The 56606-nt window shown below is 64.3% G+C and carries 52 protein-coding genes (1 of these 52 running past the window's edge); 38 read left to right on the forward strand and 14 right to left on the reverse strand.

Translation table 11 applies throughout. The features are described 5' to 3' along the window. The 3 genes from dapC to map all read right to left on the reverse strand — a co-directional run. Positions 1–632: the 5' portion of a succinyldiaminopimelate transaminase gene (dapC, locus tag ACCC94_RS00270; RefSeq protein WP_413347517.1), read on the reverse strand. 565 nt of this gene lie to the left of the window's left edge; the window shows 632 of its 1197 coding nt (coding positions 1–632); the start codon lies at positions 630–632; the stop codon falls past the left edge of the window. 28 nt (positions 633–660) lie between these two features. Beyond that, positions 661–3360 (reverse strand): [protein-PII] uridylyltransferase, encoded by a 2700-nt coding sequence (locus ACCC94_RS00275; protein ID WP_413347518.1) that lies wholly within the window; start codon positions 3358–3360, stop codon positions 661–663. Positions 3361–3502: 142 nt separating this feature from the next. Beyond that, complete coding sequence (map, locus tag ACCC94_RS00280; RefSeq protein ID WP_413347562.1) at positions 3503–4303, reverse strand: type I methionyl aminopeptidase; 801 nt, start codon at positions 4301–4303, stop codon at positions 3503–3505. A gap of 290 nt (positions 4304–4593) precedes the next feature. Here map and rpsB point away from each other — a divergent pair, with 290 nt between their 5' ends. From rpsB to ispD, 23 genes are all read left to right on the forward strand, one after another. Then, on the forward strand, positions 4594–5334 hold the full coding sequence (gene rpsB, locus ACCC94_RS00285; protein ID WP_054908326.1) for a 30S ribosomal protein S2: 741 nt from the start codon (positions 4594–4596) through the stop codon (positions 5332–5334). Positions 5335–5459: 125 nt separating this feature from the next. Continuing rightward, the gene (tsf, locus tag ACCC94_RS00290) at positions 5460–6329 is read left to right on the forward strand and encodes a translation elongation factor Ts (RefSeq protein ID WP_413347519.1); all 870 of its coding nucleotides are present in this window, start codon (positions 5460–5462) and stop codon (positions 6327–6329) included. A 206-nt stretch (positions 6330–6535) separates the two neighbouring features. Beyond that, complete coding sequence (gene pyrH / locus ACCC94_RS00295; RefSeq protein ID WP_017521181.1) at positions 6536–7273, forward strand: UMP kinase; 738 nt, start codon at positions 6536–6538, stop codon at positions 7271–7273. 1 nt (position 7274) lies between these two features. Continuing rightward, the gene (frr, locus tag ACCC94_RS00300) at positions 7275–7832 is read left to right on the forward strand and encodes a ribosome recycling factor (protein WP_413347520.1); all 558 of its coding nucleotides are present in this window, start codon (positions 7275–7277) and stop codon (positions 7830–7832) included. A gap of 16 nt (positions 7833–7848) precedes the next feature. After that, positions 7849–8604 (forward strand): polyprenyl diphosphate synthase, encoded by a 756-nt coding sequence (uppS, locus tag ACCC94_RS00305; protein WP_413347521.1) that lies wholly within the window; start codon positions 7849–7851, stop codon positions 8602–8604. Next, positions 8598–9413 carry a phosphatidate cytidylyltransferase gene (locus ACCC94_RS00310; RefSeq protein ID WP_413347522.1) on the forward strand — a complete coding sequence of 272 codons (816 nt, stop codon included), beginning with the start codon at positions 8598–8600 and terminating at the stop codon, positions 9411–9413. The genes uppS and ACCC94_RS00310 overlap by 7 nt, the downstream gene beginning before the upstream one ends. Next, the gene (gene ispC, locus ACCC94_RS00315; protein WP_413347523.1) at positions 9410–10600 is read left to right on the forward strand and encodes a 1-deoxy-D-xylulose-5-phosphate reductoisomerase; all 1191 of its coding nucleotides are present in this window, start codon (positions 9410–9412) and stop codon (positions 10598–10600) included. The genes ACCC94_RS00310 and ispC overlap by 4 nt, the downstream gene beginning before the upstream one ends. 16 nt (positions 10601–10616) lie before the next feature. After that, positions 10617–11969 (forward strand): sigma E protease regulator RseP, encoded by a 1353-nt coding sequence (gene rseP, locus ACCC94_RS00320; protein WP_413347524.1) that lies wholly within the window; start codon positions 10617–10619, stop codon positions 11967–11969. 73 nt (positions 11970–12042) lie between these two features. Beyond that, the gene (bamA, locus tag ACCC94_RS00325; RefSeq protein WP_413347525.1) at positions 12043–14430 is read left to right on the forward strand and encodes an outer membrane protein assembly factor BamA; all 2388 of its coding nucleotides are present in this window, start codon (positions 12043–12045) and stop codon (positions 14428–14430) included. Positions 14431–14478: 48 nt separating this feature from the next. Then, the gene (locus tag ACCC94_RS00330) at positions 14479–14982 is read left to right on the forward strand and encodes an OmpH family outer membrane protein (protein ID WP_017521188.1); all 504 of its coding nucleotides are present in this window, start codon (positions 14479–14481) and stop codon (positions 14980–14982) included. Continuing rightward, the gene (gene lpxD, locus ACCC94_RS00335) at positions 14982–16043 is read left to right on the forward strand and encodes a UDP-3-O-(3-hydroxymyristoyl)glucosamine N-acyltransferase (protein ID WP_413347526.1); all 1062 of its coding nucleotides are present in this window, start codon (positions 14982–14984) and stop codon (positions 16041–16043) included. The genes ACCC94_RS00330 and lpxD overlap by 1 nt, the downstream gene beginning before the upstream one ends. 48 nt (positions 16044–16091) lie before the next feature. Then, on the forward strand, positions 16092–16532 hold the full coding sequence (fabZ, locus tag ACCC94_RS00340) for a 3-hydroxyacyl-ACP dehydratase FabZ (protein ID WP_413347527.1): 441 nt from the start codon (positions 16092–16094) through the stop codon (positions 16530–16532). Continuing rightward, positions 16529–17305, forward strand: coding sequence for an acyl-ACP--UDP-N-acetylglucosamine O-acyltransferase (gene lpxA, locus ACCC94_RS00345; protein WP_413347528.1), 777 nt, complete (start codon positions 16529–16531; stop codon positions 17303–17305). Before fabZ ends, lpxA begins: the two co-directional genes overlap by 4 nt. A 2-nt stretch (positions 17306–17307) precedes the next feature. Continuing rightward, positions 17308–18450 (forward strand): lipid-A-disaccharide synthase, encoded by a 1143-nt coding sequence (lpxB, locus tag ACCC94_RS00350; RefSeq protein ID WP_413347529.1) that lies wholly within the window; start codon positions 17308–17310, stop codon positions 18448–18450. Then, positions 18450–19061, forward strand: coding sequence for a ribonuclease HII (rnhB, locus tag ACCC94_RS00355; RefSeq protein ID WP_413347563.1), 612 nt, complete (start codon positions 18450–18452; stop codon positions 19059–19061). The genes lpxB and rnhB overlap by 1 nt, the downstream gene beginning before the upstream one ends. 152 nt (positions 19062–19213) lie before the next feature. Beyond that, the gene (gene dnaE, locus ACCC94_RS00360; protein ID WP_413347530.1) at positions 19214–22744 is read left to right on the forward strand and encodes a DNA polymerase III subunit alpha; all 3531 of its coding nucleotides are present in this window, start codon (positions 19214–19216) and stop codon (positions 22742–22744) included. 114 nt (positions 22745–22858) lie between these two features. Next, on the forward strand, positions 22859–23809 hold the full coding sequence (gene accA / locus ACCC94_RS00365) for an acetyl-CoA carboxylase carboxyl transferase subunit alpha (RefSeq protein WP_413347531.1): 951 nt from the start codon (positions 22859–22861) through the stop codon (positions 23807–23809). A 69-nt stretch (positions 23810–23878) separates the two neighbouring features. Then, positions 23879–25198, forward strand: a complete 1320-nt coding sequence (tilS, locus tag ACCC94_RS00370; protein WP_413347564.1) for a tRNA lysidine(34) synthetase TilS — start codon at positions 23879–23881, stop codon at positions 25196–25198. A gap of 171 nt (positions 25199–25369) precedes the next feature. Continuing rightward, positions 25370–26998, forward strand: a complete 1629-nt coding sequence (locus tag ACCC94_RS00375) for a CTP synthase (RefSeq protein WP_169940904.1) — start codon at positions 25370–25372, stop codon at positions 26996–26998. A gap of 2 nt (positions 26999–27000) precedes the next feature. Continuing rightward, positions 27001–27846, forward strand: coding sequence for a 3-deoxy-8-phosphooctulonate synthase (gene kdsA, locus ACCC94_RS00380; RefSeq protein WP_413347532.1), 846 nt, complete (start codon positions 27001–27003; stop codon positions 27844–27846). 94 nt (positions 27847–27940) lie between these two features. Then, positions 27941–29230 (forward strand): phosphopyruvate hydratase, encoded by a 1290-nt coding sequence (gene eno, locus ACCC94_RS00385; RefSeq protein WP_088417964.1) that lies wholly within the window; start codon positions 27941–27943, stop codon positions 29228–29230. Between the two features lie 61 nt (positions 29231–29291). Next, on the forward strand, positions 29292–29576 hold the full coding sequence (gene ftsB, locus ACCC94_RS00390) for a cell division protein FtsB (RefSeq protein ID WP_017521200.1): 285 nt from the start codon (positions 29292–29294) through the stop codon (positions 29574–29576). Beyond that, the gene (gene ispD / locus ACCC94_RS00395) at positions 29573–30271 is read left to right on the forward strand and encodes a 2-C-methyl-D-erythritol 4-phosphate cytidylyltransferase (RefSeq protein WP_413347533.1); all 699 of its coding nucleotides are present in this window, start codon (positions 29573–29575) and stop codon (positions 30269–30271) included. Before ftsB ends, ispD begins: the two co-directional genes overlap by 4 nt. A 236-nt stretch (positions 30272–30507) precedes the next feature. Here the strand turns inward: ispD and yedF are convergent, their stop codons facing one another. The 3 genes from yedF to ACCC94_RS00410 form a co-directional block, all read right to left on the reverse strand. After that, positions 30508–30756 (reverse strand): sulfurtransferase-like selenium metabolism protein YedF, encoded by a 249-nt coding sequence (gene yedF / locus ACCC94_RS00400; RefSeq protein WP_015476281.1) that lies wholly within the window; start codon positions 30754–30756, stop codon positions 30508–30510. Further along, entirely contained in the window at positions 30722–31948 is a 1227-nt protein-coding gene (gene yedE / locus ACCC94_RS00405; RefSeq protein ID WP_413347534.1) for a selenium metabolism membrane protein YedE/FdhT, read from the reverse strand. Before yedE ends, yedF begins: the two co-directional genes overlap by 35 nt. 68 nt (positions 31949–32016) lie before the next feature. Beyond that, positions 32017–32910, reverse strand: coding sequence for a LysR substrate-binding domain-containing protein (locus ACCC94_RS00410; RefSeq protein ID WP_413347535.1), 894 nt, complete (start codon positions 32908–32910; stop codon positions 32017–32019). 217 nt (positions 32911–33127) lie between these two features. On the opposite strand from ACCC94_RS00410, the gene ACCC94_RS00415 reads away from it, so the two are divergent. The 8 genes from ACCC94_RS00415 (at position 33128) to rpoS (ending at position 40160) form a co-directional block, all read left to right on the forward strand. Then, complete coding sequence (locus ACCC94_RS00415; RefSeq protein ID WP_413347536.1) at positions 33128–34240, forward strand: S-(hydroxymethyl)glutathione dehydrogenase/class III alcohol dehydrogenase; 1113 nt, start codon at positions 33128–33130, stop codon at positions 34238–34240. Positions 34241–34291: 51 nt separating this feature from the next. After that, positions 34292–35143, forward strand: a complete 852-nt coding sequence (gene fghA / locus ACCC94_RS00420) for an S-formylglutathione hydrolase (protein WP_413347537.1) — start codon at positions 34292–34294, stop codon at positions 35141–35143. A 59-nt stretch (positions 35144–35202) separates the two neighbouring features. Then, the gene (gene ispF / locus ACCC94_RS00425) at positions 35203–35676 is read left to right on the forward strand and encodes a 2-C-methyl-D-erythritol 2,4-cyclodiphosphate synthase (RefSeq protein ID WP_413347538.1); all 474 of its coding nucleotides are present in this window, start codon (positions 35203–35205) and stop codon (positions 35674–35676) included. Then, a complete protein-coding gene (gene truD / locus ACCC94_RS00430; RefSeq protein WP_413347539.1) occupies positions 35673–36731 on the forward strand; it encodes a tRNA pseudouridine(13) synthase TruD in 1059 nt (352 codons plus the stop codon). Before ispF ends, truD begins: the two co-directional genes overlap by 4 nt. Next, positions 36719–37477, forward strand: coding sequence for a 5'/3'-nucleotidase SurE (surE, locus tag ACCC94_RS00435; protein ID WP_413347540.1), 759 nt, complete (start codon positions 36719–36721; stop codon positions 37475–37477). Before truD ends, surE begins: the two co-directional genes overlap by 13 nt. A 25-nt stretch (positions 37478–37502) precedes the next feature. Continuing rightward, the gene (locus ACCC94_RS00440) at positions 37503–38138 is read left to right on the forward strand and encodes a protein-L-isoaspartate(D-aspartate) O-methyltransferase (protein ID WP_088418250.1); all 636 of its coding nucleotides are present in this window, start codon (positions 37503–37505) and stop codon (positions 38136–38138) included. Positions 38139–38211: 73 nt separating this feature from the next. After that, positions 38212–39060, forward strand: coding sequence for a peptidoglycan DD-metalloendopeptidase family protein (locus tag ACCC94_RS00445; RefSeq protein WP_413347541.1), 849 nt, complete (start codon positions 38212–38214; stop codon positions 39058–39060). Positions 39061–39155: 95 nt separating this feature from the next. Then, the gene (gene rpoS / locus ACCC94_RS00450) at positions 39156–40160 is read left to right on the forward strand and encodes an RNA polymerase sigma factor RpoS (protein ID WP_054908164.1); all 1005 of its coding nucleotides are present in this window, start codon (positions 39156–39158) and stop codon (positions 40158–40160) included. 434 nt (positions 40161–40594) lie between these two features. Here rpoS and fdxA read toward each other — a convergent pair whose 3' ends face one another. Further along, complete coding sequence (fdxA, locus tag ACCC94_RS00455) at positions 40595–40918, reverse strand: ferredoxin FdxA (RefSeq protein ID WP_015476292.1); 324 nt, start codon at positions 40916–40918, stop codon at positions 40595–40597. Positions 40919–40983: 65 nt separating this feature from the next. Beyond that, positions 40984–43557 carry a DNA mismatch repair protein MutS gene (mutS, locus tag ACCC94_RS00460; protein ID WP_413347542.1) on the reverse strand — a complete coding sequence of 858 codons (2574 nt, stop codon included), beginning with the start codon at positions 43555–43557 and terminating at the stop codon, positions 40984–40986. A gap of 82 nt (positions 43558–43639) precedes the next feature. On the opposite strand from mutS, the gene ACCC94_RS00465 reads away from it, so the two are divergent. The 3 genes from ACCC94_RS00465 (at position 43640) to recX (ending at position 45763) form a co-directional block, all read left to right on the forward strand. Beyond that, positions 43640–44152, forward strand: coding sequence for a CinA family protein (locus ACCC94_RS00465; protein ID WP_413347543.1), 513 nt, complete (start codon positions 43640–43642; stop codon positions 44150–44152). An 85-nt stretch (positions 44153–44237) separates the two neighbouring features. Then, complete coding sequence (gene recA / locus ACCC94_RS00470) at positions 44238–45293, forward strand: recombinase RecA (protein ID WP_038803401.1); 1056 nt, start codon at positions 44238–44240, stop codon at positions 45291–45293. Positions 45294–45298: 5 nt separating this feature from the next. Continuing rightward, complete coding sequence (gene recX / locus ACCC94_RS00475; RefSeq protein WP_413347544.1) at positions 45299–45763, forward strand: recombination regulator RecX; 465 nt, start codon at positions 45299–45301, stop codon at positions 45761–45763. A 50-nt stretch (positions 45764–45813) separates the two neighbouring features. Here the strand turns inward: recX and ACCC94_RS00480 are convergent, their stop codons facing one another. Both ACCC94_RS00480 and ACCC94_RS00485 read right to left on the reverse strand, forming a co-directional pair. Further along, positions 45814–46887: an LOG family protein gene (locus ACCC94_RS00480; protein WP_413347545.1), complete on the reverse strand. Its 1074-nt coding sequence runs from the start codon at positions 46885–46887 to the stop codon at positions 45814–45816. Between the two features lie 167 nt (positions 46888–47054). Continuing rightward, positions 47055–48476 carry an MBL fold metallo-hydrolase RNA specificity domain-containing protein gene (locus tag ACCC94_RS00485; protein WP_413347546.1) on the reverse strand — a complete coding sequence of 474 codons (1422 nt, stop codon included), beginning with the start codon at positions 48474–48476 and terminating at the stop codon, positions 47055–47057. Positions 48477–48601: 125 nt separating this feature from the next. Between ACCC94_RS00485 and ACCC94_RS00490 the strand changes: the two genes are divergently transcribed. Further along, the gene (locus ACCC94_RS00490; RefSeq protein WP_413347547.1) at positions 48602–51007 is read left to right on the forward strand and encodes a xylulose 5-phosphate 3-epimerase; all 2406 of its coding nucleotides are present in this window, start codon (positions 48602–48604) and stop codon (positions 51005–51007) included. Positions 51008–51150: 143 nt separating this feature from the next. On the opposite strand, the gene ACCC94_RS00495 is transcribed toward ACCC94_RS00490, so the two are convergent. Both ACCC94_RS00495 and ACCC94_RS00500 read right to left on the reverse strand, forming a co-directional pair. Then, complete coding sequence (locus tag ACCC94_RS00495; RefSeq protein ID WP_017518005.1) at positions 51151–51366, reverse strand: DUF3820 family protein; 216 nt, start codon at positions 51364–51366, stop codon at positions 51151–51153. 9 nt (positions 51367–51375) lie between these two features. Next, entirely contained in the window at positions 51376–51783 is a 408-nt protein-coding gene (locus tag ACCC94_RS00500) for a quorum-sensing-regulated virulence factor family protein (RefSeq protein WP_413347548.1), read from the reverse strand. A 361-nt stretch (positions 51784–52144) separates the two neighbouring features. On the opposite strand from ACCC94_RS00500, the gene ACCC94_RS00505 reads away from it, so the two are divergent. Then, the gene (locus tag ACCC94_RS00505; RefSeq protein WP_413347549.1) at positions 52145–52861 is read left to right on the forward strand and encodes a tRNA-uridine aminocarboxypropyltransferase; all 717 of its coding nucleotides are present in this window, start codon (positions 52145–52147) and stop codon (positions 52859–52861) included. Between the two features lie 266 nt (positions 52862–53127). Here the strand turns inward: ACCC94_RS00505 and ACCC94_RS00510 are convergent, their stop codons facing one another. Beyond that, positions 53128–54006, reverse strand: coding sequence for a DMT family transporter (locus ACCC94_RS00510; RefSeq protein ID WP_413347550.1), 879 nt, complete (start codon positions 54004–54006; stop codon positions 53128–53130). 265 nt (positions 54007–54271) lie between these two features. Here ACCC94_RS00510 and erdR point away from each other — a divergent pair, with 265 nt between their 5' ends. Both erdR and ACCC94_RS00520 read left to right on the forward strand, forming a co-directional pair. Beyond that, complete coding sequence (gene erdR, locus ACCC94_RS00515; RefSeq protein ID WP_413347551.1) at positions 54272–54922, forward strand: response regulator transcription factor ErdR; 651 nt, start codon at positions 54272–54274, stop codon at positions 54920–54922. 108 nt (positions 54923–55030) lie between these two features. Then, the gene (locus ACCC94_RS00520) at positions 55031–55402 is read left to right on the forward strand and encodes a diacylglycerol kinase (RefSeq protein ID WP_017518000.1); all 372 of its coding nucleotides are present in this window, start codon (positions 55031–55033) and stop codon (positions 55400–55402) included. A gap of 95 nt (positions 55403–55497) precedes the next feature. On the opposite strand, the gene ACCC94_RS00525 is transcribed toward ACCC94_RS00520, so the two are convergent. After that, on the reverse strand, positions 55498–56424 hold the full coding sequence (locus ACCC94_RS00525; RefSeq protein WP_017517999.1) for a LysR family transcriptional regulator: 927 nt from the start codon (positions 56422–56424) through the stop codon (positions 55498–55500). Positions 56425–56606 lie beyond the last annotated feature (182 nt).

Raw genomic sequence — 56606 nt, forward strand, 5'->3', positions numbered from 1 at the left:
TCGCTGTAGCACTCGTCGGCGGCGATCACGAAGTCGTGCTCGTCGGCCAGGGCAATCAGCTTCTTCAGGGTTTCCAGCGGAACCAGGGCGCCGGTGGGGTTGCCCGGGGAGCAGAGGAAGAGGATCTGGCAGCGCGCCCAGATCTGGGCCGGCACGGCATCGAAATCGGGGTTGAAGCCGTTGCTTTCCAGGCACGGCAGGTAGTGCGGCTCGGCGCCGGCCAGCAGGGCTGCGCCTTCGTAGATCTGGTAGAACGGGTTCGGGCTGATCACCAGGCCCTGGGCGTTGCGGTCCACCACGGTCTGGGTGAAGGCGAACAGCGCTTCACGGGTGCCGTTCACCGGCAGCACATGCCGCGCGGCATCCAGCCAGCCGGCCGGCACCTTGAAGCGGCGCTCGCACCAGGCAGCGATGGCTTCGCGCAGGGCGGGGATGCCCAGGGTAGTCGGGTATACGGCCAGTTGGTCGAGGTTGTCGGCCAGGGCCTTGGCGACGAAATCCGGCGAGCGGTGCTTGGGCTCGCCGATGGACAGCGCGATGGGCTTGAGGTCCGCCGGCGGCTGGGCGCCGGCCAGCAGGGCGCGGAGCTTCTCGAAGGGGTAAGGCTGGAGCGAGTCGAGGGCAGGGTTCATGGCAAGGCTCTTTCTTTCTGAATGCTGACTAGATACTGATGCGCACCGGCATGCTCGGTTGGCCGCCATCGGACAGGATGTCCACCAGGGCGGTCTGGATGCGTTTGCACAGCTCCGGGTCCGACAGCGGCTGGTTGTGCCCATCGGTGACGAAGAACACGTCCTCGACGCGCTCGCCCAGGGTGGCGATCTTGGCGTTCTGCACCGACAGGTCGAAGTCCAGGAACAGCCCGCCGATGCGTGCCAGCAGGCCTGGGCGGTCCGGTGCGATGACTTCCAGCACGCTGACCTGGCGGGCCGCGTCGGTGGAAATGGTCACCTGCGGGTTGAAGGCAAAGTGCTTGAGCTGGCGCGGGACGCGGCGCTGGATGATGGTCGGGTACTCGTCCGGGTCCTTCAGGGCGTTGACCAGACCTTGGCGAATTTCCTCGACCCGGCTGGGATTGTTGCCGATCGAGCCGCCATCGGCGTCGAGCACTATGTAGGTGTCGAGGGTGAACAGGCTGGTGGAAGTGATGATCCGCGCGTCCTGGATGTTCAGGTTGAGCTGGTCCATCGCCGCCACGGTCACGGCAAAGAAATCGTGCTGGTCGCCGGCATAGATGAAGATCTGCGTACCGCCCTCGAATTCGCGCTGGGCGGTTTCTTTGATCAGCACCAGCGGAGTGCCGTCGTCCGGGTGCTGGAGGATGGCTTCGGTATGCCAGGCCACGTCGGCGGCGCTGTGGCGCAGGAAATAGTCGTCGCCCAGCTGGCTCCAGAGCTGCTCGGCGTCGTCCTGGTCGATGCCGCCGCGGACCAGGATGTCGATGGCCGCGCTCTGTGTCTGGCGAATCTGCTCCTCGCGGTCGACCGGGTTCTCCAGGCCGCGGCGCAGTGCGCGCTTGGTCTCGGTGTAGAGCTGGCGCAGCAGGCTGGCGCGCCAGGAGTTCCACAGCGTCGGGTTGGTGGCGTTGATGTCGGCCACGGTGAGCACGTAGAGGTAATCCAGGTACGTCTGGTTGCCCATCAGCTGGGCGAAGTCATAGATCACCTGCGGGTCGGAGAGGTCCTTGCGCTGGGCCGTGGTCGACATGATCAGGTGGTTCTGCACCAGCCAGGACACCAGGTTGGTGTCCCACGGCGGTAGCTGGTGGCGCTGGCAGAAGTGTTCGGCGTCCACCGCGCCCAGTTCCGAGTGGTCGCCACCGCGGCCCTTGGCGATGTCGTGGTAGAGCCCGGCGATGTAGATCAGCTCGGGCTTGGGCAGGCGCTCCATGATCTTGCTGGCCAGCGGGTACTTCTCCGCCATGTCCGGGCGGCGCAGCTTGCGCAGGTGCTTGATCAGGTTGAGCGTGTGCGCGTCCACCGTATAGATGTGGAACAGGTCGTGCTGCATCTGCCCGACGATCAGGCCGAACTCCGGCAGGTAGCGGCCGAGGATGCCGTAGCGGTTCATCCGCCGCAGGTTGCGGTGGATGCCTTCGCGGCACTTGAACAGCTCGATGAACAGGCTGGTGTTGCGGATATCGTGGCGGAAGTCGTCGTCGATCAGGTGCCGGCTGTCGCGCAGCAGGCGGATGGTATCGGCCCGCACGCCCTTGATCTCCGGATGCTGGGCCAGCAGCACGAAGATCTCCAGCAGGGCGAAGGGGGTGCGCTTGAAGACGTTGGCGTGGGTGACTTCCAGGTAGCCGTCGCGCAGCTGGAAGCGGCTGTTGAGCGGCTGGAGCTGGCCGTTCTCGCCGGCGCGCAGTATCACTTCCTCGAAGTGCTGCATGATCAGGTCGTTCAGCTCGGAGACGGCCATGACCACGCGGTAGTACTTCTGCATGAAGCGCTCGACGGCCAGTTTGGCATCGTTGCCTTCGTAGCCGAGCATGCCGGCGATGCGTCTCTGGTGATCGAACAGCAGGCGGTCCTCGGCACGCCCGGCGAGCATGTGCAGGGCGTAGCGGACCTTCCAGAGGAACTCCTGGCTGGAGGCCAGCACCGAGCATTCGCTTTCCACCAGGAAGCCTTCGCGCACCAGGGCGTGCAGGTTGAGACTGCCGAAGTGACGGCGGGCGACCCAGAGCAGCGTCTGGATGTCGCGCAGGCCGCCGGGCGAGCCCTTCACGTTGGGCTCGAGGTTGTATTCGGTGTCGTTGTATTTGGTGTGGCGGTGGATCTGCTCCTTGCGCTTGGCCAGGTAGAACTGGCTGCTGGGCCACATCTGCTGGGTGCTGGTGGCTTCGAGCATGCGCCGGCGCAGGCTGTCCGGGCCGGAGATGGTCCGGCACTCCATCAGGTTGGTGACCACGGTGAGGTCGGCGCGCGCTTCCTCGGCGCATTCGGCCACCGAGCGCACGCTCTGGCCGACTTCCAGGCCGATGTCCCAGAGCAGGGTGAGGAAGCCCTCGATGGGGGCGCGGAAGCTTTCCTGGTCCTCGCTATCGAGCAGGATCAGCAGGTCGATGTCCGAGTGCGGGTGCAGTTCGCCGCGCCCGTAGCCGCCTACGGCGACCAGCGCGATATCGGCATCGTCGCCCCAGTCGAAGCGGTTCCAGGCCTGCTGCAGGATCTGGTCGACGAACCAGGCGCGGTCCTCGATCAGCCGACGGATGTCGCGTCCGCCGTTGAAGCGGGCGTCGAGCACGTCGTTGGCCTGACGAATGGCCTTCTTGAAGGCGGCGATGGGGCTGGATTTGAGGGCCAGTTCCGCCTGGAACTGCCCGCGGTCGAACAACTCGGGATCCACCTGCGGCATGGCGGCCTTCCTGATCAAGGGCTTAGGGGAGGGCAGGGGCAAGAGGGCAGCCGGGCCGTGCGCTTGGCGCAAGGCCCGGTGGCTGTGCCGGGCCGGGATTTGTATGTTCTACCCAGCCGTCGGCGAGATTGCAAACCGCGACTCAGGCAGCCGGAGTGCGCGGGAAGCTTTCGTCGTTGCGCAGGGTCAGGATCTCGTAGCCGTCGGCGGTGACCAGCACGGTGTGCTCCCACTGCGCGGACAGCTTGCGGTCCTTGGTGATGGCGGTCCAGCCGTCACCCAGCAGGCGGGTTTCCGGGCGGCCCTGGTTGATCATCGGCTCGATGGTGAAGATCATGCCTTCCTTGAGTTCCAGGCCGGTGCCGGCGCGACCGTAGTGCAGCACCTGCGGCTCCTCGTGGAACACCTTGCCGATGCCATGGCCGCAGTATTCGCGCACCACGGAGAAGCCATTCTTCTCGGCGTACTTCTGGATCACCTCGCCGATGTCGCCCAGGCGCGCGCCCGGCTTGACCACGGCAATGCCCTTGTACATGCATTCCTGGGTGATCTGGCACAGTCGGTCAGCCCATTCCGGGGTCTTGCCGACCGAGAACATCTTGCTGGTGTCGCCGTGGTAGCCGTCCTTGATCACGGTGATATCGATGTTGACGATATCGCCTTCCTTGAGCGGCTTCTCGTTGGGAATGCCGTGGCACACCACGTGGTTGATCGAGGTGCAGATGGACTTGGGGAAGCCCTTGTAGTTCAGCGGCGCGGGAATGGCCTTCTGCACGTTGACGATGTAGTCGTGGCAGATGCGGTCCAGTTCGTCGGTGGTGACGCCGGGCTTGACGTGTTCGCCGATCATTTCCAGCACTTCGGCGGCCAGACGGCCGGCGACGCGCATTTTCTCGATGTCTTCGGGCGTCTTGATGGTGACGGTCATGCGACTTCTCTTCAGGCGCTGCGTGCGCGCGGGTAAATGAGAGGAATACGCAAGTCTATCAGACTTGGCGCTCTTCTATTAAGGGCGCAGAGGCGCAGCGAGGCGCTGGACGGGGTGCCGGGCGTCCTTTCGGGTTTTGTTCTGGCCTGGGTTGTGGTATAAAGCGCCCCGCTCTGAAGGCTACCGCCATTCGGAGCATTAACCCACACATGCATCGACACGATGGCCTGGGTGCCTTTCGACACAGTCGGAGGGTTGGCCGTTGGGATGCATGGAGGCCTAACCCGACTTATCGAGGAACTATCATGTCCCAAGTCAACATGCGCGATATGCTGAAGGCCGGTGTGCACTTCGGCCACCAGACCCGTTACTGGAACCCGAAAATGGGCAAGTTCATTTTCGGCGCGCGCAACAAGATTCACATCATCAACCTCGAAAAAACCCTGCCGATGTTCAACGAGGCCCTGACCTTCGTTGAGCGCCTGGCCCAGGGCAAGAACAAGATCCTGTTCGTCGGCACCAAGCGTTCCGCCGGCAAGATCGTTCGCGAAGAAGCTGCCCGTTGCGGCATGCCCTACGTCGATCACCGTTGGCTGGGCGGCATGCTCACCAACTACAAGACCATCCGTCAGTCGATCAAGCGTCTGCGCGAGCTGGAAGTCCAGTCCCAGGACGGCACTTTCGCCAAGCTGACCAAGAAAGAAGCCCTGATGCGCTCCCGTGATCTGGAAAAACTGGATCGCAGCCTGGGCGGCATCAAGGACATGGGTGGCCTGCCGGACGCTCTGTTCGTGATCGACGTTGACCACGAGCGCATTGCTATCACCGAAGCCAACAAGCTGGGCATCCCGGTCATCGGCGTCGTCGATACCAACAGCAGCCCGGAAGGCGTTGACTATGTTATCCCGGGTAACGACGACGCCATCCGCGCCGTTCAGCTGTACCTGGGCTCGATGGCTGAAGCCGTCCTGCGCGGCAAGAACGCCGGCGGCGTGACTGCTGACGAGTTCGTCGAAGAAGCACCGGCCGAATCCGCCGAAGGCTGATTCCAGGACGTCCAGACGTCCTACGGTGAGCAGGAAGGGGGCTAGGCCCCCTTTTTGCCACCCCGAAAATTCCGCCCGGGCATCCGGGCGATCTGGTTTTGAGAGCAACTCAAGAGGATTTCGAAATGGCAGAAATTACTGCAGCACTGGTCAAGGAACTGCGTGAGCGTACCGGCCAGGGCATGATGGAATGCAAGAAGGCACTGGTAGCCGCCGAAGGCGACATCGAAAAAGCCATCGACGACATGCGCGCCTCCGGCGCCATCAAGGCAGCCAAGAAGGCCGGCAACATCGCCGCCGAAGGCGCCATCGCCGCCAAAGTGGCTGACGATGCCAAGTCCGCTACCATCATCGAAGTCAACTCGCAGACCGACTTCCTGGCCCTGCAGGACGACTTCAAGAACTTCGTGGCCGCCAGCCTGGACAAGGCTGTTGCCCAGAAGCTGACCGACGCCGCCCCGCTGATCGCCGAGCAGGAACCGGCTCGTGAAGCCCTGGTTGCCAAGTGCGGCGAGAACGTCAACATCCGTCGTCTGGCTCGCGTGGAAGGCGACGTGGTCGGCGCCTACCTGCACGGCCACCGCATCGGCGTCCTGGTCACTCTGAAGGGCGGCAACGCCGAACTGGCTCGCGACATCGCCATGCACGTCGCTGCCAGCAACCCGCAGTTCCTCGATCCGTCGCAGGTTTCCGAAGAAGCCGTTGCCAAAGAGAAGGAAATCTTCCTCGCTCTGAACGCCGACAAGATCGCCGGCAAGCCGGAAAACATCGTCGAGAACATGGTCAAGGGCCGTATCTCGAAGTTCCTGGCCGAAGCCAGCCTGGTCGAGCAAGCGTTCGTCAAGGATCCGGAAGTCAAGGTCGGTGACCTGGCCAAGAAAGCCGGCGCCGAAATCGTTTCCTTCGTTCGTTTCGAAGTAGGCGAAGGCATCGAGAAAGTCGAAGCCGACTTTGCTGCCGAGGTTGCTGCTCAAGTAGCCGCTTCCAAGCAGTAATAGACAGTCTCACGACTGTCGCCCCGCAAGAGGCTGCCCGCTAACGCGCGCGGCCTCTTTGCCAAACTGGGGAAGCCAAAAGGGGCGGCTTCCGCGGTGCAGGCCCGCCAGGCGGGTTCAAAGGCACCGTAAGGCTGGCTGGTCCAAGCTTTCCGCCAAGCGCCCACAAGGCGCACAGCATTCAATCGCCGCAGGAGAAAAAGGTCATGGCTCAGCAGCTGAGCGCTCGTCAACCTCGCTATAAACGCATTCTTCTAAAACTGAGCGGCGAAGCCCTGATGGGCTCCGAGGAGTTCGGCATCGATCCCAAGGTGCTGGACCGCATGGCGCTGGAGATCGGCCAGCTCGTCGGTATCGGCGTGCAGGTCGGCCTGGTGATCGGTGGCGGCAACCTGTTCCGTGGCGCGGCGCTGTCTGCGGCCGGCATGGACCGCGTCACCGGCGACCACATGGGCATGCTCGCCACCGTGATGAACGGTCTGGCCATGCGTGACGCCCTGGAGCGTTCGAACATCACCGCCATCGTCATGTCCGCCATTTCCATGGTCGGCGTGACCGATCACTACGACCGCCGCAAGGCCATGCGCCACCTGAAGAGCGGCGAAGTGGTGATCTTCTCCGCCGGTACCGGCAACCCGTTCTTCACCACCGACTCCGCCGCCTGCCTGCGCGCCATCGAAATAGATGCTGACGTAGTACTCAAGGCGACCAAGGTGGACGGCGTGTACACTGCCGACCCGTTCAAGGACCCGAATGCCGAGAAGTTCGAGCGTCTGACGTACGATGAAGTGCTCGATCGTAAGCTGGGCGTGATGGACCTCACGGCAATCTGCCTGTGCCGGGACCAGAAAATGCCGCTGCGGGTGTTCAACATGAACAAGCCCGGCGCGCTGCTGAATATTGTTGTAGGTGGTGCTGAAGGCACCCTGATCGAGGAGGATTGAGATGATCAACGAGATCAAGAAGGAAGCGCAGGATCGTATGGGCAAAACCCTGGAAGCCCTGGGCCATGCCTTTGCCAAGATTCGTACCGGCCGTGCGCACCCCAGCATCCTGGATAGCGTGATGGTGTCCTATTACGGTTCCGACACGCCGCTGCGCCAGGTCGCCAACGTCACCGTGGAAGATTCCCGCACCCTGGCTCTGAGCGTCTTCGACAAGAGCATGATCCAGGCGGTCGAGAAGGCCATCATGACTTCCGACCTGGGCCTGAACCCGGCCACCGCCGGCACCACCATTCGCGTGCCGATGCCGGCCCTGACCGAGGAAACCCGCAAGGGCTTCACCAAGCAGGCTCGCGCCGAAGCCGAGCAGGCCCGCGTTTCCGTGCGCAACATCCGTCGCGACGCGCTGGCACAGCTGAAAGATCTGCAGAAGGAAAAGGAAATCAGCGAGGACGAAGAGCGTCGCGCCGGCGACGAGATCCAGAAGATCACCGACAAGTTCGTCGTGGAGATCGAAAAGGCCCTCGAGGCCAAGGAAACGGATCTGATGGCCGTCTGACGGCCGGGCTCTTGTCATGGAAAAGACCAAGCAGGTGACGCCCGTGCCCCGGCACGTGGCGATCATCATGGACGGCAACAACCGCTGGGCGAAGAAGCGCCTGATGCCTGGCGTAGCCGGGCACAAGGCCGGTGTGGATGCCGTCCGTGCGGTGATCAAGACCTGCGCCGAGGCAGGCGTCGAAGTGCTGACGCTGTTCGCCTTCTCCAGCGAGAACTGGCAGCGCCCGGCCGAGGAGGTCGGTGCGCTAATGGAGCTGTTCCTCATGGCCCTTCGGCGCGAGGTTCGCAAGCTCAGTGCCAATGGTATCCGCCTGCGCATCATCGGCGACCGCAGCCGTTTCGCGCCTGAGCTGCAGGCGGCGATGCGTGAGGCCGAAGCACTGACCGCCAATGGCAGCAGCATGCTGTTGCAGGTCGCGGCGAACTATGGCGGCCAGTGGGATATCACCCAGGCGGCGCAGCGTCTGGCGCGCGAAGTGCAGGCGGGCCACCTGGCGGCGGAAGAGATCACTCCGGAGCTGATCCAGGGTTGTCTTTCCACCGGCGACCAGCCATTGCCCGACCTGTGCATCCGCACCGGCGGCGAGCACCGCATCAGCAACTTCCTTCTCTGGCAGCTGGCCTACGCCGAGCTGTATTTCTCCGATCTCTACTGGCCCGACTTCAAGCACGAAGCCATGCAGGCTGCGTTGCAGGACTATGCCTCTCGTCAGCGCCGCTTCGGCAAGACCAGCGAGCAGGTCGAGGCCGAGGCCCCCCCGTCATGTTGAAACAACGCATCATCACGGCGCTGATCCTGTTGCCGATCGCGCTGGGTGGTTTCTTCCTGCTCGATGGTGCGGCGTTCTCGCTGTTCATCGGCCTGGTGGTCAGCCTCGGTGCCTGGGAGTGGGCGCGCCTGGCGGGCTACAACGAACAATCTGCCCGTGTCGGATATGCTGCCGTCGTCGCGGCGCTGATGCTGGTACTCGCCTGGTTGCCGCAACTGGCAGGGGCGGTACTGGTGCTGGCGCTGCTCTGGTGGATGCTGGCAATCGTCATGGTGCTGACCTACCCCGACAGCGCATCGAGCTGGGGCGGACGCTGGCGCCGGCTGCTGATCGGCCTGCTGATCCTGCTGCCGGCCTGGCAGGGGCTGGTGCTGCTCAAGCAGTGGCCGCTGTCCAACTGGCTGATCGTGGCGGTGATGGTGCTGGTCTGGGCCGCCGACATCGGTGCCTATTTCTCCGGCAAGGCCTTCGGCAAGCGCAAGCTCGCCCCGCGCGTCAGCCCGGGCAAGAGCTGGGAAGGCTTCTTCGGCGGCATGGCGCTGTGCCTGGCGATTACCGTCGTGGTCGCCATCTATCGCGACTGGACCGTCCGCGAGCTGCTGCTGGCGCTGCCGTGCGCGGCCATCGTGGTAGCCCTGTCGGTGATTGGCGACCTGACCGAAAGCATGTTCAAGCGCCAGTCCGGCCTCAAGGACAGCAGCAATCTGCTGCCGGGCCATGGCGGCGTGCTGGACCGTATCGACAGCCTGACGGCAGCCATCCCGGTGTTCACTGCGCTGCTCTGGGCCGTGGGCTGGGGTACGCCGTGAGTCATCCGCAGTGGATCACCGTGCTGGGGGCGACCGGTTCGATCGGCCTCAGCACCCTGGATGTCATTGGTCGTCACCCTGATCGCTACCGCGTTTTCGCACTCAGCGGTTTTTCCCGTCTTGCCGAGCTGGAAGCGCTGTGCCTGCGTCACCAGCCGCGTTTTGTCGTGGTGCCGGAAGCCGAACAGGCCCGCGCCCTGCAGGAGCGCCTGACCTCTGCTGGCCTGGTAGCGCGCGTGCTGGTGGGTGAGGCAGGGCTTTGCGAGGTCTCCGCCCATCCCGAAGTGGATGCCGTGATGGCGGCCATCGTCGGCGCCGCTGGCCTCAAACCCACCCTGGCCGCCGTCGAGGCGGGCAAAAGGGTGTTGCTGGCCAATAAAGAGGCGCTGGTAATGTCCGGCGCGCTGTTCATGAATGCCGTCCGCGCCAGCGGCGCCGTGCTGCTGCCAATCGACAGCGAGCACAACGCGATCTTCCAGTGCATGCCGGCAGATTATGCTCGCGGCCTGGTCGAGGTCGGCGTTCGTCGCATCCTGCTGACCGCGTCTGGCGGCCCCTTCCGCGAAACGCCGTTGGCGCAGTTGGCTGAGGTTTCGCCCGAGCAGGCCTGCGCGCACCCCAATTGGTCGATGGGGCGGAAGATCTCCGTCGATTCGGCCAGCATGATGAACAAGGGGCTGGAGCTGATCGAGGCTTGCTGGCTGTTCGACGCTGCGCCATCGAAGGTCGAGGTGGTGATCCATCCGCAGAGCGTCATTCATTCGCTGGTGGATTACGTCGACGGCTCGGTGCTGGCTCAGCTGGGCAACCCGGACATGCGTACACCCATCGCTCACGCGCTGGCATGGCCGCAGCGGATCGATTCCGGTGTCTCGCCGCTGGACCTGTTCTCCATCGCTCGCCTGGACTTCAGCGCGCCCGATGAGCAACGTTTTCCCTGCCTGCGCCTGGCGCGCCAGGCCGCCGAAGCGGGCGGCAGCGTGCCGGCGATGCTCAATGCGGCGAACGAGGTTGCAGTCGCTGCGTTCCTCGAGCGGCGCATCCGCTTCACGGATATCCCGGTTATCATCGACGAGGTGCTGAACCGCGAGACGCATACACCGGTCGAATCGCTCGATGCGGTGCTGGCGGCCGACCAGCGGGCACGCAGCGCCGCGCAGGCGTGGTTGCAGGAACGCGGGCGTTGAGCCCGAGGAGGTAGCGATGAGCGCCCTTTATATGGTGGTTGGACTGATTGTCGCCCTGGGAGTACTGGTCACCTTCCACGAATTCGGTCACTTCTGGGTTGCCCGCCGGTGCGGGGTCAAGGTCCTGCGCTTCTCCGTGGGCTTCGGCACGCCGCTGGTGCGCTGGCATGATCGCCATGGCACCGAGTTCGTCGTCGCTGCGATCCCCCTGGGTGGCTATGTAAAGATGCTCGATGAGCGGGAGGGCGATGTTCCCCCCGAGTTGCTCGATCGCGCCTTCAATCGCAAGACCGTCTTCCAGCGCATCGCCATCGTGGCGGCGGGGCCGATCGCCAACTTCCTGCTGGCCATCCTGTTCTTCTGGGTGCTGGCGATGCTGGGTAGCCAGCAGATCAAACCGATCATCGGCTCGGTGGTGGCGAACAGTCCCGCGGCCATCGCCGGACTGGCGTCTGGCCAGGAGGTCGTTGCGGTCGACGGCGAGGCCGTCGATGGCTGGAGCGGCGTCAACCTGCAACTGGTACGCCGCCTTGGTGAAACCGGCGAGCTGAGCGTTTCGGTGCTGGAGCAGGGTTCCAGCGTGCCGGCAGTGCACCAGGTGCGCATCAGTTCCTGGCTGAAGAACGAGGACAATCCCGATCCCATCGGTGGCCTGGGCATCCAGCCATGGCGACCCGCTGTCGCACCGGTGATCGCTGAGCTGGACGAAAAAGGCCCTGCAAAGGCGGCCGGCCTGCAGATTGGTGACCGACTCGTCAGTCTGGACGGTCAGTCGGTCACGGATTGGCAGGACGTCGTTTCGCGTGTCCGCGCCCTGCCTGAAGGCAAGGTTACCCTGGGCATCGAACGTGCCGGTCAGCGCGAGGAGCTCGTCCTGACCCTGGCAGCCAAAGGCGAGGGCAAGGCCCGCACCGGTTACCTGGGCGCGGGTGTCGCCGGGGGACAGTGGCCGCCGGAAATGCTCCGCGAAGTGAGCTACGGACCGGTGGCGGCAGTGGGGCAGGCGCTCTCGCGAACCTGGTCCATGAGCCTGCTAACTCTGGATTCTCTAAAGAAAATGGTGCTTGGGCAGCTCTCGGTAAAAAACTTGAGCGGGCCGATAACCATTGCTAAAGTGGCGGGCGCTTCAGCCCAGTCCGGCGTAGGGGATTTTCTGCATTTCCTCGCCTATCTGAGCATCAGCTTGGGGGTTCTCAACCTGTTGCCGATACCCGTCCTCGATGGTGGGCATCTGCTGTTCTACATGGTCGAGTGGGTGCGTGGCCGCCCACTGTCGGAGCGGGTCCAGGCTTGGGGGATGCAGATTGGCATCAGCCTGGTAGTCGGGGTCATGTTGTTGGCCCTGGTCAACGATCTGAGTCGGCTGTAACCCGCCTTTGGATTTCGGATCTGCCGCCCTTTGCGGCAGATTCTCTATTTGTCAGTTGGAATAAAAGGACTCCATGAAACGCTTTCTGCTTCCCGCGGCCCTTTCCGCGCTGATGATCGCCCAGGTTCACGCCGAGTCCTTCACTGTTTCCGATATCCGGGTCAACGGTCTGCAGCGCGTATCGGCCGGCAGCGTGTTCGCGGCGCTGCCGCTGAACGTCGGCGAGCAGATCGACGATCGCCGCCTGGTCGAAGCGACCCGCTCGCTGTTCAAGACCGGCTTCTTCCAGGACATCCAGCTCAGCCGCGACGGCAACGTGCTGATCGTCAACGTGGTCGAGCGTCCGTCCATCTCCAGCATCGAGATCGAGGGCAACAAGGCCATCACCACCGAAGACCTGATGAAGGGCCTGAAGCAGTCCGGCCTCTCCGAAGGCGAAATCTTCCAGCGTGCGACCCTCGAAGGCGTGCGTAACGAACTGCAGCGCCAGTACGTGGCCCAGGGCCGCTACTCCGCCGAGATCGAAACCGAAGTGGTGCCCCAGCCGCGCAACCGCGTCGCGCTGAAGATCAACATCAACGAAGGCACCGTGGCGGCCATCGCCCATGTCAACGTGGTGGGCAACACCGTCTTCTCCGAGGAAGACCTGACCGACCTGTTCGAACTGAAGACCACCAACTGGCTGTCCTTCTTCAAGAACGACGACAAGTACTCGCGCGAAAAACTCTCCGGTGACCTGGAGCGCCTGCGTTCGTACTACCTGGACCGTGGCTACATCCACATGGATATCGCCTCCACCCAGGTGTCCATCACCCCGGACAAGAAGCACGTCTACATCACCGTCAACGTCAACGAAGGCGAGAAATACACCGTCAGCGACGTGAAGCTCTCCGGCGACCTGAAAGTGCCGGAAGAGGAAGTGAAGAAGCTGCTGCTGGTGAAGAAGGGCCAGGTGTTCTCCCGCAAGGTGATGACCACCACCTCCGACCTGATCACCCGTCGCCTGGGTAACGAGGGCTACACCTTCGCCAACGTCAACGGCGTTCCCGAGCCGAACGACGAGAACAAGACCGTATCGATCACCTACGTGGTCGATCCTGGCAAGCGCGCCTACGTCAACCGCATCAACTTCCGTGGCAACACCAAGACCGAGGACGAAGTACTCCGTCGCGAGATGCGCCAGATGGAAGGCGGCTGGGCGTCGACCTACCTGATCGACCAGTCCAAGCAGCGCCTGGAGCGCCTGGGCTACTTCAAGGAAGTCAACGTCGAGACCCCCGCCGTCCCTGGCACCGACGACCAGGTCGACGTGAACTACAGCGTGGAAGAGCAGCCCTCCGGCTCGATCACCGCGAGCGTGGGCTTCGCCCAGAGCGCCGGTCTGATCCTTGGCGGCTCGATCAGCCAGAACAACTTCCTGGGTACCGGTAACAAGGTCAGCATCGGTCTGACCAAGTCCGACTACCAGACCCGCTACAACTTCGGTTTCGTCGATCCCTACTGGACCGTCGACGGCGTCAGCCTCGGCTACAACGCCTTCTACCGCAAGACCGATTACGATCAGCTCGACGTCGACGTTTCCAGCTACTCGGTGAACAGCCTGGGTGCCGGCGTCAGCATCGGCTACCCGATCAGCGAGACCTCGCGCCTGACCTACGGCCTGACCGTACAGCGCGACGACATCGACACCGGCGCCTACACCGTCGATGAAATCTTCGACTTCATCGAGAAGGAAGGCGACAGCTTCACCAACTTCAAGGCGTCCATCGGCTGGTCCGAGTCGACCCTGAACAAGGGCGTGCTGGCGAACCGCGGTCACTCGCAGAGCCTGGTCCTGGAAACCACCATTCCGGGCAGCGACCTGTCGTTCTACAAGCTTGACTACCGCGGCCAGATCTTCGCGCCGCTAACCGAAACCTACACCATGCGCTTCCACACCGAACTCGGTTACGGCGGCGCTTACGGTGACACCGATCGCCTGCCGTTCTACGAGAACTACTACGCCGGCGGCTTCAACTCGGTGCGTGGCTTCAAGGACAGTACCCTCGGCCCGCGCAGTACGCCGAGTGTTGCGCGTGATGCCAACGGCAATAAGATTGACGGTCCTGACGCCAACGGCCGCTACACCGACCCTGATTCTGATCCGCAAGCGTTCGGCGGTAACATCCTGATCACCGGCGGTGCCGAACTGCTGTTCCCGCTGCCCTTCGTGAAGGACCAGCGCCAGCTGCGTACGGTGCTGTTCTATGACATCGGTAACGTGTTCGACACCGACTGCCCGATTTCCACTACCCAGGGTTGCGACGGCGTCAAGTTCCAGGACATGGCCATGTCCGCCGGTGTCGGGCTGACCTGGATCACCGCGCTGGGCCCGTTGAGCTTCAGCCTGGCGACCCCGATCAAGAAGCCGGACAACGCCGAGACCCAGATATTCCAGTTCTCCCTGGGGCAAACCTTCTAATTGGCCGTATCGTTGTAATGACAACCATGCTTTGTGCAGGAGTGCATTGTGCGTAAGTTGACCCAGTTCGTCCTGATCACCGCCGCCCTGGCAGCGAGCCCCGCGTTCGCCGACATGAAGATCGCGGTGCTCAACTATCAGATGGCACTCCTCGAGTCGGACGCGGCCAAGCAATACGCCGTCGACGCCGAGAAGAAGTTCGGCCCCCAGCTGAACAAGCTCAAGGCCCTGGAAAGCGACGCCAAGTCCCTGCAGGACAAGCTGGTCAACGGCGGCAGCAAGATGTCCAATGCCGAGCGTGAAAAGGCCGAGGGCGACTTCAAGCAGAAGGCCCGTGACTTCCAGTTCCAGTCCAAGGAGCTTAACGAAGCCAAGGCGGTCGCCGACCGCGACATGCTGAAGAAGCTCAAGCCGAAGCTGGACCAGGCCGTCGAGGAAACCATCAAGAAAGGTGGTTATGACCTCGTGGTCGAGCGTGGTGCCGTGGTCGACGTCAAGCCGCAGTACGACATCACCCGCCAAGTCATCGAGCGCATGAACCAACTGCGCTGATGATGACCCAGCTGTCGTTCACCCTCGCCGAACTGGCTGCGCACCTCGATGCCGAGTTGCGCGGCGATCCCGCTCAGGTCATCAGTGGGCTGGCTACCCTGCAGGATGCAGGCGCCGGCCAACTGAGCTTCCTGGCCAATCCGCAGTACCGCAAGTTCCTCGAAGGCAGCCAGGCCAGCGCCGTCCTGCTGACTGCTGCCGATGCCGAAGGCTTTACCGGCAATGCGCTGATCGTTCCCAATCCGTACCTGGCCTATGCCGGCCTGTCCCACCAGTTCGACCGCAAGCCCAGGGCGCCGGTCGGCATTCATCCCACCGCGGTGGTCGATGAAGGGGCGCAGGTCGATGCGACTGCCAGCATCGGTGCCTACGCCGTGATCGAGGCCGGCGCGCAGATCGGTGCGAACGTCACCATCGGCGCCCATTGCTTCGTCGGTGCGCGCAGCGTGGTCGGAGAAGGTGGCTGGCTCGCCCCTCGCGTCACCCTGTACCACGACGTGCGCATCGGCAAGCGTGTGGTGATCCAGTCCGGCGCCGTATTGGGCGGCGAGGGCTTCGGCTTCGCCAACCACAAGGGCGTCTGGCAGAAGATCGCGCAGATCGGCGGCGTCACCCTGGGTGATGATGTCGAGATCGGCGCCAACACCACCATCGATCGTGGCGCGCTGTCCGACACCCTGGTCGGCAACGGCGTGAAGCTGGATAACCAGATCATGATCGCCCACAACGTGCAGATCGGCGATCACACCGCCATGGCCGGCTGCTGCGGGATTTCCGGCAGCGCCAAGATCGGCAAGCATTGCATGCTCGCCGGCGGCGTCGGCCTGGTCGGGCATATCGAGATCTGCGACAACGTCTTCGTCACCGGGATGACCATGGTGACCCGTTCGATCACCGAACCGGGCTCCTACTCCTCCGGTACCGCCATGCAGCCCGCGGCTGAATGGAAGAAGAGCGCCGCGCGTATTCGTCAGCTGGATGACATGGCCCGTCGTCTGCAGCAGCTGGAAAAGCGCCTGGCCGCCGTGACCCCAAGTGGAGACGCTCCATCAGATGCGTGATCCACGCATTTTTTGGCGTTTCCCTTTTCTGAACAGGCTCCCCTGAACATGATGGACATCAACGAGATTCGCGAATACCTGCCTCATCGCTACCCCTTCCTGCTGGTGGATCGGGTGGTCGAGCTGGACATCGAAGGCAAGCGCATTCGCGCCTACAAGAATGTCAGCATCAACGAGCCGTTCTTCAATGGCCACTTCCCGCAGCATCCGATCATGCCGGGCGTGCTGATCATCGAGGCCATGGCCCAGGCCGCCGGCATCCTCGGTTTCAAGATGCTCGACGTGAAGCCGGCCGACGGTACCCTGTATTACTTCGTCGGCTCCGACAAGCTGCGCTTCCGCCAGCCGGTGCTGCCGGGCGATCAACTGCAACTGAACGCCCAGTTCCTGAGTGTCAAGCGCGGTATCTGGAAGTTCGACTGCCACGCCACCGTCGATGACAAGGCGGTATGCTCGGCCGAAATCATCTGTGCGGAACGCAAACTATGAGTTTGATCGATCCTCGCGCCATCATCGACCCGCGCGCAAAGCTGGCTGACGACGTAGAAGTGGGCCCCTGGTCCATGGTCGGGCCGGATGTGGAGATCGGCGAAGGTACGGTGATCGGTCCGCACGTGGTGGTCAAAGGCCCCACCAAGATCGGTAAGCACAACAGGATTTTCCAGTTCTCCAGCGTGGGTGAAGATACCCCCGACCTGAAGTACAAGGGCGAACCGACGCGCCTGGTGATCGGCGACCACAACGTGATCCGCGAGGGTGTCACCATCCATCGCGGCACCATCCAGGATCGCTCGGAAACCACCATTGGCGACCACAACCTGTTCATGGCCTATGTTCACGTCGGGCATGACAGTGTGATCGGCAACCATTGCATCCTGGTGAACAACACCGCCCTGGCGGGTCATGTTCATGTGGATGACTGGGCGATCCTCTCCGGTTACACCCTGGTGCATCAGTTCTGCCGCATCGGCGCCCACGCCTTCTCGGGCATGGGGACCACCATCGGCAAGGACGTTCCGGCCTATGTCACGGTCTTCGGCAACCCCGCCGAGGCCCGCAGCATGAACTTCGAGGGCTTGCGCCGTCGGGGTTTCAGCGCCGAATCGATCCAGGCATTGCGCCGCGCCTACAAGGTGGTCTACCGCCAGGGCCTGACGGTGGACGAGGCGCTGGCCGAACTGGCCGAGGCCTCCACGCAGTTCCCGGAAGTCGCGGTGTTCCGCGATTCCATCCAGAGCTCCACCCGCGGCATCACCCGCTGACCATGCAGCCGACCGTACGCAAGCTGCGCGTCGCCCTGGTCGCGGGCGAGGCGTCCGGCGATATCCTTGGCTCTGGCCTCATGCAGGCGCTCAAGCAGCGCCACCCCGACATCGAGTTCATCGGTGTCGGTGGCCCACGCATGCAGGCCGAGGGGCTGCAGTCGCATTTCCCGATGGAACGCCTGGCCGTCATGGGGCTGGTCGAGGTGCTCGGCCGCCTGCGTGAACTGCTGCGCCGCCGCAAGGATCTGCTGCAGATGCTGATCGCGGCCAGGCCGGACGTGTTCATCGGTATCGACGCGCCGGACTTCAACCTCAATATCGAATTGAAGCTGCGCCGGGCGGGTATCCGCACGGTGCACTACGTCAGTCCTTCGGTCTGGGCCTGGCGGCAGAAGCGCGTGCTGAAGATCAAGGAAGCCTGCGACCTGATGCTCGCACTCTTCCCGTTCGAGGCGCGTTTCTACGAAGAACATGCAGTGCCGGTGCGTTTCGTCGGTCATCCGCTGGCCAATACCATTGCGCTGGAAGCCGACCGCGCCGGCGCGCGTGATCGCCTCGGCCTGCCGCAGGGCGCCAGCGTCGTTGCGCTGTTGCCCGGGAGTCGTGGAGGGGAGGTCGGCAAGCTGGGCGCGCTGTTCCTCGATACCGCCCAGCGCCTGCTCCAGGATCGCCCAGGCTTGCGCTTCGTGCTGCCTTGTGCGAGCCCTGAGCGCCGCGTACAGATCGAAGAGATGCTCGCTGGCCGCAACCTGCCGGTGCAACTGCTGGACGGGGCGTCCCACGAGGCCCTGGCTGCTTGCGATGCGGTATTGATCGCCTCGGGCACCGCCACGCTGGAAGCGCTGCTCTACAAGCGGCCGATGGTCGTGGCCTACAAGGTGGCGCCCATGACCTACCGTATCCTCAAGCGCCTGGTGAAGAGCCCTTACATCTCGCTGCCGAACCTGCTGGCTGGTCGCCTGCTGGTGCCGGAACTGATCCAGGATGCGGCAACCCCCGAGGCGCTGGCCGCCACCTTGTTGCCGCTGCTGGATGATGGCAGCGTACAAACCGAATCCTTCGACGCCATCCATCGCGCGCTGCGCCAGGATGCGTCCGCGCAGGCCGCCGAGGCGGTGCTCGCCCTGGTGGAGAATCGATGATGCAGATGGGCCTGGATTTCGCCCTGGTGGAAGAGTTGGTCGCAGGGGTCGATGAAGTTGGCCGCGGCCCGCTGTGCGGCCCGGTGGTGACGGCGGCGGTCATCCTCGACCCGGCGCGGCCCATCAGCGGGCTGAACGATTCCAAGAAACTCACCGAAGCCAGGCGCGAAAAGCTCTTCGACGAGATTCGCGAGAAAGCCCTGGCCTGGTTCATTGCCCGTGCCGATGTGCATGAGATCGACCAGCTGAACATCCTCCACGCCACCATGCTCGCCATGCAGCGGGCGGTGGAAGGGCTCAGCGTCACGCCGAAACTGGCACTGATCGATGGCAACCGCTGTCCGAAACTGAAGGTGCCATCCGCACCGGTCATACAGGGCGACGCCAAGGTCCCGGCCATTGCCGCTGCCTCGATCCTGGCCAAGGTCAGCCGCGACCGCGAGATGCAGGAAATGGAAGCGCTGTACCCCGGCTACGGCATTGGCGGGCACAAGGGCTACCCGACTCCGGTGCACCTGGAAGCCCTCAGGCGCCTGGGCCCGACGCCGATCCATCGGCGCTCCTTCGGTCCGGTGCGCGACCTGCTGGAAAACCCCGCCGGTATCCTGTAACACCCTGTTATCACTCTGAATTTCTCCAGGCCAGCGACCCGCCGGTGACTTGATCACCCGGCGCGACGGCTGGCCGATTGATCCCTGTAGCTTTGCCGACAGCCCCGGTACAATCCGGGGCTTGCCGTTTTTCGCGTTTGCCAAGGACCACCATGACCGCCAACTTCGTTCACCTGCGTCTGCACACCGAATTCTCCCTGGTCGACGGCCTGGTACGGGTCAAGCCGCTGATCAAGGCGGTGGGTGCGGCGGGCATGCCGGCGGTGGCGGTGACCGACCTGAGCAACATGTGCTCGCTGGTGAAGTTCTACAAGACGGCCATGGGCGGCGGTATCAAGCCGATCTGCGGCGCCGACATCTGGCTCGCCAACCGCGACGAGGACGGTCCGCTGACCCGCCTGACCCTGCTGGCGATGAATGCCAAGGGCTACCGCAACCTCACCGAGCTGATTTCCCGTGGTTGGCAGGACGGTCAGCGCAACGGCGAGATCATCATCGAGCGGCAGTGGGTCAAGGAGGCCGCCGAAGGCCTGATCGCGCTGTCCGGTTCCAAGGAAGGCGAGATCGGCATGGCGCTGCTGGGTGGCGACAATGCGCTGGCTGATTCGCTGCTGGCCGAGTGGCTGGAAGTCTTCCCGGACCGTTTCTACCTGGACATCCAGCGCACCAACCGGGTCAACGACGAAGAGCACGTGCATGCCGCCGTGGCCCTGGCCGAGCGCAGCGGCGCGCCGCTGGTGGCGACCAACGACGTGCGTTTCATCAAGGAAGCGGACTTCGAAGCCCACGAGACCCGCGTGTGCATTGGCGAAGGCCGCGCCCTGGATGACCCGCGCCGCTCGCGCAACTACTCCGATCAGCAATACCTGAAGAGCCCGGAAGAAATGGCCGAGCTGTTCAGCGATATTCCCGAGGCGCTGGCAAACTCCGTCGAGATCGCCAAGCGCTGCAACATCGAGGTGCAGCTGGGCAAGTACTTCCTGCCCAACTTCCCGATTCCCTACGACGACATGGACATCAACCAGTACCTGCGCCATGTCTCCTACGAGGGCCTGGAAGAGCGTCTGGCGGTGCTCTGGCCCAGGGAAACCACGCCGAACTACGAAGAGAAGCGGCAGATCTACGTCGATCGCCTGGAGTTCGAGCTGGGTACCATCATCCAGATGGGCTTCCCCGGCTACTTCCTGATCGTGATGGACTTCATCAAGTGGGCCAAGAACAACGGCGTGCCGGTGGGCCCCGGCCGGGGCTCGGGTGCCGGTTCGCTGGTCGCCTACGTGCTGAAGATCACCGACCTCGACCCGCTGGCCTATGACCTGCTGTTCGAACGTTTCCTCAACCCCGAGCGTATTTCCATGCCCGACTTCGACGTCGACTTCTGCATGGAAGGCCGCGACCGGGTGATCGACTACGTGGCCGGCGCCTACGGCCGCAACGCGGTGAGCCAGATCATCACCTTCGGCTCGATGGCCGCGAAGGCGGTGGTGCGCGACGTGGCGCGGGTGCAGGGCAAGTCCTACGGCCTGGCCGACAAGCTGTCGAAGATGATTCCCTTCGAAGTCGGCATGACCCTGGAAAAGGCCTACGAACAGGAAGAAATGCTTCGCGACTTCCTCAAGTCCGACGAGGAAGCCCAGGAAATCTGGGACATGGCGCTGAAGCTGGAAGGCGTCACCCGCGGGACCGGCAAGCACGCCGGCGGCGTGGTGATCGCGCCGACCAAGCTGACCGACTTCGCCCCCATCGCCTGCGACGAAGAGGGCGGCGGACTGGTGACCCAGTTCGACAAGGACGACGTGGAGGCCGCCGGCCTGGTGAAGTTCGACTTCCTCGGCCTGCGTACCCTGACCATCATCAAGTGGGCGATGGAGATCATCCATCGCATCCAGAAGAAAGCCGGCGACCCCAATCTGGTCGACATCGACCGTATTCCGCTGGACGACAAGAAGACCTACGACCTGCTGCAGAAGGCGGAAACCACCGCGGTCTTCCAGCTTGAATCGCGCGGCATGAAGGAGCTGATCAAGAAGCTCAAGCCGGACTGCCTGGAAGACCTCATCGCACTGGTGGCGCTGTTCCGTCCCGGTCCGCTGCAGTCGGGCATGGTGGACGACTTCATCAACCGTAAGCACGGTCGCGAGGAAATCTCCTACCCGCACCCGGATTACCAGTACGCCGGCCTCGAACCGGTGCTCAAGCCCACCTACGGCATCATCCTCTACCAGGAGCAGGTGATGCAGATCGCACAGGTGATGGCGGGCTACAGCCTCGGCGGCGCGGACATGCTGCGCCGGGCAATGGGCAAGAAGAAGCCCGAGGAAATGGCCAAGCAGCGCGGCGGCTTCATCGAAGGTTGTGCCAGCAACGGCATCGACGCCAACCTCGCGGGCAACATCTTCGACCTGGTGGAAAAGTTCGCCGGCTACGGCTTCAACAAGTCGCACTCCGCCGCCTACGGTCTGGTGTCGTACCAGACCGCCTGGCTGAAGACCCACTGGAAAGCCCCGTTCATGGCCGCGGTGCTGACCGCGGATATGCAGAACACCGACAAGGTGGTGACACTCATCGAAGAGTGCCGCCACATGAAGCTGCGTATCCTGGCGCCGGACGTGAACAACTCCGAATTCCGCTTCACCGTCGACGAGGACAACCAGATCGTCTACGGCCTGGGCGCGATCAAGGGCGTCGGCGAAGGTCCGGTGGAGGCCATCACCGAGTGCCGCAATGAAGGTGGCCCGTTCAAGAACCTGTTCGACTTCTGCGACCGCATCGACCTCAAGCGCGTGAACAAGCGCACGCTGGAGGCGCTGATCCGCGCCGGCGCGCTGGACCGCCTCGGCCCGCACTTCCATGAGGAACAGAAGGCCTACCACGCCCACGTCGACATCAACCGCGCCGTGCTGCTGGCATCGATGGAGGAGGCGGTGAAGGCCGCCGAACAGACCTCGCGCAGCCACGACAGCGGCCACATGGACCTGTTCGGCGGGGTGTTCGCCGAGCCTGAGGCGGATGTCTACGCCAACCACCGCAAGGTCAAGGAGCTCAATCTCAAGGAGCGCCTGAAGGGCGAGAAGGACACCCTCGGCCTGTACCTGACCGGCCACCCGATCGACGAGTACGAAGGCGAGGTGCGCCGTTTCGCCCGCCAGCGCATCGTCGAGCTGAAACCTGCGCGCGATACCCAGACCGTCGCCGGCCTGATCGTCAACCTGCGGGTGATGAAGAACAAGCGCGGCGACAAGATGGGCTTCGTCACCCTGGACGACCGCTCCGGCCGTATCGAGGCCTCGCTGTTCGCCGAAGCCTTCGCCGCCAACCAGGCACTGCTGCAGACCGACGCGCTGGTGGTGATCGAGGGCGAGGTCAGCCAGGACGACTTCTCCGGCGGCCTGCGCCTGCGCGCCAAGCGCGTGATGGGCCTGGAAGAGGCCCGTACTTCGCTGGCGGAGAGCCTGCGCGTGCGTGTACATGCCGATGCGCTGAAGGGCGACCGACTGCGCTGGCTGGCCGACCTGTGCACCCGGCACCGCGGCAGTTGCCCGGTCACCGTCGACTACAGTGGCGAGCAGGCGCGCGCGCTGTTGCAGTTCGGCGAGCAGTGGCGGATCGACCCGGCAGACAACCTGATTCAAGCGCTGCGTGACCAGTTCGGCCGCGACAACGTCTTCCTGAACTACCGCTAGCGAGGCCGGTGGCCAAACGCCGCCCGCCCGCCAGTCTCGACCCTCGGCGCCCGATACCGTAAGGTAGGGCGCCTACGGACCAGGCCCAGCCGCCAACAGAACGACGGATAGCCCATGAACCCGAATTTTCTCGATTTCGAACAGCCCATTGCCGACCTGCACGCCAAGATCGAAGAGCTGCGCCTGGTCGGTAACGACAACGCCCTGAACATCACCGACGAGATCTCCCGTCTGCAGGAGAAGAGCAAGGCGCTGACCGAGAACATCTTCGGCAACCTGTCCAGCTGGCAGATCGCCCAGCTCGCGCGCCATCCGCGTCGCCCCTACACCCTGGACTACATCGAGCACATCTTCAGCGAATTCGAAGAGCTGCACGGCGACCGTCATTTCGCCGATGACGCCGCCATCGTCGGCGGCGTGGCACGCCTGGAAGACCAGCCGGTGATGATCATCGGCCACCAGAAGGGCCGCGAAGTACGCGAGAAGGTGCGCCGCAATTTCGGCATGCCGCGTCCGGAAGGCTATCGCAAGGCCTGCCGCCTGATGGAAATGGCCGAACGCTTCAAGATGCCGATCCTGACCTTCATCGACACCCCCGGCGCCTACCCGGGCATCGATGCCGAAGAGCGCGGCCAGAGCGAGGCCATCGCCTGGAACCTGCGCGTCATGGCGCGCCTGAAGACCCCGATCATCGCCACCGTAATCGGCGAAGGTGGCTCCGGCGGCGCGCTGGCCATCGGTGTCTGCGACCAGCTGAACATGCTGCAGTACTCCACCTACGCGGTGATCTCGCCCGAAGGTTGCGCCTCGATCCTCTGGCGCACCGCCGAGAAAGCGCCGGAAGCGGCCGAGGCCATGGGTATCACTGCCAATCGCCTGAAGGACCTGGGTATCGTCGACAACGTCATCCCCGAGCCGCTGGGCAGCGCCCACCGCGACCCGGCCGCGATGGCCGAGACCATCCGCAAATCCCTGCTCGGCCAGCTCGACACGCTGAACCAGCTGAGCAGCGAAGAGCTCCTTGCGCGCCGCTACGAGCGCCTGATGAGCTACGGCGTCGCCTGATCGACGCTTTCGGCGCAGCGCGGGTGACGAGGTATGCTTGCCTCGTCCCCGACCCTGCCGACCTGCGCCATGTCTGCTGAATTCGAATCCCGACTGCTGAATTTTCTCGCGCCCTGGCGCAACGCACCGGCCTGGCGCGTTGCCTTGTCCGGCGGGCTGGACTCCACCGTTCTCCTGCATCTCCTGGCGCAACTCGCTGCTCGCGAAGCCTTGCCGCCGATTTCCGCCATTCACGTGCACCACGGCCTGCAGGCTGTCGCTGATGCCTGGCCGGAACATTGCCAGCGTTTCTGCGACTCCCTCGGCGTACGGTTGCAGGTGCCATACGTGCAGGTCGATGGCGGCGCCAGCCTCGAGCGCGCGGCGCGTGAAGCGCGGTATGCGGCCTTCAGCGCCGCACTGGGTGCGGCGGAGTGCCTGCTCACCGGCCAGCACCGCGACGACCAGGCGGAAACCGTGCTGTTCCGGCTGTTTCGTGGTGCAGGCGTGCGCGGCTTGTCCGGAATGGCCGCCAGTCGTCCGCTGGGCGCTGGAATGCTATTGCGTCCGTTACTGGGGGTTGGTCGTGCGGAGTTGGAGCGTTACGCCCGCCGCCATGGGCTGAGCTGGGTGGAGGATCCGTCCAACGCCAGCGATGACTTCGACCGCAACTACCTGCGCAACCGGGTGATACCGGGCATTGTCCAGCGCTGGCCATCGGCGGTCGAAACCATCGCCCGCTGCGCGGAGCATCTGGCCGAGGCCGACGGGCTGCTGGGTGAGCTGGCACAGAACGACCTGGTTTCGGCAGGGGCGCGCAACGAATACATCGGCATGCAGTTGCCCTCGCTGGCCATCGCTGCTCTTGTGGAACTGAGCGAGCCGCGCCAACGCAATGCATTGCGCCACTGGCTGGCGCCTCTGGCGCGCTTGCCCGACAGCGTCCATTGGGCCGGCTGGCGAGACCTGCGCGACGCCCGCGAGGATGCGGAGCCCATCTGGCGTCTCGCCGATGGCGAACTGCGCCGCGCCCATGGTCGACTCTGGTGGTTGGCCAATCCCTGGCTCGGTTTCCTACCGGCGAATCAGACCTGGCGCGACCCGTCGCAGCCGTTGTCGCTGCCGGACAACGGTTCGCTGCGTTTCGAGGGAATTCCACCCGCGGGGCCGCTGGAGGTGCGTTACCGGCAGGGCGGAGAAGTCATGACCCTGGCCGGCCGCGGCACCCGCGATCTCAAGCGCCTGCTCAACGAAGCAGCCGTTCCGGCCTTCCTGCGCGGCCGTCTGCCGCTGCTCTGGCGGGCCGACGAACTGCTCGCCGTCGCGCTGTTGCCGGGCCTCCAGCGGGAAGCCGGACAGGGCTGGACCCTGCGCTGGACACCTCCGACGAATGACTCGGGTTTGAGCTGATAGCGGCTTTCCGGTAGACTACGCTCCCGTCTTGTACCGCTCCTGTTGATTCGCCTGCGAATCAGTGGGAGTTCGCTATTTTCACGACGAAGTCGTGAGCCGGGTCTTGTACCCGACACCTTCGCTCCCCCGGCGGCCGAGCCGCCTAAACGCTGACATTCAGGGCTTTTCATGACGCGCTACATCTTCGTCACGGGTGGTGTTGTTTCTTCATTGGGGAAAGGCATCGCCTCGGCTTCCTTGGCTGCCATTCTGGAAGCGCGTGGCCTGAAGATCACGATGCTCAAGCTGGACCCCTACATCAACGTCGATCCGGGCACCATGAGCCCGTTCCAGCACGGTGAGGTGTTCGTCACCCACGACGGTGCCGAGACCGACCTCGATCTGGGCCACTACGAGCGTTTCGTTCGTACCACGATGACCCAGAACAACAATTTCACCACCGGCCGCGTCTACATGGACGTGCTGCGCAAGGAGCGCCGTGGTGACTATCTGGGCGCCACCGTGCAGGTGATTCCGCACATCACCGACGAGATCAAGCGTCGCATCATCAAGGGCGCCGGCGATGCCGACGTGGCCCTGGTTGAAGTCGGCGGCACCGTCGGTGACATCGAGTCGCAACCTTTCCTCGAGGCCATCCGCCAGCTGCGCGTGGAGATCGGTTCGCGCCGTGCCATGCTGATGCACCTGACGCTGGTCCCGTACATCGCCACCGCTGGCGAAACCAAGACCAAGCCGACCCAGCACTCGGTCAAGGAACTGCGCTCCATCGGCCTGCAGCCGGACATCCTGGTCTGCCGCTCCGACCATCCGGTGGATATTTCCTCCCGCCGCAAGATCGCCCTCTTCACCAACGTGGAAGAGCGCGCGGTCATCTCGCTGGAAGACGTCGACACCATCTACCGCATTCCGTCCGTGCTGCACGCCCAGGGTGTCGATGACTTCGTCGTCGAGCGCTTCGGCCTCGAGTGCGGCCCGGCCGACCTGTCCGAATGGGACCGCGTGGTCGACGCCAAGCTCAACCCCGAGCGTGAAGTCACCATCGCCATGGTCGGCAAGTACATGGAACTGCTCGACGCCTACAAGTCGCTGATCGAAGCCATGACCCACGCCGGCATCCAGAGCCGCACCAAGGTCAACCTGCGCTACATCGACTCCGAGGACATCGAGCAGCAGGGCACCAGCCTGCTCGAAGGCGCCGACGCCATCCTGGTTCCGGGCGGCTTCGGCCTGCGCGGCGTGGAAGGCAAGATCACCGCCGTGCAGTACGCCCGTGAGAACAAGGTTCCGTACCTGGGCATCTGCCTGGGCATGCAGGTGGCCGTCATCGAATACGCCCGCAACGTGCTGGGCTGGACAGATGCCAACTCCACCGAGTTCGACAAGTCCAGCGGCCATCCGGTCGTCGGCCTGATCACCGAATGGCAGGACGCTACCGGCGCGACCGAAGTGCGCACCGAAGCTTCCGACCTGGGCGGCACCATGCGCCTGGGCGCCCAGGAGTGCCTGCTGTCTGCCGGTACCCTGGTGCATGACTGCTACGGCAAGGAAGTCATCGTCGAGCGTCACCGTCACCGCTACGAAGTGAACAACAACCTGCGTCCGCAACTGGAAGCTGCCGGCCTGAAGATTTCCGGCCGCTCCGGCGACGGCGCGCTGGTGGAAGTCGTGGAAGCGCCGGACCATCCGTGGTTCGTGGCTTGCCAGTTCCACCCGGAATTCACTTCCACCCCGCGTGATGGCCACCCGCTGTTCAGCGGCTTCGTCAACGCCGCCCTGAAGCAAGCCGGGAAAGCCTGAACATGACCCAGAAGATCATCCGCGTCGGGGATATCCAGATTGGCAACGACCTGCCGTTCGTGCTGTTCGGCGGCATGAACGTGCTGGAGTCGCGCGACCTGGCGATGCAGGTCTGCGAAGAGTACGTGAAGGTCACCGAGAAGCTCGGTATCCCCTACGTGTTCAAGGCCAGCTTCGACAAGGCCAACCGTTCCTCGATCACCTCGTTCCGTGGTCCCGGCATGGAAGAAGGGCTGAAGATCTTCGAAGAGATCAAGAAGACCTTCAAGGTGCCGGTCATTACCGACGTGCACGAGCCCCATCAGGCTGCTCCGGTGGCCGAGGTCTGCGACATCATCCAGCTGCCGGCCTTCCTGTCCCGGCAGACCGACCTGGTCGTGGCCATGGCCCAGACCCGCGCGGTGATCAACATCAAGAAGGCCCAGTTCCTCGCGCCGCAGGAGATGAAACACATCCTGCGCAAGTGCGAGGAGGCGGGTAACGACCAGCTGATCCTCTGCGAGCGTGGTTCCTCCTTCGGGTACAACAACCTGGTAGTGGACATGCTCGGCTTCGGCATCATGAAGCAGTTCGAGTACCCGGTGTTCTTCGACGTGACCCACGCCCTGCAGATGCCGGGTGGTCGCGCCGATTCCGCCGGCGGCCGCCGCGCTCAGGTCACCGACCTGGCGAAGGCCGGCATGAGCCAGGGCCTCGCCGGCCTGTTCCTGGAGGCCCACCCGGACCCCGAGAACGCCAAGTGCGACGGTCCGTGCGCCCTGCGCCTGAACAAGCTCGAGCCTTTCCTGTCCCAGCTCAAGCAGCTGGACGACCTGGTCAAGGGTTTCCCCATTATCGAGACTGCCTGAGAATCCGCTCGATGCTGCCTTGAGCGGGCATCGAGCAGGTTCTGATGTCTCACCAGCCGCCCCGTTTATCTCTATCTTCGGAGTGTTATCAAGAATGGCAAAGATCGTCGACATCAAGGGCCGTGAGGTCCTGGACTCCCGCGGCAACCCGACCGTTGAAGCGGACGTGATCCTGGACAACGGCATCGTCGGCAGCGCTTGCGCCCCGTCCGGTGCATCCACCGGTTCCCGCGAGGCTCTCGAACTGCGCGATGGCGACAAGAGCCGTTACCTGGGCAAGGGCGTGCTGAAAGCCGTGGCCAACATCAATGGCCCGATCCGCGACCTGCTGCTGGGCAAGGACGCGGCTGACCAGAAAGGTCTGGATCACGCGATGATCGACCTCGACGGCACCGAGAACAAAGGCAAGCTGGGCGCCAACGCCATCCTGGCCGTCTCCCTGGCTGCCGCCAAGGCGGCCGCTCAGGCCAAGGGCGTGCCGCTGTACGCGCACATCGCCGACCTGAACGGCACCCCGGGCCAGTACTCCATGCCGGTGCCGATGATGAACATCATCAACGGTGGCGAGCACGCCGATAACAACGTCGATATCCAGGAGTTCATGGTCCAGCCGGTTGGCGCGAAGAACTTCGCCGACGCACTGCGCATGGGCGCCGAGATCTTCCACCACCTCAAGGCCGTGCTGAAGGCTCGTGGCCTGAACACTGCCGTAGGTGACGAAGGCGGCTTCGCGCCGAACCTGGCCTCCAACGAAGACGCCCTGGCCGCCATCGCCGAAGCTGTCGCCAACGCCGGCTACAAGCTGGGCGAAGACGTGACCCTGGCCCTGGACTGCGCTTCCTCCGAGTTCTTCAAGGACGGCCAGTACGACCTGGAAGGCGAAGGCAAGGTGTTCAGCGCCGAAGGTTTCGCCGACTACCTGGCCGGCCTGACCCAGCGCTACCCGATCATCTCCATCGAAGACGGCATGGACGAGTCCGACTGGGCTGGCTGGAAAGTTCTGACCGACAAGATCGGCGAGAAGGTGCAGCTGGTCGGTGACGACCTGTTCGTGACCAACACCAAGATCCTCAAGCGCGGCATCGACGAGAAGATCGGCAACTCGATCCTGATCAAGTTCAACCAGATCGGCTCGCTGACCGAGACCCTGGAAGCCATCCAGATGGCCAAGGCTGCCGGCTTCACCGCGGTGATCTCGCACCGTTCGGGCGAAACCGAGGACAGCACCATCGCTGACCTGGCCGTCGGCACTGCCGCTGGTCAGATCAAGACCGGTTCCCTCTGCCGTTCCGACCGCGTGTCCAAGTACAACCAGCTGCTGCGCATCGAAGAGCAGCTGGGCGCCAAGGCGCCGTACCGTGGTCGCGCGGAATTCCGCGGCTGATCCTAGTCTGGTACGGTGAAGGGGTGGCAGGAGCCACCCCTTTGCGTATGGAGCTGATGGTTTGAGGTTACGTAGCCCTTACTGGCTGTTCGTCGTGCTGATCCTGGCGCTGGCCGGCCTGCAGTATCGCCTGTGGGTTGGCGATGGCAGCCTGGCGCAGGTGCGCGACCTGCAGAAGCAGATCGCCGACCAGCAGGGCGAGAACGAGCGCCTGCTCGAGCGTAACCGCATCCTCGAGGCGGAAGTCGCTGAGCTCAAGAAAGGCACCGAGACCGTCGAGGAGCGTGCGCGCCACGAACTCGGCATGGTCAAGGACAAGGAAACCCTCTACCAGCTCGCGCAATGACCACTCCCGCCTTCTGGGCCGTGATCCCGGCCGCCGGCATCGGTTCGCGGATGCGCGCCGACCGCCCCAAACAATACCTCGACCTTGCCGGTCGCAGCATTCTCGAACGCACCCTGGACTGCTTCCTTGGCCATCCCCGGCTGAAGGGGCTGGTGGTGTGCCTGGCCGCCGACGATCCCTGGTGGCCGACCCTGCCGAGCGCTTCCAATGAGTTGATCCAGCGTGCAGACGGTGGCCGCGAGCGCGCCGATTCCGTGCTCAATGGCTTGCTGCGCCTGACTGAGCTGGGGGCTGGCAGCGACGACTGGGTGCTGGTGCACGATGCTGCGCGGCCAAATCTGGCGCGTACCGATCTGGACCGCCTGCTGAGCGAGCTGGAATTCGACGCCGTGGGTGGCCTGCTCGGCGTGCCCGCGCGGGATACCCTGAAGCGCGTCGGCGCTGATGGCCGCGTGGTGGAAACCATCGACCGCAGCGTGGTCTGGCAGGCCTATACCCCGCAGATGTTCCGCCTCGGCGCGTTGCATCGCGCGCTGGCCGATGCGCTGGTGGCCGACGCGGCCATCACCGACGAGGCTTCTGCCATGGAGTGGGCAGGCTATGCGCCGCGCCTGGTGGAAGGCCGCGTTGACAACATCAAGGTCACTACCCCGGAAGACCTGCAGCGCCTGCAGCGCAGCTTCGCCAAGCACTGATTTTTCGTAAGCGTCTTATGGATGTAATTCGCCGTCAGCTCCTGTCATTGGGCGACGGGGTGCGTCCGTAGGAGCGAACCTTGTCCGCGAAATCCTGCAGGGAAATCGCGGATAAGAGCCGCTCCTACAAAAGCAGCCTTATCCCGGTACCGTAGGGCGAATAATCTGGAACAGATTATCCGCCGGCTTTATCCGGCGGATAACGCTGGCGCGTTATCCGCCCTACGACACCGGCTTCAGCCCAGCAGCGGCACTTCGATCAGGAAGCGGAACAGCGCCCCATGCTGCTCCACCGCCAGGCAGTGATAGCCATGGCGCTGGGTGTCTTCCGGAATGCCGTGCACCGACTGCGAACAGTCGGTGATCACCTCCAGCAGATCGCCCGGCTTGAGCGTCTCCAGGGTTTCCAGGGTGGCGATGGCGTTGTACGGGCAGTGTTCGCCGCGCAGATCAAGCGACAGCGTCGGCGTCTTGGTGTCGGGCATCGGTGGTTTTCCGTTTGCGGGTGAAGCGTTGCGCGTTGAGTTGCACCAGCAGCATGCACAGGGCGAGGCCGGCAAAGGTGATCAGCAGGCCGCCGCCGGGGCCGAACTCCTGCAACAGATTGAGCTTGGGATAGGGCAGGGCGAGGCTGGTGCCGAGCTGGTCCCAGTACACCGCGACCAGAGTGCCGCCGATCACGTTGCCGACGCCCACCACCCAGAAGTGCACCTGGCCTTCCATGGAACGGTACATCCAGCCGGTCTCGCAGCCGCCGGCCAGCACGATGCCGATGCCGAACAGCACGCCGCCGATCACCGCGTTCGGGCCCATCCAGAAGATCTTCGGCGGCAGGCCATTGTGGATCGCCGCGAAGGTGCCGACGCAGGCGGCCGCCATGCCCAGCAGGATGCCCAGCGCGGCCTGGGTCCGGCCGGTGGTCCAGAGGTCGCGGGCGGCACTGGTGAAGCAGATCTGCGCGCGCTCGATCAGGCCGCCGAACAGCAGGCCGAACAGGCAGGCCATGCCCAGCACCAGCGAGACCTCGAAGCGCCAGGCGGCGAACAGCGCAGCGACGGCCAGAACCCCCATGCCCAGGCGCCACTGCAGCTTGGCGCGGCGGGCGAGTGTCTCGGCATTCGGCAAGGCTGCTGCCTTGCCGCCTACCTTCAGCGGAATGCGCAGGATGGGCAGCAGGCTGATCTTCACGCCGAACCAGGCGCCGATCACAGTGGAGAACATGAAGGCCCAGGCGTGCACCGAGAACATCGGGATGCCGGTGAAGAACGCGGCGAGATTGCAGCCCATGGCCAGGCGCGCGCCAAAGCCGGCGATCACACCGCCGATCAGGCCCTGCAGTAGGCGGCGCTTGCTGGTCGGCCAGCGCAGGCTGACGTTGCCGGCCCAGAGCGCGCAGGCCAGCGCGCCGAGGAACATGCCGATGATCATCACGCCATCGATGCGATCCAGCGGCGTGCCTTGCAGGCCGATGAGCTTGAAGTAGCTCCATTCCTGGGGCTGCAGGCCGAACCAGGACAGCACGTGGCCGCCCCAGCGGGTGAATTCGCCGGTGACCGCCCAGAAGGTGCCGGTCATGGCGAAGTAGTAGGCCGAGATGACGCCCAGGGCGACCAGGGTCGGCAGTGGCGACCAGAAGCGCAGGAGATAGCGCTCGCGGAAGGAAGAAAGGGCTGACATCTCGTCGTCCTTGATTGGAAGGGTGGAAAACCGCCCATTCTAGCGGTCCAGACCTGGACCTGCCTGCTCTAGGACAAGGGAGAAGGCTGCAGATGCTGCAGGCCTTCCTTCAGATGATCCACGAGCTGTCGTACCTTCGGCGACAGGTGCCGCTGCTGTGGATAAAGTGCCCAGACCCCGGTGTTGGGCGGCTGGTGCGCTTCCAGCAGGGATATCAGGCTGCCGCTGCGCAGGTGTTCCAGCACGTAGTAGTCCGGCAACTGGCACAGGCCGAAACCGCGCAACGCCGCGTCCAGCACCGCCTGGCCGCTGTTACAGCGCCAGTTGCCCTGCACCCGGTGCTGGGTCTCGCGCCCGTCTTCGAGGAAGCTCCACTGGTCGCTGCTGCCCACCAGGCAATTGTGCTGCGGCAGTTCGGTGACGCTCTGCGGCGTGCCGTGGCGGGCGAGGTAGTCCGGTGTGGCGCAGAGGTACATCACGCGGGGCGCGAGGCGCGTCGCCACCAGCCGCGAATCGCTCAGGCGGCCGAGACGGATCGCCAGGTCGAAGCCCTCGTGGAGCAGATCAAGCTGTCGGTTGGACAGTTCAATCTCCACCCGCAGTTGCGGAAACTGCGCCATGAACTCGTTCACCAGCGGCACCACGAAACGCTCGCCGTAGGCCACAGCGCAAGTCATGCGCAGCAGGCCCTTGGGTTCGGCGGAGAGGTCGCAGACCGCGCGCAACGCTTCCTCGCGGGCGTCCTGCAGGCGCCGGCAATGCTGCAGGAAGGTCTGCCCGGCTTCGCTCAGCGTCACTTTGCGCGTGTTGCGGTAGAGCAGGCGGGTTTGCAGTCGCTCCTCAAGTCGTGCGACCTGGCGGCTGACATGAGACGAGGACACCCCGAGGCGTTCCGCGGCGGCGGTGAATTGGCCGGTTTCGGCGACGGCGACGAATTCGTCCAGTCCTTCCCAGCGGTGCATCTGGATTATCCCTGTATGGCAATAATGTTTTGATTATTGCCTGATTATTCCCTGAAACGGGGTTTTCTACACTTCCAAGGCTTTGGGGCATGCTTTTGCCGCTTTGCCCCGAACGCTCCCCGACGTGGCCACGGCCCGTCCCGGTTTCTCGGCCGCCGCGCCGAACCCGTCCGCCCAAGGCGGGCGTTGTCGTTTTCCTTCGTTCAGGAGTCTCCAGATGATCAAGTCCCGTGCCGCCGTCGCCTTCGCCCCCAACCAGCCGTTGGAAATCGTCGAAGTGGATGTGGCGCCGCCGCAGAAGGGCGAAGTGCTGGTGCGCATCGTCGCCACCGGTGTCTGCCACACCGACGCGTACACCCTGTCCGGCCAGGATTCCGAGGGCGTGTTCCCGTGCATCCTCGGTCACGAAGGCGGCGGCATTGTCGAGGCGGTGGGCGAGGGCGTGACTTCGCTGAAAGTGGGCGACCACGTGATCCCGCTGTACACCGCAGAATGTCGCGAGTGCAAATTCTGCAAATCCGGCAAGACCAATCTCTGCCAGGCCGTGCGCGCTACCCAGGGCAAGGGCCTGATGCCCGATGGCACCAGCCGCTTCTCCTACAAGGGCGAGCCCATTTTCCATTACATGGGTTGCTCGACCTTCTCCGAATACACCGTGCTGCCGGAAATCTCCCTGGCGAAGATCCCCGAGGAAGCCCCGCTGGAGAAGGTCTGCCTGCTCGGTTGCGGCGTGACCACCGGCATCGGCGCCGTGCTGAACACCGCCAAGGTGGAAGAGGGCGCCACCGTCGCTATCTTCGGCCTTGGCGGCATCGGCCTGGCGGCGATCATCGGCGCCAGGATGGCCAAGGCCTCGCGCATCATCGCGGTGGACATCAATCCGGCCAAGTTCGACATCGCCAGGGAACTGGGCGCCACCGACTTCGTCAATCCGAAGGATCATCAGAAGCCGATCCAGGAAGTGATCGTCGAAATGACTGATGGTGGTGTGGACTATTCCTTCGAGTGTGTGGGCAACGTCCAGCTGATGCGTGCGGCGCTGGAGTGCTGCCACAAGGGCTGGGGCGAATCCACCATCATCGGTGTTGCCGGTGCCGGCCAGGAAATCAGCACCCGTCCGTTCCAGTTGGTCACCGGCCGCGTCTGGCGCGGTTCCGCCTTCGGCGGCGTGAAGGGGCGTACCGAGCTGCCCAGCTACGTAGAAAAGGCGCAGAAGGGCGAAATCCCGCTGGATACCTTCATCACCCACACCATGGGCCTGGAGAAGATCAACGAGGCCTTCGACCTGATGCACGAAGGCAAGAGCATTCGCTCCGTCATCCATTACTGATCGACATGCCGGGGCGCGCATGCGTCCCGGCCTTGCAGGAAGGAGAACTCCATGACGGATTCCATCGAACTCATCAGCAGCCAGAAGAGCTTCGGCGGCTGGCACCAGCGCTACCGCCACCGTTCCGCCACCCTCGGCTGCGACATGGTCTTCGCGGTTTACCTGCCGCCCCAGGCCGAGCCCGAGGCGGGACTGCCGGTACTCTACTGGCTGTCCGGCCTGACCTGCACCGACGAGAACTTCATGCAGAAGGCCGGCGCCCAGCGCATGGCCGCCGAGCTGGGGATCGTCATCGTCGCGCCGGACACCAGCCCGCGTGGACCGGAAGTGCCGGGCGATCCGGACGGCGCATGGGACTTCGGCCTCGGCGCCGGCTTCTACGTCAACGCCACCCAGGAACCCTGGGCGCGTCACTACCGCATGCACGACTACGTGGTGCAGGAGTTGCCCGCGTTGATCGAGGCGAACTTCCCGGTTTCCCAGAAGCGCGGCATCAGCGGGCATTCCATGGGCGGCCACGGCGCGCTGATCTGCGCCCTGCGCAATCCCGGCCGCTATCTGTCGCTGTCGGCGTTTGCGCCCATTACGCATCCCAGCGATTGCCCCTGGGGCCAGAAAGCCCTGGGTCGTTTCCTGGGCGAAGATCCGGCCGCGTGGCGCGAGTGGGATGCCGTGGAGTTGCTGGCGAACGCCAGCGAGCGCCTGCCGATCCTGGTGGACCAGGGCGACCGCGACGATTTCCTTACGGTACAGCTCAAGCCCGGAGCCCTGCGCGAAGCCGCAGCAGCTACCGGCCACCCGCTGGAACTGCGCCTGCAGCCCGGCTACGACCACAGCTACTACTTCATTGCGAGCTTCATCGAAGATCACCTGCGCCACCATGCCGCGGCGCTCTGTGGCTGACGCCCTTGGCGCGGTGATCCGGTAGAATCGACGCCCTGACATCTACAGGGCGTTTTTTCATGCGTATCGGACATGGCTACGACGTGCACCGCTTCGGCGAGGGCGACTTCATCACCCTGGGCGGCGTGCGTATTCCCCACAAGTTCGGGCTCGTTGCCCACTCCGACGGCGACGTGCTGCTGCACGCGCTCTCCGATGCCCTGCTGGGCGCCTGTGCGCTGGGCGATATCGGCAAGCACTTCCCCGACACCGACCCGCAGTTCAAGGGCGCCGACAGCCGCGCGCTGCTGCGCCATGTGCTGAGCCTGGTAGAGGCCAAGGGCTGGAAAGTGGAAAACGTCGATACCACCATCATCGCCCAGGCACCAAAGATGGCGCCGCACATCCAGACCATGCGCGAGACCATCGCAGCCGACCTGAAGGTTGAACTGGACCAGGTCAACGTCAAGGCCACCACCACCGAGAAACTCGGCTTTACCGGCCGTGAAGAGGGCATTGCCGTCCACGCCGTCGCCCTGCTGGTTTGCGCATGACCGAGCTGGAACTGCTGGGCCCGCGCGCCCATGGCGATGCCTGCGGAAGTGCCGTGCTCAAGGCTGTGGCGGAAGACTTCCAGGTCGACGAAGTGCTGGACATCCCCCTCTCCGGTGACGGCGAGCACCTCTGGCTGTGGGTGGAGAAGCGCGGCCTGAACACCGAGGAAGCTGCCCGCCGGCTGGCCCGCGCTGCCGGCGTACCGGTGAAGATGATCAGCTACGCCGGCCTCAAGGATCGCCAGGCGCTGACCCGACAGTGGTTCAGCCTGCATCTGCCGGGCAAGTCCGATCCCGACCTCGCCGCCGCCGAGGACGACAGCCTGCGCATCCTCGAACGCAATCGCCATCGCCGCAAACTGCAGCGCGGCGCGCATTCGGCCAATGGCTTCACCCTGCGCCTGACCGAACTCACGGCGGATCGCGAACAGCTCGAGGCGCGTCTGACGGCAATAGTCGCCCAGGGGGTGCCGAACTACTTCGGCACCCAGCGTTTCGGCCATGACGGCGGCAACGTATTCGACGCCCGGGGCTTCGCCCAGCGCGGCAAGCTGCCGGAGCATCGCAACATGCGCTCGCGCCTGCTCTCGGCGGCGCGCAGCTACCTCTTCAACCAGGTCCTGGCCCGCCGCGTGGCGGAGGGGAGCTGGAACCAGGCGCAGGTCGGCGACCTGCTGGCCTTCACCGACAGTCGCAGCTTCTTCCCCGCCGGCGAAGCGGAATGCTCCGACCCACGCCTCGCTGCGCTGGACCTGCACCCCACCGGGCCAATGTGGGGCGAGGGCGACTCACCGGCCAGCCACCGCCCCGGAGAGATCGAGCGCGCCGTGCAGCAAGGCGAGATGGCGCTTTGCCAATGGCTCGCCAGTGCGGACATGGCGCACGAACGGCGCATTCTGCGCCTCCCCATCCCGAGCCTTACATGGCATTATCCCGCCCCTGACATTCTGCAACTGGAATTCGTCCTGCCGGCTGGCTGCTTCGCCACCGTGGTAGTGCGCGAGCTGATCGACCTCGTGCCGGCAGGGCAGACGGAAAGCCCATGCGCATATTGATTGCCAACGACGACGGGGTCACTGCACCCGGTATCGCCGCGCTTCACGACGCGCTGTCCGATTATGCGGACTGCATCGTGATCGCCCCGGAAGCCGATCGTAGCGGAGCGAGCAGCTCGCTGACGCTGGATCGGCCGCTGCATCCCCATCGCCTGGGCAATGGTTTCATCAGCCTCAATGGCACTCCGACCGACTGCGTGCACCTGGGCCTCAACGGCCTGCTCGAAGAAGTGCCGGAGATGGTCGTCTCGGGCATCAACCTCGGCGCCAACCTGGGTGACGACGTGCTCTATTCGGGCACCGTGGCGGCTGCGCTGGAAGGGCGCTTCCTGTCCCGTCCGGCCTTCGCCTTCTCGCTGTGTTCGCGGCTGACCGACAACCTGCCGGCGGCCATGCACTTCGCCCGCCTGCTGGTGGAGTCTCACGAGAAGCTCGAGCTGCCACCTCGCACCGTGCTCAATGTGAACATTCCCAACCTGCCGCTGGAGCGCATCAAGGGCATCCAGCTGACCCGCCTGGGTCATCGCGCGCGCGCCAAGCCGCCGGTCAAGGTGGTCAATCCGCGCGGCAAGGAAGGCTACTGGATCGCTGCCGCCGGCGATGCCGAGGACGGTGGCGAAGGCACCGATTTCCACGCGGTGATGCAGGGTTACGTCTCCGTCACGCCGCTGCAGATGGACCGGACCTACCGGGAGGCGTTCAATGTCCTTGGCGACTGGCTCGGGGGGCTCGACCATGGCCAATGAATTGTCGCGTCGCGGCGGGATCGGCATGACTTCCCAGCGCACCCGTGAACGCCTGATCCAGCGTCTGTACGAAGAGGGACTGTCCAACGCCCACGTGCTCGAGGTGATCCGTCGCACACCGCGCCACCTGTTCGTGGACGAGGCGTTGTCGCACCGCGCCTACGAAGATACCGCGCTGCCCATCGGGCACAACCAGACCATCTCGCAGCCCTTCATGGTGGCGCGGATGACCGAGCTGCTGCTCGCCGCCGGCCCGCTGGACAAGGTACTGGAGATCGGTACCGGCTCCGGCTACCAGACCGCCGTGCTGTCGCAACTGGTGGAGCGGGTGTTCTCCGTCGAGCGCATCCAGGCCCTGCAGGATCGCGCCAAGGAGCGACTTGCGGAGCTAAACCTGAGAAATGTTGTCTTTCGTTGGGGCGATGGCTGGGAAGGCTGGCCCGCCCTGGCGCCTTACAACGGCATCATCGTCACCGCAGCAGCTGCTGAAGTGCCACAGGCGTTGCTGGATCAGCTGGCACCCGGGGGGAGGCTGGTGATTCCGGTTGGTGGCGGCGAAGTGCAGCAACTGATGCTGATTGTCCGCACCGAGGACGGCTTCCAGCGCCAGGTGCTGGATTCCGTGCGTTTCGTCCCGCTGCTCAACGGTCCGCTAGGCTGAGAGCAGGCCGGGCGAGGCTGCGGTAACTGCCGGCCAGTGAGGCTGGACGTCAATTCATGGATAAGGGGGATGGGTGAGCTTGACAGCGACCCTGTGTCAACGGAACTGGATCAAGGGCCTGGGCCACGCATTGGTGGCCATTGCCGTCTGCTCTCTGCTGGCGGCCTGTTCTTCGACTTCGCGCAGCACCACCACCGTGGTGGACCGCAACGCCCAGCAGAAGCCGACGGTCACCACCGGCCAGTACGTGGTGCGTCCCGGCGACACCCTGTACTCCATCGCCTTCCGCTACGGTTGGGACTGGAAAGCCCTGGCTGCACGCAACAACATCTCCGCCCCGTACACCATTCGCCCCGGGCAGGCCATCCGCTTCGATGGTGGCTCGTCGAAAGCGCCGTCCGTCGCTAAAAACGCCACGCCCGTCGCGCCGGTAGTCGTCAACAAACCGGCTGCACCGCCGGAAGGTGCCAGTAAACCGACCACTCCGGCTGTCACGGCGCCGGCGCAGCCGCCCGCCAGCGGCGGAACTCCGGCGGTCGCCGGCGGAGCGCCGGGCGGCTGGATATGGCCAACCAATGGCACTCTTATTGGGCGTTTTGCATCAAACGGCAGTTTGAATAAAGGGATTGATATAGCCGGGCAATTGGGCCAGCCTGTCCTAGCTGCGTCCAATGGCACGGTGGTGTACGCCGGTAGTGGTTTGCGGGGCTACGGCGAACTCGTGATCATCAAGCACAGCGATACCTACGTAAGCGCCTACGGTCACAACCGCAGGCTGCTGGTGCGGGAAGGGCAACAGGTCAAAGTCGGGCAGAACATTGCCGAGATGGGCTCCACAGGGACCGACCGGGTGAAGCTGCACTTCGAGATTCGCCGCCAGGGTAAACCTGTAGATCCGCTGCAATACCTGCCAAGTCGTTGATATTTGCTGTTCCCCTGCGTGGGTGAGCGGGCCCAGGTGTCCTAAGGATAAGGAAACACCCGGGCTTGTTGTCGAACTCAGCAAGGGATAACGACATGGCACTTAAAAAAGAAGGGCCGGAGTTTGACGTCGATGATGAAGTGCTTCTGCTGGAGCCCGGCATCATCCTCGAAGAGTCATTTGCCGAAGAGCAGGTATCGCTTCGAGTCACTCCTAAAGCCACCTCACTCTCGTCTCTCAAGCAACACAAGCACATCGACTACAGCCGCGCACTCGACGCGACCCAGCTGTATCTGAATGAAATCGGTTTCTCGCCGCTCCTGACTCCGGAAGAGGAAGTCCATTTCGCGCGCCTCGCGCAGAAGGGCGACCCGGCCGGTCGGCGGCGAATGATCGAAAGCAACCTGCGTCTGGTGGTGAAGATCGCGCGGCGTTACGTCAATCGCGGTCTGTCCCTGCTCGACCTGATCGAAGAGGGCAACCTCGGGCTGATCCGCGCGGTGGAGAAATTCGACCCCGAGCGCGGCTTCCGCTTCTCCACCTACGCAACCTGGTGGATTCGTCAGACCATCGAACGGGCCATCATGAACCAGACCCGCACCATCCGGTTGCCGATCCATGTGGTGAAGGAGCTCAACGTCTATCTGCGGGCCGCGCGCGAGCTGACCCACAAGCTGGACCACGAGCCGTCGCCCGAGGAAATCGCCAACCTGCTTGAAAAACCGGTGGACGAGGTCAAGCGGATGCTCGGTCTGAACGAGCGGGTCACTTCAGTGGATGTATCCCTGGGCCCGGACTCGGACAAGACCCTGCTCGACACCCTGACCGATGATCGTCCCACCGATCCTTGCGAACTGCTGCAGGACGACGACCTCAGCGAAAGCATCGATCTCTGGCTGTCGGAACTGACCGACAAGCAGCGCGAGGTGGTGATTCGCCGCTTCGGACTGCGCGGCCATGAAAGCAGCACCCTGGAAGAAGTTGGCCAGGAAATCGGTCTGACCCGTGAGCGGGTCCGGCAGATCCAGGTCGAGGCGCTCAAGCGTCTGCGCGAGATCCTGGAGAAAAACGGCCTGTCGAGCGACGCACTGTTCCAGTAGCGCCCAGGTCGACATCGAAGAAGCCCGGATGATTCCGGGCTTTTTTATGCGCCATGATGTAAGCATTCGCTTACACAATGTGTGAGCGTTCAGCTTGAAATGTCGCCAGCCTCAACTTCCATTCTGCCTATCTATTTGTTTTATAAGTATTTTTTTGTTTTGGTAGCGACTGGGTGGAGGGGGTGTGCGCAAGTGCCCCAGTTGCCGGGTTCCGGCAGGCGGGTAATATCACCCCTGCGTACACGGAAAGGCGCAGGCCGGTAAGGATGTCGGTCAGGAACCCCCGCAGGATGCGGTTCATCAGGATGATGAAGAAGGGAAGAAAGAGTGGGCGGGTTCTCCCGCCCCTTTTTTTTGCCCGCAGAAAATGACTGCCCAGAATGCAGAAAGGCCCGCTTGAAGCGGGCCTTTTCTTTTTCTGAAGTCAGCGGCGATCAGCGCTCCAGATACTGCATCTTGTTCGGCTTGCCGTCCCACTCTTCGGCGTCCGGCAGGGAATCCTTCTTCTCGGTGATGTTCGGCCATACATCGGCCAGATCCTTGTTCAGCTCGATGAATTCCTGCATGCCATCCGGGACTTCATCCTCGGAGAAGATAGCCTGTGCCGGGCACTCCGGTTCGCACAGGGCGCAGTCGATGCACTCATCCGGGTGGATGACCAGGAAGTTCGGGCCTTCGTAGAAGCAGTCCACCGGGCATACTTCCACGCAGTCGGTGTATTTGCACTTGATGCAGTTGTCGGTGACGACGAAGGTCATTTCTAATTTTCTCCTCAGGCGGGCGGCTAAGCGCGCGCGATTCTAGCAGCTTGTCCAGTGGTCCGTCAGACCCGCATCTTCCATGCATATAACAATTCGAGAGCTTGACGCGGCGTAAGGTCATCGGGGCTGACACGCATCAGCTCTTCGACAATCGGGTGCGGCAGGCTGGCGAACAGGTCGCTTTGCAGCGGTGCCGGACTTTTCGAGTCGCTCGGCCGCGGCATTTCGTGGGGCAGGCTGGTGGTTTCCAGGCGCGACAGGTGTTCCCGGGCGCGCTGGATGACGGCACCCGGCACGCCGGCCAGTTGCGCAACCGCCAAGCCGTAGCTCTGGCTGGCCGGCCCGGGCAATACATGGTGCAGGAACACGATGCGCTCGTTGTGCTCGGTGGCGTTCAGGTGGACGTTGGCCACCGCGGGCTCGCTTTCGGGCAGAACGGTCAGTTCGAAATAGTGCGTGGCGAACAGCGTAAAGGCACGCAGCTTGGCCAGATGCTCGGCGGCGGACCAGGCCAGCGACAGGCCATCGAAGGTGCTGGTGCCGCGTCCCACTTCGTCCATCAGCACCAGGCTGCGGTCGCTGGCGTTGTGCAGGATATTGGCGGTTTCACTCATCTCCACCATGAAGGTGGAGCGGCCGCCGGCGAGATCGTCGGAAGAGCCGATGCGGGTGAAGATGCGGTCCACCAGGGACAGTTCGCAACGCGCCGCGGGGACGAAGCTGCCGATATGGGCCAGCAGCACGATCAGCGCAGTTTGACGCATATAGGTAGATTTACCGCCCATGTTCGGGCCGGTAATCACCAACATGCGGGTGTCTTCATTCAGGTTCAGGTCATTGGCGACGAACGGCGTATCGAGCACCTGTTCGACCACCGGATGCCGGCCCTGCTCGATGAGGATGCCGGACTCTTCGACGAAGCGCGGGCGGTTCAGGTCGAGATTCAGCGCGCGCTCGGCCAGGTTGGACAGCACGTCCAGTTCGGCCAGGGCGGCTGCGGTGTCCTGCAGCGGCGCCAATTGGCCGATCAGCAGCTCCAGCAGCTCCTCGTAGAGCTGTTTTTCACGGGCCAGGGCGCGGCTCTGCGCCGACAGCGCCTTGTCTTCGAAGGCTTTCAGCTCCGGGGTGATGAAACGCTCGGCGCCTTTGAGCGTCTGGCGGCGGATGTAGTCCGCCGGCGCCTGTTCGGCCTGCACGCGGGGCAGTTCGATGTAGTAGCCGTGGATGCGGTTGTAGCCGACCTTCAGGTTCGGCAGGCCGGTGCGGGCCTTTTCGCGAGTCTCCAGGTCCATCAGGTACTGCCCGGCGTTTTCGCTGAGCATCTGCAGTTCGTCCAGCTCGGCGTCATAGCCGCGGGCGATGACGCCGCCGTCGCGGATCACCGCTGGCGGGTTCTCGATCACCGCGCGGGCCAGGAGGTCTGCCAGTTCCGGATAGGTACGGATGCTGGCGGCCAGTTCGCCCAGGTGCGGAGCTTCCAGCTCGGTCATGCCGTTCTGCAGTGCCGGCAGCGCGGCGAGGGCATCGCGCAGGCGCGCTAGGTCGCGCGGGCGGGCATTGCGCAGGCCGATACGGGCGAGGATTCGCTCGACGTCACCGATTTCCTTCAGCTGCGGCTGGAGGATTTCGAAGCGATAGCGTTCCAGCAGGCAGGTAATGGAGTCCTGGCGAGCCTCGAGCACGGCGCGGTCACGCAGCGGGCGGTTCAGCCAGCGGGTCAGCAGTCGGCTGCCCATGGCGGTCTGGCAGCGGTCGACCACCGATTGCAGGGTGTTGTCGCGACCGCCGGCGAGGTTGATGTCCAGCTCCAGGTTGCGGCGGGTGGCTCCATCGAGGATCACGGTGTCGTCGATCCGCTCATGACGCAGGCTGCGCAGGTGCGGCAGGGCGGTTCGCTGGGTTTCCCTGGCATAAGCCAGCAGGCAGCCGGCGGCGCCGATGGCAAGGGTCAGCTCCTGGCAACCGAAGCCCTTGAGGTCCTGTACGCCGAACTGCTGGCAGAGGCTCTTCTTCGCCGAGTCCCGGTCGAAGTCCCAGGGCGCCCGGCGGTGCGCGCCACGGCGTTTCTCCGCTGGCAGCCCCTGGGGCCAGTCGTCGGGGATCAGCAGCTCGGCGGGATTCAGGCGCTCCAGTTCGGCCAGCAGGGTTTCCCAGCCTTTTATTTCCTGGACGTTGAAACGGCCGCTGGTGATATCCAGCACGGCCAGGCCGAACAGGCGCTCATCGCCCAGCACGGCGGCGATCAGGTTGTCGCGGCGTTCGTCGAGCAGCGCCTCGTCGCTCACGGTACCGGGAGTCAGGATGCGCACGACCTGGCGCTCCACGGGCCCCTTGCTGGTGGCCGGGTCGCCGATCTGTTCGCAGATCACCACCGATTCGCCGAGCTTCACCAATTTGGCCAGGTAGCCTTCGGCGGAGTGGAAGGGAATGCCGGCCATGGGGATCGAGTTGCCGGCGGACTGGCCGCGTGCGGTCAGGGTGATGTCCAGCAGCTTGGCGGCTTTCTTGGCGTCCTCGTAGAACAGCTCGTAGAAGTCGCCCATGCGGTAGAACATCAGTTGGTCCGGGTGCTGGTTCTTCAGCTTCCAGTACTGCTGCATCATGGGAGTGTGGGCGGAGAGGTCGCTCTGACTCATGGCTTCTGGCTGTCCGGCTTCAACATGCAAAAGCGCCTAGTGTACGGTATCCGCCTGGCCTTCTTTAACCCCGGAGCGCACTGTGTCTGTTACCGATTCCTTTCTTACCGAGCTCTCCGCCCGGCTGGGCGCGCGCCTTGCGGCCAATCGACTGCGTGTCACCACCGCGGAGTCCTGCACCGGCGGCGGGATCGCCGAGGCGATTACCCGTATTTCCGGAAGCTCCGCCTGGTTCGAGGCGGGCTACGTCACCTATTCCAATAGCCAGAAGACCCGTCAGCTGGAGGTGCCGGCTGAGTTGTTCGCGCAAGTCGGCGCGGTGAGCCGCGAGGTGGTCGAGGCAATGGTTACCGGGGCATTGCCTCGCAGTGGAGCGGATATCGCTGTAGCGGTCAGCGGTATTGCCGGGCCCGACGGCGGTTCTGCCGAGAAGCCGGTGGGCACCGTCTGGCTCGCCTGGAGGAAAGGCGAACAGGTCTTCAGCGAGCGTCGTCTGTATGCCGGCGATCGGCAAGCGGTACGCCGGCAGACCGTGGCGACCGCTCTGGAAGGGCTGTTACGACTGGCGGACGGGGAAAATCCGCTTCAGGGGTAGGCGAGCGGCTTGCCCTGTGGAATAATACTGGCTACTTATACAGTTGTTCGTGGCCGCCCGGCCGCCTGACTTCGCGAGGACTTCAATGGACGACAACAAGAAGCGCGCCCTGGCCGCGGCCCTGGGACAGATCGAACGCCAATTCGGCAAAGGCGCGGTCATGCGCATGGGCGACCATGAGCGCCAGGCTATCCCCGCCATCTCCACCGGCTCGCTGGGCCTGGACATCGCCCTGGGCATCGGCGGCCTGCCCAAGGGCCGCATCGTCGAGATCTACGGTCCGGAATCCTCGGGCAAGACCACCCTGACCCTGTCGGTCATCGCCCAGGCCCAGAAGGCCGGCGCCACCTGCGCCTTCGTCGATGCCGAGCACGCGCTTGACCCGGACTACGCCGGCAAGCTGGGCGTCAATGTCGACGACCTGCTGGTCTCGCAGCCGGATACCGGTGAGCAGGCCCTGGAAATCACCGACATGCTGGTGCGCTCCAACGCCGTTGACGTGATCATCGTCGACTCCGTGGCGGCCCTGGTACCCAAGGCCGAAATCGAAGGCGAGATGGGCGATCAGCACGTTGGCCTGCAGGCCCGCCTGATGTCCCAGGCGCTGCGCAAGATCACCGGCAACATCAAGAACGCCAACTGCCTGGTCATTTTCATCAACCAGATCCGCATGAAGATCGGCGTGATGTTCGGCAACCCGGAAACCACCACCGGTGGTAACGCGCTGAAGTTCTATTCCTCCGTCCGTCTCGACATTCGCCGCACCGGCGCGGTGAAGGAAGGCGACGAGGTGGTCGGCAGCGAAACCCGCGTCAAGGTGGTGAAGAACAAGGTCGCTCCGCCGTTCCGTCAGGCCGAGTTCCAGATCATGTACGGCCGTGGCATCTACCGTACCGGCGAGATCATCGACCTGGGCGTGCAACTGGGGCTGATCGAGAAGTCCGGCGCCTGGTACAGCTACCAGGGCAGCAAGATCGGCCAGGGCAAGGCGAACGCCGCCAAATTCCTGGAAGACAACGCCGAGATCTGCAACACCCTGGACAAGGCCATCCGCGAGCAACTGCTGACCAACCAGCCGGCGCCGACCAAGGCCGAGCTCGCTGCGGCGGAAGCCGAAGCGGAAGCTGAAGCCGACTACTGATAGCGATGGCCGTCGAGCTCGATACCCCCGTCGCAGTGCGACGGGTCGCCATGGACCTGCTGGCAAGGCGCGAGCATGGCCGGGCGGAGCTCTCGCGCAAGCTGCGGCAACGCGGCGCCACGCAGGACCTGATCGACCCCGCCCTCGACCGCTTGGCCGAGGAGGGGCTGCTCAATGAAGGCCGCTACCTGGAAAGCTACATCGCCAGCCGTGCGCGGGCCGGTTACGGTCCGGTACGGATTCGCGAGGAACTCTCGCAACGCGGTCTGCCCCGTGGCGAGATCGATGGCGCGCTGAGCGAGGCGGGTGTCGACTGGAACGAAAACCTGCGTGAGGTCTGGCGCCGCAAGTTCGCCCGGTTGCCGCAGGATGCCCGCGAGCGAGCCCAGCAGGGCAGGTTCCTGAGCTATCGGGGATACTCGATGGAAGCCATCAGCCGGCTTCTCAGCGGTCGACGCTCGGATGATTGAACGAAGAAGGCACCCCTGGGGTGCCTTTTTTGTTTCCTGGCCTGGTGAAATCAGCGCTCCCAGTTCTCCGGCTGGTTGATGAAGTTCAGCAGTTCCCGCAGCCGCCCCTGGTCCCGGCCATTGAAGGCGAACGCCAGGCGGGTCAGGTGGGAGAACTCCGGTTCGTCCAGTTCCGATTCGCTGTAGGGCTGCTGGTGGAAGCCATCGGTGACGCACAGGTTGCCGAATTCACGCTCCAGCAATTGCAGTGCGCGCACGCTCAGCGGGTGGTTCAGGCGGATCACGAAGCGATCCTTGAGCCAGCGGCTGGAGTGGAAGTTGCTGTAGAACTGGGCGATCTCCTCCGCGGCTTCTTCCGCGGTATGCACCAGCGTCATCAGATTCATGTCGCTGGGCAGGATGTAGCCGTTGTCCTCCAACTGCTCCTTGATGAATTCCAGCGCGTGATCCCAGTAATGGCCGCCCGGCTGGTCGAGCAGCACCACCGGCACCAGCGGGCTCTTGCCGGTCTGGATCAGGGTGAGCACTTCCAATGCTTCATCCAGGGTGCCGAAGCCGCCAGGGCAGAGCACCAGGGCGTCGGCTTCCTTGACGAAGAACAGCTTGCGCAGGAAGAAGAAGTGGAACGACAGCAGGTTGCTGGTGCCGTCCACGGTGCGGTTGGCATGCTGCTCGAAGGGCAGGGTGATGTTGAAGCCGAGGCTGTTTTCCAGGCCGGCACCTTCATGGGCGGCGGCCATGATGCCGCCGCCCGCGCCGGTGATGACCATCAGGTCGTAGCGGGCGAGGGTTTCGCCCAGCTCACGGGCGAGGGCATAGACGGGATGGTCGGCCGGTGTGCGGGCCGAGCCGAACACTGTGACTTTGCGGCGACGTTTGAACTGCTCCAGCGTGCTGAAGGCGTGCTCCATCTCGCGCAGGGTCTGCAGCATGATCTTGGCGTCCCAGCGGTTGCGGTCGGCCTGGGCCATGCGGGCGACAGTGGTGAGCATCTCGCGGTACAGCGGCAGGTTCTGGCTGTTGCCGGGGGCGGCCAGTTCGGCCAGTTCCTCGATCTTCTGCGCAAGATCGGTGCCGCTGGTCTGGAAGTGTCTGGAGAGGTAGTCGTCGGGCTCATAGGGCATGTTGATACTCCTTGTTCATCAACCCCTGATCGCCTGTCCATGGGCGGTGCCGGCCACGCAGGGTGGCTCTGGCTGCAATGCATTGGCACTTCGCCGCACGCACAGGGTTCAGCAGGAGGCCTGCCCAGTCTGGCACGCGGGCTGTGACAGTCGGTGAGGCCCCGATTTCAGATGGCGATCCGGTCTCCGGGCTCCGGAATGTTGGCCGTCCAGTTCAGGCGATCCTGGAGTGCACCCTTGAGTACATCCATCTTTTCCCGCTCGCCATGTATCAGGTATAGCTCGGGTTTGTGCTCGAAGTGGCCAACCCACTGAATTAATTGTGATTGTCCCGCATGGGCGGAGAATCCGCCGAGCGTGTGAATCTGCGCTTTGACGCTGATGCGCTGGCGCAGGATGCGGACTGTCTGCGCACCGTCGACGATGGCTCGGCCCAGAGTGCCCTTGGCCTGGAAGCCGGGGAAGACGATGTGGCATTCCTCGCGCCAGAGGTTGTGCTTGAGGTGGTGGACGATGCGTCCGCCGGTGCACATGCCGCTGCCGGCGATGATGATGGCGCCGCTCTTGATCCGGTTCAGCGCCATGGACTCATCGGCGCTCTGGGTGGTGCGCAGGATCGGCAGCCACTCGCCGACCTGCGCCGTGCCGGTGCCGCGCATGTATTCGCGATCGACGTCGGCGATCTCGCCGATGTGCTGCAGGTAGATGCTGTTGGCCCGCGCCGCCATGGGGCTGTCGAGGTAGACGACCTGCTGTGGCAGGCGGCCTTCCTGGTAGAAGCGCCCGAAGTAGTAGATCAGGTCCTGGGTGCGGCCCACGGCGAAGGACGGGATCAGCACGTTGCCGCCCTCGTTCTGCGCGCGCTGCAGGATGCCGGCCAGTTCGAGCAGGGTGTCGTTGGCGTCGCGGTGATCGCGGTCGCCGTAGGTGGATTCGAGCAGCACCACGTCCGCGCGGGTCAGGGGCGTCGGCGTACGCATCAGCGGTGAGCAGGTGCTGCCCAGGTCGCCGGAGAACACCAGGCGACGGGTCGAGCCGAACTCATGGATCTCCAGCTCGACGATGGCCGAACCGAGGATGTGCCCAGCATTGTGGAAGGTCACGCGGATGCCGCGCGCCACCTCCACGGTACTGCCATAACTGACGCGGCGACGCTGGTTCAGCGCGCGGGAAGCGTCCTCGACGGTGTATAGCGGCTTGACCGGCGGCTTGCCCAGACGGGCGCGCCACTTGTTCTCCCATTCGGCGTCCTTTTCCTGAAGGTGCGCCGAGTCCATCAGCATCAGCTCCAGCAGGTCGCAGCAGGATTCGGTGGCGTAGATCGGCCCCGTGTAGCCTTCCTTCGCCAGCCTCGGCAGCAGCCCGCTGTGGTCCAGGTGGGCGTGGGACAGGACAACGGCGTCGAGCTCCTTCGGATCGAACGGAAAGGGCGTGCGGTTGGTCGCCTCGTTTTCGCGGGTGCCCTGGTTGCCGCTGCGCCCCTGGCGCATCCCGCATTCGAGCAGCACGCGGACGCCGTCGCGGGTTTCCAGCAGGTAACAGGAACCGGTGACTTCCTGGGTCGCGCCGATGAAGGTCAGAAGCGCCATGTCGTCTCCTTGTGGGAAATTTCTTTCAGCCTTGCCCGATTGGTCGGGACGGTCGTTGATACATGTCAGCGCCCATCCGATCTGTGGCGACCTAGACTTTCCGCCATAGCCAAGGGAGAGCCGCCATGTCACAGATCCTGCCAAGCCCCGAAGAGCTTGCCGCCCATGCGGCAGCCGAGCCGGAGTACGCCCGCTGGCTGCAAGGCCGTGGTCCGATTCAGCATAGCGTGCAGACCCAGGCGGCGGTCTTTCGTGTCGCTCATCAATTGGTCCAGTACGGCCTGCAGCCCGATCTGGGCAGCGTTTACCGCCTGTTCGGCGCGCTGGACCGCCTCACCTGCGCCGGCCTCTGGCTGGTAGCGCATATGACTTACGCCAGGCGCGTTCGCCTCGACGGCGCTCCCCTGCGGGCCGAAGACTTCAAGGCGCAGCCCGAGGGACATACCGGCGGTGCGCTGAACATGGTGCCGGCCTACGCCGGGTACCTCGCCCTGAATGCTCTGAGCGGCAAGACCCGCGGCTGGCTGATGGGCCAGGGGCACTGCGTGGCGGCCATCGATGCGCTCAACGTGCTCACTGGCAACCTGCATCCGGAGCAGGCCGAGGCATACGGAAACGGTGCGTCCGGGCTGGACCGGCTCGTACAGGACTTCTACAGCTACGTCCAGACGCCTGAGGGCAAGGTCGCTGCGCCGCTGGGCAGCCACGTCAATCCGCATACCGCCGGCGGCATCGCCGAAGGCGGCTACCTCGGCTTCGCCGAGTTGATGTACGCACACATGCCATTACCGGGCGAGACCCTGGTGGCCTTCCTCTCCGACGGCGCCGCCGAGGAGCAGCGCGGCAGCGACTGGATTCCCCGCTGGTGGCGCGCCGAGGACTGCGGCACGGCACTGCCCGTGATGATCGCCAATGGCCGGCGCATCGAGCAGCGTACCGACCTGGGCACCCACGAAGGGCTGGAAGGCTTCAAATTGCATCTGCGGCGCTGCGGTTTCGACCCGATCAGTTTCGATGGGCGCGATCCGGCGGCATTCGTCTGCACCCTGTGGGAAATGGAAGAGCGCCTGCAGCACCGCGTCGATGAGAAGGAGCGCGGCATCCTGCGCTATCCGCTGCCGATTCCCTATGGGATCGCCGAAACGACCAAGGGTTATGGTTTCTACGGCGCCGGCAGCAATGCCGCGCACAACCTGCCATTGCCGGGGAACCCCAGCGTGGATGCCGAGGCGCGCGACCTGTTCAACCAGCACGCGGCGCCACTCTGGGTCGAACCGGACGAACTCGCCGAGGCATGCGGCCTGTTCGCTGCGTCACGCAGTGGCCGGGTGCTGGAGCGGGACAACCCGCTGGCCGTACGGCGGCCTATCGAACCCTCGATTCCGCCGTTGCACTACCGCAACGACGAATGCTCGCCGATGGCGGCGCTGGATCGCTTCTACGTCGACCTGTGCAGCGCCAACCCGGACCTGCGCGCCCGCGTCGGCAACCCCGACGAACTGGCGAGCAATCGACTGGGCGGAGTGCTCAAGGCGCTGCGGCACCGGGTGAGCGAGCCGGAAAGCGCGCTGGAGGCCGTGGATGGCCGGATCATCACCGCGCTCAACGAGGAAGCGGTGGTTTCCGCCTGCCTGGCCAACCAGGGTGGGTTGAACCTGGTGGCCAGCTACGAAGCCTTCTGCGTGAAGATGCTCGGCGCGGTACGCCAGACGCTGATCTTCGCCCGCCAGCAGAAGGAAGCCGGTCGCCCTGCGGGTTGGCTCGGCTGGCCGCTGGTGGCAACCTCGCACACCTGGGAGAACGGCAAGAACCAGCAGTCGCACCAGGACACCACCTTCTGCGAAGCGCTGCTGGGCGAGATGAGCGACATGGTGCGGGTAGTGTTCCCGGCTGACCACAACAGTCACCTGGCCCTGCTGCCGGACATCTACCGCAGCCGTGGGCAGCTGGCCTGCATCGTAGCGCCCAAGCGCGAGCGCCCCACCGTGTTCAACCAGGCCCAGGCGGAACAGCTGGCGCACGATGGTGCGATCCTGATGGATGAGCGCCCCGGCGCCGAGCCGCTGCTGCTGATTGCCAACGGCAGCTACCAGCTGGCCGAGATGCGTCGTGCCGCGTTGCGGCTGGAGGAGGCCGGCTACCCGTACCGGTTGGTCTATCTGCAGGAGCCGGGGCGCTTCCGAGCGCCGCGTGACCACTGGGAGTTGCAGGCGCTGGCGGACGAGTCCATCGCCATGCGGCTGTTCCCCGATCACTACGAGCGCCGCGTGCTGCTCACCCACATGCGCCCGGAAGTGGCGCGCGGGCACCTCTGGCCGATCCTCCCGGACGCGCTGAAAACGGCGGTGCTGGGTTATCGCAACCAGGGTGGGACGCTCGACGAGGCGGGCATGCTGTTCGCCAACCGCTGCAGCTGGGCCCATGTGCTGGCGGCCTGTGCGCGGTTGCTGGACGTGCCGCGCAGCGCCTTGCTGGCACCGGACGAGGCGGCGGCGGTGGGCGGCAAGGAAAGTCCGTCCGTGCTGCGCTGACGAGCGCTGGCGGGGAGGCCCCGCCGCCCGGGGGGGGGGGGGAGGCCGGGTTGGGGGGTTTGGATGGGGCGGGGGGGGGCGGAGTTGAGTGAAGAGGGGGCGGCCAGGACCCCCCCCCCAGCGGCCGCGGGGGGGGGGGGGCCTCAGCGCTTGAGCGGCTTGATCAGGCCGTCGAGGCCATCGATCTTCAGTTCCAGGGTCAGCTGCATCAGCCGACCCAGTTCGCCGGGCGGGAACTGGCCCTTCTTGTAGAACCACAGCAGGTACTCGTCCGGCAGGTCCACCAGCATGCGGCCCTGGTACTTGCCGAAAGGCATCGGCGTTCGCGCGATCTTCAGCAACTGTTCCTTGTCGAGCATCGCCGGGGCTTACTTCTTCAGCTTGATCTTGCAGCTGCCGGCGTCGAAGCGCTCGGTGGCGACCGGTGCGTTGGTCTTGTACTCGGTGAAGCTGTAAGTGAGGATCGCGCCCTCGGCCAGCAACTGGCGATAGGCGGTATTGCTGCAGACGCTGTCACCCAGCTGGCTGCGCACGCTGTCGGGGTTCTCGCGCATGCGCTCGGCATGGCTGGAGCGCACGCTCAGGTGGTTGATCAGCTGCGGGCCGTCGACGGTATAGCCCTGGTCGAGGATGTCCTCGTTGATGGCGCGCGGGGTGCCTTCGCTGCTTTCCTTGGCGACCTTTTCCAGGGTCTGGGTCAGTTCGAAGTCCTTCTTCGACGCGGCATGCGCGACGGGAATGACGAGGCAGAGGGCGAGGGCGGTGAGGCGCAGCATGGGCATCTCCTGACAATGGTGCCGATTCGACCGTGGCGAGCCTTCCGGGTTCGACGGTCCTTCAAACCGCCTATTGTCCCTCAAAACGGCGCCCGTGCCGATAAGCTGTTACCTCAGGTCGCACCGCTCGCCGCCGGGCAGCCAGCCCGTCGAAGGATGGCGGCGTAAATCTCCATCGGGATAGTCGGGTACTGCGCAAGCGGGCGTCCGGTCGGCGCGTCATGCGCCCATCGCGGCTGCAGGCGATGGACCGCCCACATCGGGGCAGGCGACGGCTCTGGTACAATCGGCGGCCCGCAACCGTCCTCCCGTTCGAGCCTTCGATGTCCCGTCCGCTTTCCCTCATCCTGGTGGCCGCAGCATGAGCCATGCCGTCGCCCGTCTTCGCGAGGAGCGCCTGGCCCGTTGCCTCAAGCCTTTCTTCGCCCGTGGCTCGCGCTCGCCGCGCTGCCCCGGCTGCCGCCTGCGGCCGAACTACTGCATGTGCAGCCTGCGCCCGCAGGTCGAGTCCCATTCGGCGATGTGCCTGGTGATGTTCGACACCGAGCCGCTCAAGCCCAGCAACACCGGCTGGCTGATCGCCGAGACCGTACCCGATACCTGGGCCTTCGGCTGGTCGCGCATCGAGGTCGACCCGGCGCTGCTGGCGCTGCTCGATGATCCGCAGTGGCAGCCGTATGTGGTATTCCCGGGCGAGTTCGTCCAGCCCGAGCGCGTGGTCACCACGGTGGAGCCGCAGGCGGGCAAGCGACCGCTGTTCATCCTGCTCGATGCGACCTGGAACGAAGCGCGCAAGATGTTCCGCAAGAGCCCCTACCTGGATCGCTTCCCGGTGCTGAGCATCACCCCGGACGCGCTGTCGCGCTACCGCCTGCGCCGCTCCAAGTTCGACGAGCACCTGTGCACCGCTGAAGTGGCGGCGCTGTGCCTGGGGCTGGCCGGCGACCGCCGCGCCGGCGATGCGCTGGATACCTACCTGGACGTGTTCAGCGAGCGCTACCTGGGGTCCAAGCGCCAGCAGCCGCTGGACGAGCAGAGCCCGGCGCATCAGGCGTTGAGGCCGTTTATCCAGCGCTGACCTGATTCCCTGGCGTTGGGGCCAGCGTAGGAGCGGACCCGTAGGAGGGGGCAGGCGATACCCATGATGCTGATGCCGTAATCGATGGGTATCGCTGCGCTCCACGCCATCCTACGACTGCGTCCCCGGCAGCCGTGGAGGTATTCGGTTCGCGAGCAAGCTCGCTCCTACAGGAATGGCGTTGGGCTATAGGTCGTCGCCCGCCGGTAGCGCTTTTGTAGGAGCGAGCTTGCTCGCGAACCGCATCGATCCAACGTCAAAGCCGCTCAGGCCGCCTCGGCTTTCTTCGGCCACAGCTGCGCCACCAGCATCCCGGCGAGCATCAGCGCGCAGCCGAAATAGCCGCGCAGGTGCAGGGTCTCGTCGAGGAACAGCGCACCGGCGATGGCGGCGAACACCGCTTCCAGCGAGAGGATGATCGCCGCGTGGGAGGCGATGGCGTGTTTCTGCGCGATGACCTGCAGGGTGAAGCCGGTGGCGACGCCGAACAGGCCGCCGTAGATCAGCGCGGGGCCGGCCTGGATGATGGCGTCGAGGCGGATTTCCTCGAACACCAGCGCCAGGATCATGCTCACCACCGCGCAGGTGGCGAACTGCAGGAAGGCCAGGCGGATCGGGTCGTAGCGGCTGGCGAACAGACCTACCAGCAATACGTGGCCACCCCAGACGAAGGCGCCGGTCAGCTGCAGCCAGTCACCGGAGGCGACATGGAAGTCGGGGCCGATGCTCAGCATCGCCATGCCGGTCACCGCCAGCGCCGCGCCGATCCAAGTGCCCGTGCCGGCGCGATGGCCGATCAGCAGGCCGAGCAACGGCACGATGATCACGTACAGGCCGGTGATGAAGCCGGAATTGGTCACGCTGGTGAACATCAGGCCGACCTGTTGCAGGTTGATCCCCACGGTCAGCGCGGTGCCGATGGCCAGGCCCGCCAGGATCAGGCCACGATTGAACGGCTGGGCGCCGCGCTTGCTCGACCAGGCCAGCAGCGGCAGCAGCGCCAAGGCGCCGAGGGTGAAGCGCAGGCCGGTATAGAGGAAGGGACCGATGGCATCCATCCCGAGGCGTTGCGCGACGAAGGAGACCCCCCAGATCATCGCGGTGAACAGCATCAGGAAATCGGCGCGCAGCGCATGGCTTTTCATCTTGTTCTCGTAACGGGCAGGAAAAAAAGCGGAACTCTGCCGTAACGCCGGACCTTTGGAAAGGGGAGCGGCGTGTCGGCGGGCACAGTGGCAGGGGCTTTCAGGCCAAGGTGTAAGTACCGTCTGACGATGTATTCGCGGCGGACAGCGAAGCCGCTCTTTGCGTACAATGCGGCGAGTAGTGCTCTATCCGTGCTCCGACCTTTCCTGCGCGAGCCTAGCCGTTATCCACGGCGGACTTCGACGCGGCCTTCAAGGAAAATTCATGGCTTCCTACGAGATCCTGATCGCTGACGATCACCCGCTGTTCCGCAGTGCCCTGCACCAGGCCCTGACCCTCGGTCTTGGCCCCGAGGCGCGACTGTCCGAGGCGGCGAGCATCGCGGAGCTGGAGACTCGCCTGAACGAGAAGGCCGACTGGGACCTGGTGCTGCTGGATCTGAACATGCCTGGCGCCTACGGTTTCTCCGGCCTGGTGCTGCTGCGCGGGCAGTACCCGCAGATTCCGGTGGTGATGGTCTCGGCCCAGGAAGACGCCGCGGTGGTGCAGCGCTCCCGCGAGTTCGGCGCCAGCGGTTTCATCCCCAAGTCCAGCGAACTGAGCGTGCTGCAACAGGCGGTGCGCGCGGTGCTCGATGGCGACGTCTGGTGGCCGCCGCAGGTGGACGCGGTGACCGAGATGAGCGAGGAAGTGCGCGCCGCCAGCGCCGGCCTCGCGAGCCTTACGCCGCAGCAGTTCCGCGTGCTGACCATGGTCTGCGAAGGCCTGCTGAACAAGCAGATCGCATACGAGCTGAGCGTCTCCGAAGCCACGGTGAAGGCCCACGTCACCGCTATCTTCCGCAAGCTGAACGTGCGCACCCGTACCCAGGCAGCGTTGTTGCTGGCGCAGATGGAAACGGTGCCGGGGGCCTGAGGCCCGTCACATCCCGGCTTTCGGGTCGTCACATCCTGTAATGGCCTTGACCCCTTTTTGACGATCGCTGGTATAGAGTGCCGCGACCTTTGCCTGTGAGAACCCTAAGTGTCCGCTTCCCCTTTCAAGGGCCAGACCGGCCTGAAACGCATCTTCAACGCCGCCGGCTACTCCCTGGCCGGCTTCGCCGCCGCCTTCAAGGGTGAAGCGGCCTTCCGCCAGCTGGTGCTGATCAACGTCATCCTGATCCCGCTGTCGTTCTTCTTCGACGTCACCCGCGGCGAGCGCGCGCTGCTGATCGCCGTTTGCCTGCTGGCGCTGATCGTCGAACTGCTCAATTCCGCCATCGAGGCGGTGGTGGACCGGGTTTCCCTGGAGCGTCATCCGCTGTCGAAGAACGCCAAGGACATGGGCAGCGCCGCCCAGTTCGTGGCGCTGACCATCATCACCGTGACCTGGGCGGGCATCCTGCTCGGCTAATCCTTGTAGGAGCGAGCTTGCTCGCGAACGCTTCATGCCGGCGATATCGGGATGGCGATGTTCGCGAGCAAGCTCGCTCCTACAAAAAGCCCCTTTCAGGGAATCATCGGCAGGACGATGTCGTCGCTGCGGGTTACCCCGGCGGTCTCGCTGCGGCAAAGCTCGAGGAATTCGCGCATGGTCGCGGTCTGGTACTTCTGCCGGTGCCAGATGAAGTAGAACTGCCGGCGCAGGTCCAGGTCCGGAGTCTCCACCGGGACCAGGCTGCCACGGCGGAAGGCGTCGCGCAGGGCCAGGCGCGAGATGCAGCCGATCCCCAGTCCCGATTCCACCGCGCGCTTGATCGCCTCGGTGTGTTCCAGCTCCAGCCGCACGTTCAGCGGTTCCACGTGGTGACGCATGGCCTGGTCGAAGGTCAGCCGCGTGCCCGAGCCCTGTTCGCGCAGAATCCAGGCTTCTTCCGTCAGCCGCTCCAGGCTCGCGCGGCCTTCGCGGGCGAGCGGGTGCTGCGGTGCGCAGAACACCACCAGTTCGTCCTCCATCCACGGCTGCACCTCGATATCCGGGTGCTGGCAATCGCCTTCGATCAGGCCCAGGTCCAATTCGTAATGGGCCACGCGTTGCACGACATGGGCGGTGTTGTGCACGTGCAGGCGCACCCGGCAATCGGGCTGGCGCTGCATGAAGGTGCCGATCAGCAGGGTTGCCAGGTAGTTGCCGATGGTCAGGGTGGCGCCCAGGTCCAGCGAGCCGAAGGCGCTCTTGCCGTTGAGCATGTTCTCGATCTCGCTGCCACGGTCGAGCAGGGCCACCGCCTGGGGCAGCAACTGGCGGCCGAGGGCGTTGAGGGTCAGGCGCTTGCCGGAGCGGTCGAACAGCTTGCAGTCGAATTGCCGTTCCAGTTCGCCCAGGGCGGTGCTGGTGGCCGACTGCGACATGGACAGGGCCTCGGCGGCGCGGGAGACGCTTTCCTGCTGGGCGACGGCGACGAAGACTTCCAGCTGGCGCAGGGTGAATTTCATTCAGACAGGCTCCGGATAAGGCTGCGCGACATTTCGTCACCCCGGCGTAGGAAGAGCCTGACGCTATCCTTTCGCGGCGACTGGGCGGCCTTATCTGCGTTTTGGATTAGCAATATCCAGATAATTTATTTTGCGGATATTGTCGCCGCCTATAAAATGTCGCGCAATTGCGCTACGTCCGG

Origin of the sequence: Pseudomonas sp. Pseusp97, from assembly GCF_047304025.1 — a bacterium.
Taxonomy (GTDB): Bacteria; Pseudomonadota; Gammaproteobacteria; order Pseudomonadales; family Pseudomonadaceae; genus Pseudomonas.

What these genes read in the sequence shown, in the direction of transcription:
- ACCC94_RS00510 (WP_413347550.1), bottom strand. Translation starts at nt 54,006, where the DNA reads ATGAAAAGCCATGCGCTGCGCGCCGATTTCCTGATGCTGTTCACCGCG.
- ACCC94_RS00495 (WP_017518005.1), bottom strand. Translation starts at nt 51,366, where the DNA reads ATGCTCGACAAGGAACAGTTGCTGAAGATCGCGCGAACGCCGATGCCT.
- ACCC94_RS00410 (WP_413347535.1), bottom strand. Translation starts at nt 32,910, where the DNA reads ATGCACCGCTGGGAAGGACTGGACGAATTCGTCGCCGTCGCCGAAACC.
- fabZ (WP_413347527.1), top strand. Translation starts at nt 16,092, where the DNA reads ATGATGGACATCAACGAGATTCGCGAATACCTGCCTCATCGCTACCCC.
- ACCC94_RS00485 (WP_413347546.1), bottom strand. Translation starts at nt 48,476, where the DNA reads ATGGCGCTTCTGACCTTCATCGGCGCGACCCAGGAAGTCACCGGTTCC.
- lpxB (WP_413347529.1), top strand. Translation starts at nt 17,308, where the DNA reads ATGCAGCCGACCGTACGCAAGCTGCGCGTCGCCCTGGTCGCGGGCGAG.
- pyrH (WP_017521181.1), top strand. Translation starts at nt 6,536, where the DNA reads ATGGCTCAGCAGCTGAGCGCTCGTCAACCTCGCTATAAACGCATTCTT.
- accA (WP_413347531.1), top strand. Translation starts at nt 22,859, where the DNA reads ATGAACCCGAATTTTCTCGATTTCGAACAGCCCATTGCCGACCTGCAC.
- rnhB (WP_413347563.1), top strand. Translation starts at nt 18,450, where the DNA reads ATGCAGATGGGCCTGGATTTCGCCCTGGTGGAAGAGTTGGTCGCAGGG.
- rseP (WP_413347524.1), top strand. Translation starts at nt 10,617, where the DNA reads ATGAGCGCCCTTTATATGGTGGTTGGACTGATTGTCGCCCTGGGAGTA.
- ACCC94_RS00310 (WP_413347522.1), top strand. Translation starts at nt 8,598, where the DNA reads ATGTTGAAACAACGCATCATCACGGCGCTGATCCTGTTGCCGATCGCG.
- ispD (WP_413347533.1), top strand. Translation starts at nt 29,573, where the DNA reads ATGACCACTCCCGCCTTCTGGGCCGTGATCCCGGCCGCCGGCATCGGT.
- tilS (WP_413347564.1), top strand. Translation starts at nt 23,879, where the DNA reads ATGTCTGCTGAATTCGAATCCCGACTGCTGAATTTTCTCGCGCCCTGG.
- eno (WP_088417964.1), top strand. Translation starts at nt 27,941, where the DNA reads ATGGCAAAGATCGTCGACATCAAGGGCCGTGAGGTCCTGGACTCCCGC.
- tsf (WP_413347519.1), top strand. Translation starts at nt 5,460, where the DNA reads ATGGCAGAAATTACTGCAGCACTGGTCAAGGAACTGCGTGAGCGTACC.
- mutS (WP_413347542.1), bottom strand. Translation starts at nt 43,557, where the DNA reads ATGAGTCAGAGCGACCTCTCCGCCCACACTCCCATGATGCAGCAGTAC.
- recX (WP_413347544.1), top strand. Translation starts at nt 45,299, where the DNA reads ATGGCCGTCGAGCTCGATACCCCCGTCGCAGTGCGACGGGTCGCCATG.
- ACCC94_RS00500 (WP_413347548.1), bottom strand. Translation starts at nt 51,783, where the DNA reads ATGCTGCGCCTCACCGCCCTCGCCCTCTGCCTCGTCATTCCCGTCGCG.
- ACCC94_RS00525 (WP_017517999.1), bottom strand. Translation starts at nt 56,424, where the DNA reads ATGAAATTCACCCTGCGCCAGCTGGAAGTCTTCGTCGCCGTCGCCCAG.
- fghA (WP_413347537.1), top strand. Translation starts at nt 34,292, where the DNA reads ATGACGGATTCCATCGAACTCATCAGCAGCCAGAAGAGCTTCGGCGGC.
- lpxD (WP_413347526.1), top strand. Translation starts at nt 14,982, where the DNA reads ATGATGACCCAGCTGTCGTTCACCCTCGCCGAACTGGCTGCGCACCTC.
- erdR (WP_413347551.1), top strand. Translation starts at nt 54,272, where the DNA reads ATGGCTTCCTACGAGATCCTGATCGCTGACGATCACCCGCTGTTCCGC.
- ACCC94_RS00505 (WP_413347549.1), top strand. Translation starts at nt 52,145, where the DNA reads ATGAGCCATGCCGTCGCCCGTCTTCGCGAGGAGCGCCTGGCCCGTTGC.
- ACCC94_RS00375 (WP_169940904.1), top strand. Translation starts at nt 25,370, where the DNA reads ATGACGCGCTACATCTTCGTCACGGGTGGTGTTGTTTCTTCATTGGGG.
- bamA (WP_413347525.1), top strand. Translation starts at nt 12,043, where the DNA reads ATGAAACGCTTTCTGCTTCCCGCGGCCCTTTCCGCGCTGATGATCGCC.
- ispF (WP_413347538.1), top strand. Translation starts at nt 35,203, where the DNA reads ATGCGTATCGGACATGGCTACGACGTGCACCGCTTCGGCGAGGGCGAC.
- ACCC94_RS00440 (WP_088418250.1), top strand. Translation starts at nt 37,503, where the DNA reads ATGACTTCCCAGCGCACCCGTGAACGCCTGATCCAGCGTCTGTACGAA.
- recA (WP_038803401.1), top strand. Translation starts at nt 44,238, where the DNA reads ATGGACGACAACAAGAAGCGCGCCCTGGCCGCGGCCCTGGGACAGATC.
- fdxA (WP_015476292.1), bottom strand. Translation starts at nt 40,918, where the DNA reads ATGACCTTCGTCGTCACCGACAACTGCATCAAGTGCAAATACACCGAC.
- ACCC94_RS00480 (WP_413347545.1), bottom strand. Translation starts at nt 46,887, where the DNA reads ATGCCCTATGAGCCCGACGACTACCTCTCCAGACACTTCCAGACCAGC.
- lpxA (WP_413347528.1), top strand. Translation starts at nt 16,529, where the DNA reads ATGAGTTTGATCGATCCTCGCGCCATCATCGACCCGCGCGCAAAGCTG.
- ACCC94_RS00275 (WP_413347518.1), bottom strand. Translation starts at nt 3,360, where the DNA reads ATGCCGCAGGTGGATCCCGAGTTGTTCGACCGCGGGCAGTTCCAGGCG.
- rpsB (WP_054908326.1), top strand. Translation starts at nt 4,594, where the DNA reads ATGTCCCAAGTCAACATGCGCGATATGCTGAAGGCCGGTGTGCACTTC.
- ACCC94_RS00415 (WP_413347536.1), top strand. Translation starts at nt 33,128, where the DNA reads ATGATCAAGTCCCGTGCCGCCGTCGCCTTCGCCCCCAACCAGCCGTTG.
- yedE (WP_413347534.1), bottom strand. Translation starts at nt 31,948, where the DNA reads ATGTCAGCCCTTTCTTCCTTCCGCGAGCGCTATCTCCTGCGCTTCTGG.
- rpoS (WP_054908164.1), top strand. Translation starts at nt 39,156, where the DNA reads ATGGCACTTAAAAAAGAAGGGCCGGAGTTTGACGTCGATGATGAAGTG.
- truD (WP_413347539.1), top strand. Translation starts at nt 35,673, where the DNA reads ATGACCGAGCTGGAACTGCTGGGCCCGCGCGCCCATGGCGATGCCTGC.
- frr (WP_413347520.1), top strand. Translation starts at nt 7,275, where the DNA reads ATGATCAACGAGATCAAGAAGGAAGCGCAGGATCGTATGGGCAAAACC.
- kdsA (WP_413347532.1), top strand. Translation starts at nt 27,001, where the DNA reads ATGACCCAGAAGATCATCCGCGTCGGGGATATCCAGATTGGCAACGAC.
- dnaE (WP_413347530.1), top strand. Translation starts at nt 19,214, where the DNA reads ATGACCGCCAACTTCGTTCACCTGCGTCTGCACACCGAATTCTCCCTG.
- uppS (WP_413347521.1), top strand. Translation starts at nt 7,849, where the DNA reads ATGGAAAAGACCAAGCAGGTGACGCCCGTGCCCCGGCACGTGGCGATC.
- ACCC94_RS00490 (WP_413347547.1), top strand. Translation starts at nt 48,602, where the DNA reads ATGTCACAGATCCTGCCAAGCCCCGAAGAGCTTGCCGCCCATGCGGCA.
- surE (WP_413347540.1), top strand. Translation starts at nt 36,719, where the DNA reads ATGCGCATATTGATTGCCAACGACGACGGGGTCACTGCACCCGGTATC.
- yedF (WP_015476281.1), bottom strand. Translation starts at nt 30,756, where the DNA reads ATGCCCGACACCAAGACGCCGACGCTGTCGCTTGATCTGCGCGGCGAA.